This window comes from Corallococcus sp. AB032C, assembly GCF_003668935.1.
Taxonomy (GTDB): domain Bacteria; phylum Myxococcota; class Myxococcia; order Myxococcales; family Myxococcaceae; genus Corallococcus; species Corallococcus exiguus.
On sequence record NZ_RAWP01000093.1, the window covers coordinates 1 to 41,194 of the forward strand.

A 41,194-nucleotide genomic window follows, 5' to 3' on the forward strand; every position below is an offset into this window, starting at 1 on the left:
ACGCCGGCCCCGCCCCCCGGCCTGGAGGACGACCGCGAGCGGCTCACCTCCGGCTCGCGCGTGCTGCTGGTGGTGGAGGACGACGCGCGCTTCGCCCTCATCCTGCGCGACCTGGCGCGCGAGCTGGGCTTCCAGTGCCTCCTGGCCGCCACCGCCACGGACGGCCTGGAGGCCGCGCTCGGCCACGCGCCCCATGCCATCATCCTGGACATGAACCTGCCGGACCACTCCGGCCTCACGGTGTTGGATCAGCTCAAGCGCAATCCGCGCACGCGCCACATCCCGGTGCACGTGCTGTCCGCCGCGGACCGGACGCGTGAGGCGCTGGAGCTGGGCGCGGTGGGCTTCGCGCTCAAGCCCGTGCAGCGCGAGCAACTGCTGGACGTCTTCCGCACGCTGGAGACGAAGTCCGCTCCGGGCACCCGCCGCGTGCTGGTGCTGGAGGACGACGCCCGCCAACGCGAGAGCATCCAGAAGCTGCTGGAGACGGAGGACGTGGAGGTGGAGTGCGTCGCCACCGCTCACGACGCGCTCCAACGGCTTCGCGAGCACACCTTCGACTGCATGGTGATGGACCTGCGCCTGCCGGACCTGAGCGGCCAGGACCTCCTGGAGCGCATGGCCGCCGAGGAGGCCGTCTCCTTCCCGCCCGTCATCGTCTACACCGGCCGCACGCTCAGCCTCGACGAGGAGCAGCAGCTGCGCCGCTTCTCACGCTCCATCATCATCAAGGGCGTACGCTCCCCAGAGCGCCTGTTGGACGAGGTGACGCTGTTCCTGCACCAGGTGGAGACGCGCCTGCCACCGGAGCACCAGCGCATGCTCCAGGCCGCACGCGACCGCGAGTCCACGCTGGAGGGCCGCCGCATCCTCGTGGTGGAGGACGACGTGCGGAACATCTTCGCCCTCTCCAGCGTGCTGGAGCCCCGGGGCGCGAAGGTGGAGATCGCCCGCAACGGCAAGGAGGCCCTGGCCCTGCTGACGAAGAGCCTGGCCCAGCCCCAGCTCGCGGTGGACCTGGTGCTGATGGACATCATGATGCCGGAGATGGACGGCCTCACCGCCACGCGCGAAATCCGCAAGCACGACGCCTGGCGCAAGCTGCCCATCATCGCGCTCACCGCGAAGGCCATGCGCGACGACCAGGAGAAGTGCCTCCAGGCGGGCGCCAACGACTACATCGCCAAGCCGCTCGACGTGGAGAAGCTGCTGTCGCTCCTGCGCGTCTGGATGCCCAAGGGGTGAGACCGCGCATGCTCGACGTGGCGACGAAGGAGTTCGACATCGAGCTGCGGCTGCTGCTCGATGCGCTCTACCTGAAATACCACTACGACTTCCGAGGCTACGCGGAGTCCTCCCTCAAGCGCCGGCTGGCCCAGGCCGCGGAGCACCTCGACTGCGCCACCCTGTCCCAGCTCCAGGACCGGATGCTGCACGAACCCGCGCTGTTCCCCGTGCTGCTGGACTACCTCACCGTGCAGGTGAGCGAGCTGTTCCGCGACCCGTCCTACTTCCGCAACCTGCGCGAGCACGTGGTGCCGGTGCTGCGCACCTATCCGTCGCTCAAGGTGTGGGTCGCCGGGTGCAGCACGGGGGAAGAAGCCTGGTCGCTCGCCATCCTGCTGCGCGAGGAGGGGCTGCTGGAGCGCACGCTCATCTACGCCACGGACATCAACTCCACCGCGCTCCAGCGCGCGGAGGCCGGTGTGTACGCGGTGGACCGCATCGCGTCCTTCACCCAGAACCACCGGCTGTCCGGCGCGCGCACGTCATTGTCGGACTACTACACCGCCGCGTACGGCGGCGCGGTGTTCGACCGGTCGCTCAAGGGGCACATCGTCTTCTCGGACCACAGCCTGGCAACCGACAGCGTCTTCGCGGAGGTGCAGCTCCTGTCGTGCCGCAATGTGCTCATCTACTTCAACCGCGAGCTGCAGGAGCGCGCGCTGGGATTGTTCGCGGAGGCGCTCTGTCACAAGGGGTTCCTGGGCCTGGGGGCGCGCGAGTCGCTGCGCTTCTCCTCGCACGAGGACTCGTTCACCCCTGTCGTCCCCGAGGATAGGCTCTACCAGAAGCGATAGAGGAGGCCCCACCGCCATGCCCACTCCGCCCGCTGGCCGCGTCGACGCCATCGTCATTGGTGCGTCCGCGGGAGGGGTGGATGCCCTGACACAAATTTTGCCCGCGCTGCCCACGAACTTCCGGCCCGCGGTCCTCGTCGTCCTGCACCTGCCGCGCAGACTCCCAGCCTGCTGCCGGAGGTCTTCACCGCCCGATGCACGCTGCCAGTGCACGAGGCGACGGACAAGCAGCCCATCCAGCCCGAAACCATCTACTTCGCGCCTCCCAACTACCACCTGCTCGTGGACCGGGATGCGAGGGGGCCGTCGCTCGCGCTGTCCATGGACGCCCCCGTCCACTTCTCCCGCCCCGCCATCGACGTGCTGTTCGAGTCCGCCGCGGCCGTCTATGGCTCACGCCTGGGCGGCGTCATCCTTACGGACGGGCGCCAACGCGGACGGGGCGCTGGGGCTCCAGGCGGTGAAACGGCGGGGCGGCGTCACCCTGGTGCAGGCCCCCAACACCGCTCGCTCGCCTGCCATGCCCCAGGCAGCCGTCGCGGCAGGGCCGGTGGATTTCGTGCTGCCTCTTGAACAGATGCCCGCCGTCTTCCGGGCATGGGGAGATGGCGGTGCTATCTGACCTGTCCGTCCTCAGCAAGGAGCCCCTGCCCGTGGCTTCCCGGGTGAAGTGCCTGCTCGTCGATGACCTGGAGGAGAATCTCCTGGCGCTCTCCGCCGTGCTGCGGCGTGACGACGTGGAGGTGCACTGCGCCCGCTCCGGCGCGGAGGCACTGGAGCTGCTGTTGCGGCACGAGTTCGCGCTCGCGCTCGTGGACGTGCAGATGCCGGAGATGGACGGCTTCGAATTGGCGGAGCTGATGCGCGGCTCCGAGCGCACCCGCGACGTGCCCATCATCTTCGTCACCGCCGGCGGTGGCGACCCCTGGCGCACCTTCAAGGGCTACGAGGCCGGCGCGGTGGACTTCCTCTTCAAGCCGCTGGAGGCCCACGCGCTGCGCGGCAAGGCGGAGGTCTTCTTCCAGATGCACCGCCAGAAGCAGCAGCTGGCGCAGCAGCTGGACACGCTCGCGGAGACGCTGCGCCTCAACGAGATGTTCACCGCGGTGCTGGGCCACGACCTGAGGAACCCCCTCTCCGCCATCCTCACCGCGGCGGACCTGCTCCAGCGCCGCTCGGAAGACGAGGCCGTGAAGAAGACGGCCTCGCGGATGATGACCGCCGGCAAGCGCATGAGCCGGATGATTGAAGACGTGCTGGACCTGGCGCGCGCGCGGCTGGCGGGCGGGATTCCGCTGCGCCGGGGAGAGACGGACTTCGGGCAGCTGGTGCAGCGCATGGTGCAGGAGCACCAGACGTCATGGCCCCGCCACCGCATCGAGGTGCGGCAGGACGGCGACCTCGTGGGGGACTGGGACGCGGACCGGCTGGCGCAGGTGGCCTCCAACCTCATCGGCAACGCGCTCCAGCACGGCGACGCCGCGGAGCCGGTGCGCATCCTCGTGGACGGCACGCGCGACCACGCCCTGCACTTCACCATCACCAACGTGGGCGTCATCCCCGCCCACCTGATGCCCTTCCTCTTCGACCCGTTCCGCGGCGGCCAGCAACGCCGGGGCCGGGGCGAGGGCCTGGGCCTGGGGCTCTACATCGTCCAGCAGATCATCCACGCGCATCAAGGCGGCGTGGAGGTGCTCTCCGGCAGCGGGCCCTACACGGAGTTCCGCGTGGAGCTGCCGCGCAAGGGCATGGACGTCGTCAAGCTGTAGCGCCGTTGTCCGCGGGCACGCTGCCCGGCCCGTCAGACTCCTCCAGCGGCGGCAGCGTGTGCAGCCCCCAGCGCTGTCCCGCCTGCCAGGTGGCGACGCCGGAGACACCCCAGCCGGCGCGCTGGGCCTCGCGCCCCTCGAACTCCAGCCAGAAGACGGCGGTGTCCGGCCGCGCCGCCTGGTCCAGGCACGCCACGCGCGACAGCGCGCGCCCATGCGAGTCCAGCGCCACGGCGAAGGGCTTGTGCGAGTGGCCGCAGATCACCCACTTCGGGTGCACCGTGTCCACCAGCTTGCGCGTCACCGGGTTGCCAATCCACGGCGAGGGCAGCGGGCGCGAGGGGGCCAGACGTTCGTCGCGGGCCCTCTGCACGATGCCCCGGGGCCACTCGTGCACCAGCAGCAGGTCCACGTCCCGCATCGCGGCCACCTGCTCCACCTCCGGCGTGCGGAAATAACCCGCCTGCTTCGCCGTATCAAGCGAGGTGGGCCGCCTCAGCGGCTGGTCGATGAAGCGCGGCGCGTGGATGCCGGACAGGTACGCCACGCGTAAGGGGCCCAGGGTGCGCAGGCCCGCGCGTCCCAGGTAGTGGACGTCCGGGGCCAGCTCGCCGCCGTCGGGCAGGTCGTGCAGCGCCTCGAAGTCCTCGTTGTTGCCGCCAATGAAGTACAGCGGCCGCTTCACGCGGCGGATGCCGTCCGCGTACTCGGCGAACTCCGCGGGCATGGCGCGCTTGGCGGCCTTGCGCCGGTGGTCGTCCGCGTGGCGGAAGGCCTCCACGTCCCCCACCGCCAGCACCAGGTCCACCCTCCGGCCACGCGCCTGCTCCAGCGCATCCAGCCACGCCTCCACGCGGTGGAAGCGGCCATGGATGTCACCCAGCGCGGCGACGAGGAGGGAGTCCTGCGGCATGTCCTTCACTCAAGGCCTCCCACCCCTCCCTGTCGAGTCATCCGACTCTGTCACTTTCCAGTGACGGACGTATGGCCGCCCCCGCTACGGGCAACCCAGCGGATAGGTGACCTCCACCACCGCGCCCGGGGCCGGGGCGCGCAGCCGGTCGAAGATGACAGCGTTGGCCCGCGCGTCATAGGACCAGCCGTCCGTCACGGGCAGCCCGTCCACCCGGACGGCGATGGCGCCGGGGTCCTCCGGCACCTCCGACAGGGGGAAGGCGCGGTTGGGCCCGAAGGCGCTCTCCGACAGCTTCTCCAGCGACGCGGCCCAGTTGGGCGTGCAGATGCTGTCCACCACGCCGTTGAGCTTCCGGGCCAGCTCCATGTACCGGCTGCCGGAGCTGCTGGAGGTGGTGCAGGTGCTCAGGTCCTCCGGGCCCACCACGGCGTTGAAGCTCACCTTGGACGGGTCGTTCCCCTTCAGGGCCAGGAGGTAGGTCTCGTAGAAGGACACCGGCTGGGAGCTGAAGTCCTCCTCGTCCGACAGCACGATGATGGCCAGCTTCGCCTCCTCGCGCAGGAACCCGCCGTTGCCGTCGTTGGACTGGGGCGTGCGCGGATCATCCAGGTCGTAGAGCAGCGGATCCGACAGCGCGCGGTACGCCGCGTCCAGGCCCTGCTCGTTCCAGTGGCACACGCCCACGTGCGTGTTGTTGGCGAAGACGCCGGCCGCGTTGGGCGTCTCCGGCGTGATGATGCGCGGGCTGGAGCCGTCCACGGGGAACAGGCGCCCGTTCTCACCGCCCAGCGCGCCGCCGGGGCACTCGGACCAGCCGCCCGGAGACGGGTCCAAGCCGGTGGTGGTGACGCCGATGCGGTAGTCCACCTGCGCGGCGGTGGCCGCGGACAGGAAGGCCGAGAAGTTATCCCCCAGGCTCTGCTGCTCCTCCATCATGGAGCCCGAGTTGTCCACGACGAAGAGCACGTCCACGCGCGCCTCCGACTGCTGGACGAAGCGGTCCGTCTGGTCCGTCTTCGCCAGGCCCCGCCCCACGAGCCCCGCGTTGTAGACGGCGCCGTCCTTCAGCGTGAAGCGCACCGTCGCCGCGTCCTCGTCCTCCTCCACGGGCGCGTACTTCGCGGTGAGCTTCACGCGCCCACCCGCGGGAATGGTCGCGGGCAGCGGGCCGGACACGGCGAACTCCTGGCCCGGCTGCTCCAGCTTCATGCCCGTCACCTTCACGTCCCCCGGGCAGTCGTTGTAGGCCATGAACTCGCGGGTGCGAGGGCCGCACGCCAGCCGGCTGATGCCGAAGTCCACCGTGGTGGGCTGCACGGAGAAGCACCCCTGCACGCCCCGGCCCACCAGGTTCACCAACGGGTGGCCGCGCGTGGGGTGGCTCACCCAGCCCTCCGCGAGCCCCTGGAACTCCCCTTCACCGGACGGGCGGAAGCGCACGAGCAGCGTCGCCTTCTTGCCGGGCTCCAGCACGCTGTTGGCCACCGTCGCCGCGCGGAAGGCCGGGTCCGACCCCGACGCCAACTGGAGCCCCGCCAGGAAGCACGCCTGCGTGCCGGTGTTGCGCAGCGTCACCCCCAGCGCCACCTCCGAGCCCACCGGCACCTGGCCGAAGTCCAGCACCGAGGGCAGCGCGTACTCGCACGGCGCGAAGGCCTTGCCCTCGCCCGCCAGCGTCACGCCGTCCGTGGCGCTGGAGGTGCGCTGGGTGGAGGTGACTGCCAACTGCCCGCTGCTCGCGCTGCCCACGCCCGCGCGAGGGCTGAAGGTGAGGCCCACCTTCAGCGTGCCCCCGGGCGCCACCGGCTGACTGGACGGCGGCTGCGCGAGCGTGAAGTAGCCCCCCGCCTGCGTGGTGAGGTGGAGCCCGGTGACGGTGGTCTCCTCACGGCAGTGGTTGTTCACGGTGACGTCGCGCGTGGCCGTCATGCCGAAGGCCACCGGCCCGAAGTCCAGGTGCGCGGGCGTCACCTCCACGCACGAAGCGCCGCCCTCGCCCGTCAGCGTCACCTTGGGGCCGGGCGACGTCGTCTTCGGCTTGCGCACGGACACCTCCACGCGGCCGTCGCGCGCCCTGCCGGCCACCGCGGGCGTGAAGGCCACGCGCAGCTCCACCACCCCGCCCGGCGACAGCACGTCGTTGGGGAGCGCGGGCGCGCTCACCACCTTGAACACGCCGGACGGGTCCTCCAGGAGCGACGCGCCCTTGTAGCTGAGCGGCTCGGAGCCCAGGTTGCGCACGGTGATGCGCTCCTCGGCGGTGGCGCCCACCGCCACCCGGCCGAAGTCCACGCGCAGCGGCGTCACCTCCAGCGCGCCGGCCACGCCCATGCCCGTCAGCCTCACCACCGCGGGCTCGCAGCCGTCGCACACGGCGACATGCAGCTCCGCCTCGCCGTTGCCCAGCCGCACGGGGCTGAAGGCCACCGGCACCTTGCGCGTCTCATGCGGCGCCAGCGTGGACGGCATCCCCGCGCCGGCGGAGAACTCGTCCTTGTCCGCGCCCTCCACCGACAGCACCAGCGGGCTCTCCACGTCGGAGGGGTTGCGCACCGTCACCTCGCGCATCTCCACCAGCCCCAGGTTCACGTTGCCGAAGTCGAGCGCCGTCTCCGGCACCTCCACCAGCGCCTTCACGCCGCGCCCGCTGACGGGCACCTGCGTCGCCGCGCCGCCGGACGCGTCCGTGAACAGCTCCAGCTGCCCCTGCACCGCGCCCTCCACGTCGGGCGTGAAGCGCACTTCAAGCTCGTGCTCCGCGCCGGCCGTCAGCGTGAAGGGCTCGAACACCGGGACGCTGACGTTGGGCAGCGACGAGCGCGCCCCCTCCACGCGGTACGACGCGCGCCCCTGGTTCGCCAGCCGCAGCGTCATCGTCTTGGTGCGCCCCACGGCGGCGGGACCGAACTCCAGGAGCTCCGGCCGCGCCGCGAAGCCCGTGCGTGCCTGCTGTGAAGTGGGTCGCTCACACGCCGTCGCCACCACCACCAACGCCAACACCAGCCATCGGAGTCCACGCATACAGAGTCCCGTCCTTCCTACACGCGGCACCGGAGTCCCCCCACACAGCACTGCACGTGGCTCCGGTCGGCGTGGAAAGATGCAACCCTGGTGCCTGGACGTCCCAACGAGGCGCCGTCACGCCGCCAACACGGCAAACGGGCGCCCACGCTGGGGAACAGCATTTAACGGGTAAATCAGGAGATTCCACGTTTCGTGGAAGCGACTGCAAAAGCTTCACAAACGGTCGATGCCACACCGACCCCTGACCCTCGGGGGCCGTGCGACTCCCAGAGGGGACGAGTGGAGCGCGCAGGACGGCCGCGTGCCCGTTTGGCTGTGGGGATGGGGGCGGCGCTTTCGGGTGTTTCCGCTGAACCTCTCCGGTAGTGCGCCTTTGCGTGCACCGGAACACCCTTTCAGTGATAAAGCGCCCCCCATGTCCGAGCCCGACGTCATTTCCATCCGTGGTGCCAGGGAGCACAACCTCAAGACCGTCTCCCTGGACATCCCGAAGAAGAAGCTCGTGGTGTTCACCGGTGTGTCGGGCTCCGGCAAGAGCTCGCTCGCGTTCGACACGCTCTACGCCGAGGGACAGCGCCGCTACGTGGAGAGCCTGTCCTCCTACGCGCGCCAGTTCCTGGGGCAGATGGAGAAGCCCCGCTACGACACGCTGCGAGGCCTGTCGCCCACCATCTCCATCGAGCAGAAGGCGGCCAGCAACAACCCGCGCTCCACGGTAGGCACCGTCACGGAGGTGCACGACTACCTGCGAGTGCTCTACGCCTCCATCGGCGTGCAGCACTGCCCCCAGTGCGGCCGCAAGGTGGGCAAGCAGAGCGCGCAGCAGATCGTCGATGAGATCATGAAGCTGCCCGCGGGCACCAAGCTCCAGGTGCTGGCGCCCATCGTCACGAACCGCAAGGGCGAGCACAAGGATTTGCTCGCGGAGGCGCAGAAGCGGGGCTTCTCCCGCGCGCGCGTGGACGGGAAGGTGCGCGAGTTGGAGGAGCGCATCGAGCTGGACAAGAAGTCCAAGCACGACATCGCGCTCATCATCGACCGCCTGGTGTTGAAGCCGGACCTGCGCACGCGCCTGACGGACTCCGTGGAGACCGCGCTGCGCGAGGGCAAGGGCACGCTCATCATCACGGATGAGAAGGGAACGCTCGCGTCCGACCGCGTGATGAGCGAGCTGAACGCGTGCCCCGCGTGCGGCCTGTCCTTCGGGGACCTGACGCCCGCGTCGTTCTCCTTCAACAACCCGCTGGGCATGTGCACGGACTGCAACGGCCTGGGCACCCGTCCGGAGATGGACGCGGACCTGCTGGTGCCGGACCCGTCGCGCACCATCCGCGACGGCGCGATTGAGCCGTGGGCCAGCGGCATGAACCGCGGCGAGGGCTGGACGGCGGACTTCGTGGAGAGCCTGGCGTCCGCGTTCAAGATTGATCTGGACGTCCCGTACGCGAAGCTGACCAAGCGGGAGAAGGACGTCCTGATGAACGGCGCGAAGGGCAAGTCCTTCACCGTGCAGTGGGGCGACAACGGCCAGTACGACATGGAGTGGGAGGGCCTGCTCGCCCGCACCATGCGCAACTTCAAGACGACCACGTCGGAGGCGCGCAAGGCGGAGCTGCAGAAGTACTTCAGCGACAAGCCCTGCCCGTCCTGCAAGGGCGAGCGCCTGCGTCCGGAGAGCCGCGCGGTGAAGGTGCACCTGCGCACGCTGGTGGAGCTGAGCCGGATGACCATCACGGAGGCGCGCACCTTCCTCACGCAGATGGGCCTGAGCGCGCAGGAGGAGAAGATTGCCCAGGAGCTGCTCAAGGAGATCCGCAGCCGCCTGTCCTTCCTGGTGGACGTGGGCCTGGGCTACCTCACGTTGGACCGCACCGCGTCCACGCTGTCCGGCGGTGAGAGCCAGCGCATCCGGCTGGCGTCGCAGATGGGCAGCGAGCTGACGGGCGTCATCTACATCCTGGATGAGCCCTCCATCGGCCTGCACCAGCGTGACAACGGCAAGCTGCTCACCACGCTCAAGCGCCTGCGTGATTTGGGCAACTCCGTCATCGTCGTGGAGCACGACGAAGAGACGATGGAGGAGGCGGACTACCTGGTGGACTTCGGCCCCGGCGCGGGCGAGCTGGGCGGGCAGGTGGTGTCCCAGGGCACGCCCAAGCAGGTGATGGCGGACGAGAAGAGCCTCACCGGCGCGTACCTGTCCGGCCGCCAGGAGATTGAAATCCCCGAGTCCCGCCGGCCGGTGAACCCCAAGCATCAAATCTCCATCGTGGGCGCGACGGAGAACAACCTGAAGAACGTGGACGCGGACATCCCGCTGGGCATCTTCACGGCGGTGACGGGCGTGTCCGGCGCGGGCAAGTCCACGCTGATCAACGAAATCCTGTACCCGGCCCTGGCGCGCGCTCTCTACGAGAGCCGCGAGCCCATGGGCAAGCACAAGTCCATCAAGGGCCTGGAGCACCTGGACAAGGTCATCGACATCGACCAGCGGCCCATTGGCCGCACGCCGCGCAGCAACCCGGCCACGTACACCAAGGTGTTCGACGCCATCCGTGAAGTCTTCGCCATGACGCCGGAGGCGCGCACGTTCGGCTACGGCCCGGGCCGCTTCAGCTTCAACATCAAGGGCGGCCGCTGCGAGGCGTGCGAGGGCGACGGCGTGAAGCTGGTGGAGATGCACTTCCTGGCGGACGTGTACGTTCCCTGCGAGGTCTGCAACGGCAAGCGCTTCAACGAAGCCACGCTGCGCGTGCGCTACAAGGGCAAGAACATCGCGGAGACGTTGGACTTGAGCGTCCGGGAAGCGGTGGACCACTTCGGCGCGCACAAGGACATCCTGCGCGTGCTGACGACGCTCACCGACGTGGGCCTGGGCTACCTGCGGCTGGGCCAGCCCTCCCCCACCCTGTCCGGCGGTGAGGCGCAGCGCATCAAGCTCGCCCGCGAGCTGGCCCGGGTGGCCACCGGGCGCACGCTCTACATCCTGGACGAGCCCACCACGGGCCTGCACTTCGAGGACATCCGCAAGCTCTTGTCCGTGCTCAACCGGCTGGTGGAGGCGGGCAACAGCGTGCTCGTCATCGAGCACAACCTGGACGTCATCAAGAGCGCGGACTGGCTCATCGACCTGGGGCCGGAGGGCGGCTCGGGCGGCGGGCAGATTCTCGCCATCGGGACGCCGGAGGAAGTGGCGAAGGTGGAGGCCAGCCACACCGGGCGTTACCTCAAGCACGTGCTGGGCAAGGCGCGCCGGGCCCGCATTGGCAAGCGCGTGGACGCGGCCTGAGGGGCCCCGGTAGGGTGGGGGCATGGCCGAGACCTCGACCGCCCCCACCTCCCAGCGCTTCCCGCCTCAGATTCCCTACATCATCGGGAACGAGGCCTGTGAGCGCTTCAGCTTCTACGGGATGCGGAACATCCTCGTGGTGTTCTTCATCGACTACCTGCTGCGCACGCACGTGCCGGAGACGGGGGCGCGGGAGGCTCAGGCGAAGTACCTGATGCACCTGTTCATGGCGGGCGTGTACTTCTTCCCGCTCCTTGGCGGGTACCTGGCGGACCGCTTCTTCGGGAAGTTCCACACCATCTTCGTGCTGAGCCTCGTGTACTGCGCGGGGCACGCGTGCCTGGCGCTCTTCGAGGACAACGCCACGGGCTTCTACACGGGCCTGACGCTCATCGCGATTGGCAGTGGCGGCATCAAGCCGTGCGTGTCCGCGATGGTGGGCGACCAGTTCACGGAGACGAACAAGCACCTGGTGAAGAAGGTCTTCGCCATCTTCTACTGGACCATCAACTTCGGTTCGTTCTTCGCGTCGCTGTTCGTCCCCGTGCTGATGAAGAACTACGGGCCGGCGGTGGCCTTCGGCGTGCCGGGCATCCTGATGTTCCTGGCGACGATCATCTTCTGGGCGGGCCGCAAGCACTACGTGCTGGTGCCGCCCACGGGCCCCAATCCGCACTCGTTCTTCAAGGTGCTGGGCAGCGCGTTCCGGGGCAAGGACGCGGCGGGCGGCACCTGGCTGGACAAGGCGAAGGCGGAGCACCCGGCGGAGGCGGTGGAGGGCGTGAAGGCGGTGTTCCGCGTGTCCGCGCTGATGCTGCCGTTCGTGCCCTTCTTCTGGATGCTGTTTGATCAGAAGGCGTCCACCTGGGTGGTGCAGGCGCGGTCCATGGACCCCAACGTGGGCGGCATCGTGTTCCAGCCCAGCCAGATGCAGTTCATCAACCCCATGCTGGTGATGCTGCTCATCCCCTTCCTGACGGCCGTGGTGTACCCGGCCTTCCAGCGGATGGGCTGGGAGCTGACGCCGCTGCGGCGCATGCCGCTGGGCCTGGTGATTGGCGCCGCGTCGTTCGTCATCGCGGGCTTCTTCCAGGTGGCCATGGAGGGCGGGACGACGCTGAACATCGCGTGGCAGCTCTTGCCGTACATCGTGCTGACGGTGGCGGAGATCCTGGTGTCCACCACGGGCCTGGAGTTCGCGTACACGCAGGCGCCCCGGCAGATGAAGGGCACCATCCAGAGCGTGTGGCTGGTGACGAACACGCTGGCGAACGTGGCGGTGGCCATCGCCGCGGCGCTCAACGTCTTCACGGGCTCCGCGCAGTTCTTCTTCTACGCGGCCCTGGCCACCGTGGCGGCCGTGGGCATGGCGCTGGTGGCCCGCCGCTACGTGGTGCGCGACTACTACCAGACGGACGCGCAGGCCCCCATGGACGGCCGCAACCCGGGCGTCGAGCCGAAGCCGGCCTAGTGGCGCAAGAGATGACGCCGGAGCCCCCTGGGCGCTCCGGCGTTCATCCCCGCTTCATGACGAACTCAGCGTGGATGCGCCGTGCCTCGATGACACCGGCATCCCTTGAATCGGGGGCCTCCGCCCTGTCGTCGTGGGGGTCGAGCGAGAGGTAGACCGAACCCGACTCCAGGATGAAGGCCGTGTAGCCCGGGACGAAATAGAACGCGGAGCCCTCGTCCCAGGCCAGGTCGAACCGGGTCACCCCGCTGAGCCGCAGGCGCAACTCCGCCACAGGGCTCTCCGGCCGAGGGACACAGGTGATGTCGATGACCACCCCTGCCCCTTCCACCGTCTGGACCGTGAACGCACGAAGCGTCCCGTCGTGGAGGGCCCAGTGCCCCGCGATCTCGTCCAACGACTGTCTGCCTTCGGATGTGCTCATTCCAGGTCACCTAGAGCCCCGCCTGCGCTGGCGGTTGCGTGGAGGGTGACGTGGAAGGCCCCCGGCGTGGAAGCTCCACCGTGAAGGTGGCTCCCTGCCCCGCCTCGCTCTCCACCTGGACCGAGCCCCCCAGCCGCTCCACGAGCTGGTTCACGATGTGGAGGCCCAGGCCCAGCCCGCCGTAGTGGCGGGACGACACCGCGCGCTCGAAGGCCCGGAAGATGCGCGCGTGCCGCTCCGCCGGGATGCCGATGCCCTGATCCCGGACCTCCAGGCGGGCCCTCACGGCGTCTCCCTCCACCCGGACTTCAATGGGCCTTCCTTCGCCGTACTTGATGGCGTTGGAGAGCAGGTTGGTGACGATCTGATCCAAGCGCGACCGGTCCCACACCCCCGGCATCGCCGTGTCGGCGTGGACCTGGAGCCAGGTCCCCGACGTGGCCAGCTCGGGGGCGAAGCGCGCCGCGACGTCCCGGACCAGCGCGGCCAGGTCCACCTCCTCGAACTCCAGCTCGAGCTTTCCGGCATGGATGCGGGAGACGTCCAGCAGGGTGTTGACGAGCTTCGCCATCCGCTTCGCCTGACGCTCGATGACCTCCAGGGAGTGAGTCACCGTCTCCACCCGCGCGGTCCGCAGTGCCCCGGTCCGGGCAAGGCGCATCAGGCCCTGCACCGATAACTGGAGGGACGTGACCGGGGTCTTCAGCTCATGGGAGGCAATGGAGAGGAACTCATCCCGGAGGCCAATCGCCAGCTGGGCCTGCTGGTAGAGGCGGGCGTTGTCCAGCGCCATCGCCGCGCGGCGGGCCAGCTCCTGCGCGAGCGCGAAATCCGCCGGGCCATACCGGCCACCGCCCTCAACGCGGGCGAGCGTGAGCGCGCCGAGCGTATGCCCCCGTGCGAGCAGGGGCACCGAAATCCACGACTGGAACTCGACGACCTCGGACAGGCCTTGCCCGTCCCGGACGCACCCCAGTGACATGGAGGCGCACCCCTCCGGGCAGAACTCCGGTTCGCCCAGGCGGAGCACCCTCCCCGGGCCATGCGCGGCCTCCAGGTCGGGCAGCGCGCAGTGCATCCGCGCGGTCGCGGTGGCGTGCAGCACGTCGGAGCGAGCCTCGGTGATGCGCTGGAAGGAATGCCCCCCGTCCAGCAGGTCCACCGCGCACCAGTCGGCGAACCGCTCGACGGTCAGCGCGGCCACGCTGCGCAGCGCGTCCTCGGGGGCGAGCGAGCCGGTGAGCAGCCCGGACGCCTCCGCCAGGAGCGCGGACCGCCCCTCCTGCGCCTCCGCGCGGGCGCGCGCCTGTTGTTCCCGCTGAAAGGTCTGATCGCGCTCCTGCTCGGCCCGGCGGTGCTCGGTGATGTCGATGCCGGTGCCGATGACGTACTCAATCGCTCCCGACTCGCCTCGAAGCACGTTGCTGGCCCAGGAGATGAGGCGGCGCTCTCCCTTGCGTGTCATCCAGTGATGCTCGGACTGCTCGAACCCCAGCCCGGCCGCGAGCACTGCGAAGTTCTTCGCGACCCGCTCCGCGTCTTCCGGCGGCTGGAGCCGCGTCCAGAAGTACGCACCGCGCAGCTCCTCGAAGGAGTAGCCCGTCATCTCCTGGCACGCCCGGTTGAAGCGGACGATCCTCCCTTCGGGATCCAGGACGATCACCAGGGCGCGGGCCGTGTCCAGGACCGCCGAGCTGAAGTCCCGCTCCCGCTGGAGCGCGCGCTCGCTGTCCAGGGTCCGCGCGAAGAGCTGCCGGTGGACGAGCGCGGTGTGGAGCACACCCCCAAGCCGCTCCACCATGCCCCGGTATTGCCGCGGCAGCCGCGGCTCGCGGTCGAAGTACAGCAGCAGCAAGCTGGAAGGAGCCCTCGCTTCGTCGATGGGCACGGACCACCGCACGAGCCCCGGCGAGTCCAGCTCCGGATAGGGCAGGTCGACCCAGTGGGGCGCTGGCTGTCCCAGGCGCGGGGGCAGCCCTGGAATCGGCAGCTGGCGGGACGCCGAGGACAGTCCGCTCGCGCCCAGCAGACCGACGTGTCCCCGCTCATCCGGCTGGAGCCAGAGGGCGACCGCGCACCCCAGCCGCTCCGCGACGCGGTCCAGGAAGTCGTCGGCGGGCTTGTAGGGATTGAGCAGATCAAGCGCCGCGACGGTGAGCTCCTGGAGCACGCTCAAGAGCGCGAGCCGCTCCTCGGTGAGCTTGTGGTCCCCGTCCGCGCCGTGGTCCGCCATGCGGCACCTCACTCCCTCATCCAGGCAGGGCGACCACCACCGCTGTCTTGTTGTGGAACTGGGGGACCCCGCCTCCCATGGCCCCCACCTCACCCAGGGTCAGACAGCCCACGACCGGGACGCCCGCTCCGAGCGCGTCCTGGAACCTCGCGAGCTCGTCTTGGACGAACTCCCCCAGGACGAGGTACCGGGAGACGCAATCGAACACCACCGCGCCACCCAATGCGCCAGGGGTTGCTTCCCGGGCCAGGGTGGCGGCAATGCCAGCGGCGTCGAGCAGGTCCGTGCGCTTGCCCTCCATCACGCGGACCAGGGAGCCGTCCGGGACCTCGGCGATGAAGCGCACCGAACCATCGGGTTCGACGGTCAGGGGGTCTCGGATCACGAACTCGCCATTGGCCTGGGGAATCCCCAGCGGGTGGGTCATCGCGAAGCGGGGGAAGCTTTGCGCGTCCAGGGCGTCACCCCGGCTCTCGGCCGTGTGCCGGTAGACCTCGAAGGCGCGCTCGTAGTCGAGCTCGACGGCGGTCGAGCCCCGGGCCTTCGTCACCTGCGAGGGCGGACCATAGGGAGACCAGCCGTGCTGGATGCCCACGCCCAACGGCTCCAGGGCATCAAAGGCAATCACCACCACCTGGTCCTGCCAGGCATGCCCGTGCGTGAACTGGGCCGTCTTCACGAACCGGACGTTGTTGCCCGCTCCGCCGCCCGCCCAGCGGATGCCCGCGCCCGCCTCCTGTTGAGCCCCGCGCACGACCTCCGTCGAGTTGCCGCTCAGCGCGTCCGGCAGGACGAACAGCGTCCGCCGGTATCCAGGCGGCTTGGGAGGCAGCTTGCTGACGGCCTCGGCCACCGCCGCGCGTCCGGCCGCTCGCGGGCTCACGCTGACCGGCCCGCCCATTCCCACGCCGACGCGGAAGTCGTCGCCGCGGAAGAACGCGATGACCACGCCCTGGAGCAGCAGCTCCGTTCCCGCGAAGACGCCCGCCGCGCAGCACCCGGCCCAGGGGATGTCCCCGAGCTGCGCGCCGACCGCGGACGCCAACGCCACCGCGTCGTACTGGTCCGTGCACAGCACGAGCGCGAAGCTGGGGGCGTCCGCGCCTCGCAGCGCCTCCTGGCTCGCCTCCCGCGCGGCGGTGGTGCAATCCGCCGAGCGGCTCTTTCCAATCTGGATCCGCATGGGCTCTAGAGAATCGATACCCACGCGGGAGCGGGCGTGCAGGGCTCCCACGGCCCACGAAAAACGCCGGAGCACCCAGGGGGCGCTCCGGCGTTCGTGCTTCAGCAAGACTGCCCTGCCCGGCTCAGGTGGCCGGGTGGACGGTGCCTTCCTGGTGCGCGGGCGTCGACGCGGGCGTCACTTCGTCCGTGCCGTGCATCATCCGCTTCAGCATGGGGGCGAGGAACAGCAGGATGACGCCCGACAGGCCCGCGCCGATGACGATGGTGAGGAACACGCTGAACTCACCCATCTTCTCCGAGTAGCCACCCAGCACGCCGGACAGCTTGTTGGCCACCGCGTTCGCCAGGAACCACACGCCCATCATCGCGGAGACGACGCGCTGGGGCGCCACCTTGCTCACCATGGACAGGCCCACCGGCGACAGGCACAGCTCGCCCATGGTGTGGAAGAGGTACGCCATGATGACCCACCACGCCGCCGCCTTGCCGTCCATCGCGCTCTCCTTGGAGGCGCCCAGCATGAAGGCGAAGCCCACCGACAGGAAGATGAGCCCCAGGGACATCTTCACCGGGATGCTCAGGTCCTTGCCCTTCGCCGCCAGCGTGCTCCACACCGCCGCGAAGATGGGCGCCAGCGTCACGATGAAGACGGAGTTGAAGTTCTGGAACCAGGTGGTGGGCACCTCCCAGCCGAACATGGAGCGGTCCACCTTCTGGTCCGTGTAGAGGTTCATCAGGCCGCCCGCCTGCTCGAAGCCCGTCCAGAACGCCACCACGAACAGCGCGATGATGAAGATGACGATGATGCGGTCCCACTCCTGGCGGCTGAAGGCGTGGTGCTTGCCGTCCGGCGTCGTCGTCTGCGCCTCGGTGGGGCGCGGCGCGGGCGCGAGGCCCACGTTGCCCAGGTACCGCTTCGCCAGCGCCACGAAGATGATCACGCCCAGGGTCATGCCCACGCCGGCGGAGCCGAAGCCCCAGTGCCAGCCCACGCGCTCACCCAGCGTGCCGCAGATGAAGTTGCCCAGCACCGCGCCCAGGTTGATGCCCATGTAGAAGATGGTGAAGGCACCGTCGCGCCGGCCGTCACCCGCGGGGTACAGCCCGCCCACCATGGTGGAGATGTTCGGCTTGAAGAAGCCGTTGCCGATGATGAGGAAGCCCAGGCCCGCGTAGAAGATGGAGATGCCGGGGAGCGCCAATAACAGGTGGCCGATGATCATCAGCACGCCGCCCAGCAACACCGCCTTGCGCTGGCCGATGAAGCGGTCCGCGATGTAGCCGCCAAGAATCGGCGTCAGGTACACGAGGCCGGTGTACGTGCCGTAGAGGCTCAGCGCATCCGCGGTGGACCAGCCAAAGCCGCCCCGCACCTTGTCGGTGAGGAAGAGCACCAGCAGGCCGCGCATGCCGTAATAGGACATGCGCTCCCACATCTCGGTGGCGAACAACAAATACAGGCCCGGGGGATGCCCCTTGCGGGCCTCGCCCGCGGCGACGGTGCTTTGCATGCCGTGAGTTCCTCGAACGGATTCTTGTGAGGGGGAACGAAAAGTCGCGCGACTGTAACAGGAGTCCCGCCCTCGGCGAGGACAGAGGACACCCCGCGTCCTTGGGAACTCCCGCCCCCTGCGCGAGCAGCCCTCCGGCCCCCCGCCGTTCGTGGCCGGGCGCGTCAGCCGATGCGCCGCGGCCAGCGACCGCGACTCGCACCCGCGGTGGGGGTGGAGGCCAGGGGCTCCGCGTGCGCGGGGCGCATGGGCAGCCGGACCTCCACGCGCGTGCCCTTCTCCAGTTGGCTGGTGATGTGGATGCGGCCCCCGTGCTGCAGGATGATGCGCCGGCTGAGCGCCAGGCCCAGGCCCGTGCCTTCACCCGCGGCGCGGGTGGAGAAGAAGGGCTGGAAGAGCTTCTCCAGGTCCTCCGGGCGGATGCCCACGCCGGTGTCCTCGATGGTGACGAGCGCCTCGTCGCCCTGCTGGGCCGTCTCCACCAGCACGCGGCCGGCGTCACCCACCGCGCGCAGGGCGTTGTCCAGCAGGTTGAGCCACACCTGGTTGAGGGTGCCCGGGTCGCCCCAGATGGGCTCCGCGCACTGGTAGGCGCGCTCCACCACGACGGCCGGGGGGATGCGCCAGCCCAGCACGCTGAGCGAGGAGTCGAGCGCCGCGTCCAGCCGCACCGCCACCGGCTTCTCCGCCGTGCGCACGAAGGACAGCAGCGACTCCGCCAGGTGGCGGATGCGCTGGCCGCACTCCTCCATCACCTCCAGCATCGCGGTGCCCAGGTTGGGGTCCCCGCCCGTCTGCTTCCCCTGCATGACCTCCTTGAGCGGGATGAGCGCGTTCATCAGCCCGTTGAGCGGGTTTCGCACCTCGTGCGCGAAGCCGGAGGTGAGCAGGCCAATGGCCGCCAGCCGCTCGTTCTCCGCCGCGCGCACGGCCGCCTCGCGCAGGCGCAGCTGCGTCTCCACGCGCGCCAGCAGCTCACGCGGGCTGAAGGGCTTGCCCAGGTAGTCATTGGCGCCCGCGCCCAGAGCCTCCACCTTGGCGGACACCTCCTGGCGCGCGGTGAGCAGGATGACGGGCATGTCCACCGTCTGCGCATGGGCGCGCAGCTGCACCAGGAGGTTGAGGCCGGACTGCACCGGCATCATCACGTCGGACACCACCAGGTCCGGCCGCTCCTCCATCGCCCGGCGCACGCCCTCTTCCCCGTTGGCGGCCTCCAGCACCCGGTAGCTGGGCGCGAGGATGTCCGCGATGAAGGCGCGGATCTCCGCGTCGTCCTCCACCACCAGGATGCGGGGGGCCTTCGAGTCAGCGCGCGTGTGGTCCTGCGGCTCCGTGGGGCGCTGCGCCCCGGCGACGGTGGCGGCCAGCACGGTGGCGAAGCGGCCGGAGCTGCGGCGCTCGCGGCGCGTGGGCAGGTCCGTGGCGCGGCGCTCGCGCAGGTCCTCGCGCAGATGCCGGGTGCCCTTGGGCAGCCGCACGCGGAAGCTGCTGCCCTGCCCCGGCGTGCTCGACACCTCGATGCCGCCCGAGTGCAGCGCCAGCGTCTCCTTCACCAGCGCCAGGCCGATGCCGCTGCCCCCGAAGCGCCGCGTGCCAGTCGTATCCGCCTGGGCGAAGCGGTCGAAGATGACGGCCAGGTCCGCGGGCGCCATGCCCTGCCCCGTGTCCACCACCTCCACGTGCACGTCCGTGTCGTCCTCGCGCAGCCGCACCGCGATGCTGCCGCCGGCCGGCGTGAACTTGAGCGCGTTGGAGACCAGGTTGTGGAACACGCCCTCAATGCGCTCCGCGTCCGCGTGCACCGGCGACACCGGCCCGCCCTCCAGCGAGAGGGTGAGCCCCTGCTTCTCCGCCACGGTGCGGAAGGGCAACAGCTGCGAGGACAGGAACGCGTGCAGCTCCAGCGGCTGGTAGCGCAGCCGCACCTTGCCTGCCTCCAGCTGCGCCAGGTTGAGCAGGTTGTCGATGAGCCGCAGAAGCCGCTGCGTGCTCCGGTCCAGCGTCACCAGGTGCTGCCGCACCACCGTGGGCAGCGACTCCGGTTCCTTCTGGAGCGCGTCCAGCGACAGCAGGATGAGCGTGAGCGGCGTGCGCAGCTCATGGCTCACGTTGTCGAAGAACTCCGTCTTCAGCCGGTCCTGTTCGCGCTGCTTGACGAGCGCCGCCTCCAGCTTCGCGTTGGCCTCCGACAGCTCCCGCGTGCGCGCGATGACGCGGTCCTCCAGCGCCACGTTGCTGCCAAAGACTTCGTCGTAGCGCTGCTGCAGCTCTCGCAGAGAGCCCATGTTCGCCTGGGCCTGCGCCGCGAGCAGCTCGTCCTTGCGCTTGAGCTCGCGCCACCGGTCCAACCAGCCGCCCAGCGCGAAGCCGCCCATGCCCAGCGACGCCACGGAGAAGAGCGCGTCCCCCCAGCCCAGGTGCGTGGCCAGCAGCCCGCTCACCATGCCCAGCAGCAGGCCCAGGTAGTGGCCCCAGAGCGTGGGCGGATCCGTCCAGGTGAGGTGGTAGCGGCACGCCTGGCCGCCCAGCACCTGGCACTCCGTCTCCCGCACCTCCGCGGGCGCCAGGCCCCAGATGGTGGGGAAGGACGCGAACTGGCCCATGCGCAGCTCGCAGATGTTGCGGTTCTGCTCCGGAGTGCTGCTGCGGTAGGACAGCTTGAGCCGCTTGTGCTCCAGCAGGTCCACCGCGAACGCCCCCACCCGGTTGTAGCTGGGGGAGAAGTCGATGGTCTGCTTGTAGCAGGCCTTGGGCGAGCCGAAGGCGCGCAGCATGTAGAAGACGAAGCCCAGCGCCTGCGGCGACGCGGTGAAGAGGCCCGCCTCGCGCATGAAGCGCGAGTCGCCGGAGTCCTCGCGCAGCGCCGCCGCCACGCGCTCCAGGAAGCGCAGCGAGACGTAGTTGGTGGGCTGGCGCATGTAGTCCAGCCCCAGGCTGAACGCGTGCTCGCGCCACACCCGGGCCAACCGCTCCGCGCCAAAGCGGTGCTCGAAGTAGAGCAGCAGCGTGGACGTGGCGCGGACGCTCACCTCGGGGGCGTTGTCCGCGGACACGTCCTGCACCTTCACCGCCGGCAGGCGTTGGGTCACGGCTTCGTTCCTTCGGTGACCAGCGTCACCGCGTACTTCAGTCCCTCCGGGTCCTCGAGCATGGCCAGGAAGTCGGCGCAGTGCGCCTGGTAGGCCTCGAGCCCGCCCAGGACCGCCGCGCCCACCGGCGCCAACGCCTCGAAGCGCGTCTTCCAGTCGCGCACGAGCCGCGCCTCCGCGGCGCCCGGGGAGAGGTAGAAGGGCATCAGGTGCACCCGCACGTCCGTGAGCCCCGCGCGGCGGAACTCAGAGTACAGCTTGCGGCCCACGTACAGGTCGAACCCCTGCGCCGCCAGGGCCTCCACGATGCGCTGGGTGCCCACGCGCAGGTGCTCCGGGAAGGGCCAGTTCTGGAGGCCCAGCCCGTCGATGTCGGACACCACCACCCGCCCCCCGGGCCGCGTCACGCGGATGAGCTCCGCGAGCGCCACGTCCCGGTCCGGCAGGTACTCGAAGACGTACTGGCTCCACGCATAATCGAACGCGTCCGAGGGCAGGCCCGTGGTGCGCACGTCCGCCTGGAGGAGCGTCAGGTTCGGGCGGTGGGCGTTGCGCGATCGCGCCTCCGCGAGGCGGCCGTCGTGCAGCTCCACGCCGGTGACGTGGCCGCCCTCCCCCACCAGGTCCGCCATCAATTCGGCGATGCCGCCGGGGCCGCAGCCGGCGTCCAGCGCGCGGTCCCCCGGCTTGAGGCCCGTGCGGAGGAGGACGTCGCGCGTGTCCTGGGACTGCTCCTGCTCCAGCAGGCGGCGGGACTCGTCAGTGGATTCCATGAGGTACATCAGCGCACCTCCTGCTTCTGGACGGACACCGGAGCCTCGGGAGCCTGGGCGGAGGCCCGGGGCTTCATGCGCCGCATGGGCATCTGCCGTTCGAAGAGCGAGCGCCAGGCCTCGCACCAGCGGCGCACCATGGAGCGGTGGAAGGTCCACTCGGAGAAGAGGCCCTGGTCCATGAAGCCCCAGGCGCCCAGCACCGGCACGTCCAGCGCGTCCACCATGCCCAGCGCCGAACCGCGGCCCCGCTCGCGCGCGTGCGCCATGCACCGCAGCGCCAGCGCCACCACCGCGTCCTTCGCGCGAGGGTGCTCCCGGTCCGCCACCACCAGGTTGAAGCCGTTGGTGACTTCAATGAGGCTCAGGCCCGGCGAGGCCTCGTCCTGGAGCGCCAGCGCCAGCGGCCCCTCGTTCCCATCCACCACGAACATCCGCCGCTCGCGGTGCAGGCCCGCCGCGCGGAAGCGCGCGCCCAGGACGGACTCGGGGCCGGGGTCCGCGCCCAGGTCCTCGCTGAGCAGGCGCACCATCTCCCCCCGGCGGCGCAGGTATGACTCCAGCCACTGGCGGTCCTCCGGGCCCGCCTCGCGTACGGCCGGCAGCGCCCCCGCGTCCACGGTGGGCATCTGGGACAGGTCCGCGCGCAGGTAGTGGAACTGGCGCAGGTGGCACAGCCCCTGCCCTTCCAGCACGCGCGCCAGCCACGTGCCCAGCCGGTGCGGCCACCGGTTGTCGGTGCGCCACATGTAGCGGATGAACTCCACGTCCTCCATCGCCTCGCCCACCTCCACGGCGAGCGACGTGAGCTCGCTGGAGATCTGCTCGCTGCGCCGGAAGCTCGGCATCACCGCCAGGTGCTGCACCAGCCACGTGCCGGAGTACATGCGCAGGCCGTTGACGTGCCCCAGGAGTCGGCTCGCATCCGTGAAGACGAGCGAGCGCCCCAGCGCGCGCGCGCGGCCCAGCCGCTCATACGTCGCCTCCAGCACGGGCAGGACGCGGGGCTCCTCGCCGAAGGGGTGGTCCGGGTGGAAGGTGTAGCGGGCGTCCGCCATCATCCGCCAGACGTCCGGGAAGCGGAACACCGCGGCGTCGCGGACCTGGGGGGCGCGCGCGGACACGAACGCATCCACGATGGCGTCGCGCACCGCGCGCGGCATGTCCAGGATGCGCACGCCGCAGCGGTAGGGCCTCAGGCGCTGAGCATGCCGGGACTCGAAGGGCACGACCTCCACCGAGCGCACCTCCACGCGGCACGCCACCTCCGAGCCGTCCGGCAGCAGCACCATGGTGTCCAGCAGCGAGCCTACCGGAAGCACCTCGCACGACGCGTCGATGGGGAAGGCGAACCCGCCCGCGCCCAGATCCAACACCGCGCGCGTGATGCGCTGGCCGCTGAACGGCGAGGTGAAGCGCACGAGGAAGCGGTGCTGCGCGCTGGGACGGAAGCGCTGCTGTCCACGCCGGTTCTCCACCGCGAGCGTGCGGGGCATCCCCAGCACCACGCCGTCAGGCCCCACGTGGAGCATGCTGGTGACGCCGCGGTAGCGCTGGCCGCCCATCTCGAAGGAGAGGTGGACCACCTCCCCCACGCTCGCGGGCAGCGCCGGGGACACCTGCCCGCGCAGGAGGCCCCGTTCGTCGGAAGGCTCCACCGTGGCGGACTCCAGCTGGAAGTGCGCCGTCTGGCTGTCCGCCGGATGCAGCCACACGGGCAGCTCGCGCCGGAGCGCCTTGCGCAGCGCGGCCTGCACCGCCACCGGGTCCCGCAGCGTGCGCGGCGGGGCGGCGGTGGACTCGTCGTTCGCGAGCCGCCAGGAGATGCCCACGCGCAGGAACGCGTGCGTCCCCTGCTGGACGGGGGTGGCGTGGCGCACGTAGGCGCGGGCCACGTGCAGCACGGGCCGGCCGTCGCGCAGCATGGTCAGCGAGTCCAGGGGCGTGCCCGGCAGGAAGGCCGCCAGCGACGCGTCCATGGGGACCTGGAGCGCGGCCCCGAAGTGGCCCAGGTCCTGGCACTCGGCGCTGAAAGCCTGGCCGCGCAGGAGGAAGTCCACGCGCATTCCGGCATCCAGCGACACGCGTGTGGACGCGCGCAGCTGGAGGATGTCGCGCAGGCGCGACTTCAATTCGCCCTCGGTCAGCGCGTCGTCCACCGTGCTGAAGACGTGCCCCTCCGCGGCCGTCTCCACCAGCTCCTCCAGCCCGTGTTGATCCGACCGGGCGCAGACGAACACGCAGACGGCCTCCGGCGCCGCCCGGTCCACGTGGCGCAGGAAGCGGCGCGCGTTGTCCGCGGGCGCGATGATCAACGTGGGCGCGGTCGCCTCCATGCGCCGCGTGGCCTCCAACTGTGAGCCCACCACCGAAACGCGGTGCGTGTTCAACGCGGACTTCAGCGCGTTGCGACGCATCTCATTGGGGTGGACGATGAGGACTTCGTGAGTCGGCACGCTCATGGATTTCCCCCGACGCGCAAGAGCCACACCGGCGCCCGTGCAAGGCGCCATTCCCGTCGACGCGGGGCTCGCACGCGCCCCGTTCCCGCCATCCGCATGTCTTGAGTGTCCGAGCCTGGTGCTCTCTCTGTTGCCGGCGGGCCCGCGCTGAAACGCCTTCCCCGGTGAGCCGCCGGCGAACAACCACCGCGTACTTTACCTGCTCCTATGGATTAGGTGATGTACGCGGGGGTGAGAGGACTTTTCGGAATAGGTTAAAGGCGCGCGGTCTGCTGGGACCCCTTGGTGGGTAGGGACGCACGCACGAGGGCCATATGAGCGCGCTGGCCCCGGGCCGCGGACGCCGTTACAGAATGCGCGAGCGACGAGGAGGCCCCCCATGGGCGAGACGGTGGATTACGAGGCGGGCATCCGGGAGCTGAAGCGCTCCATGAACGCGGTCATCCTGGCGCACTACTACCAGGAGAGCGAAGTGCAGGACGTGGCCGACTTCGTCGGTGACAGCCTGGCGCTCGCGCAGGCGGCGGCGCGGACGGAGGCGGACGTCATTGTTTTCTGCGGTGTGCACTTCATGGCGGAGACCGCCAAGATTCTGAATCCCAGCCGACAGGTGTTGCTTCCGGACCTCAAGGCCGGCTGCTCGCTGTCGGACCGGTGCCCGCCCGCGGCCTTCAAGGCGTTCAAGGACAAACACCCGGACGCCTTCGTGGTGTCGTACGTGAACAGCTCCGCCGCGGTGAAGGCGATGAGCGACGTCATCTGCACGTCGTCCAACGCCGTGCGCATCGTGAACCAGATTCCGAAGGACCGCCCCATCCTCTTCGCGCCGGATCAACACCTGGGCCGGCACGTGATGAAGGAGACGGGCCGCGACATGGTGCTGTGGCCGGGCAGCTGCATCGTCCATGAAATCTTCAGCGAGAAGAAGCTCGTGGGGCTGAAGGTCGAGCATCCGGACGCGGAGGTGGTGGCCCACCCGGAGTGCGAGCAGCAAGTCCTGCGGCACGCGGACTTCATCGGCTCCACCAAGGCCATCCTGGATTACGTGGTGAAGAGCCCGAAGAAGAAGTTCATCGTGGTGACGGAGGCGGGCATCCTCCACCAGATGAAGAAGGCCGCGCCGGACAAGACGTACATCCCGGCGCCGCCGGACAACGGGTGCGCGTGCAACGAGTGCCCGTACATGCGCCTCAACACGCTGGAGAAGCTCTACCGCTGCATGCGGGACAGGACGCCGGAGCTGGTGCTGCCGGCGGACCTGCAGCACGCGGCGCTCGCCCCCCTGCAGCGGATGCTGGAGTGGTCCGCCTGAAAGAAGCGGACGCGGACTGTCGCCCGCGTCCCACGATTGGCAACTCGCGTCTTGCGGATGGCGGGCCCAAGTGCCATGGAAGGAACGTGGCCTTCCGATTTCTCGCACTTCCCGCCCACCGGCTGGTGGACTTCCCCAAGACCCTGCCGGACGAAGAGCGCCTCGAGCCGGACCTGCCTCCGGTGCACGAGGCCGTGGAGCGGGCCCTCGCCGGCGCCGAGTTCCGCGACCTGAAAGCCCGCGACCGCCTGCGCGCCCTGCTCCAGGGGGACCGTCCCCCGGCCCTGGGCTCGCCGGGCAAGGGCTTTGGCGCGAGCGCCATCTTCGCCCAGCCGCCCCAGGATCTGCCCGCGCTGCTGCGCCTGGCGGATGAGCTGGAGCACCTGGCCCGCCTGGAGGCTGGAGAGCGCGCGCTGGTGTGGAAGTGCGGCCAATGCAGTGCCCGTTACGCGGTGCCGGTGGCCCTGGTGCGCCAGGTGTCCATCCGCTGCGAGCGCTGCGGCAACCCGGTGCAGCTGTCCTCGCAGGAGAGCCTGGGCGAGGAGGCCCTCATCGACCCGTTCCAGGGCGCGGTGAACAGCAGCCGGCACCAGCTGGCGGCCTTCTTCCGCGAGGCCATGGCGCGAGGCTGGCCGGTGCTCGTGGCCGAGGGCGGAGCCCCTGCCCCGCGCGGGCGTTCTTCCAGCCCGGCGGCCTGAGCCACCTCGCTGGCGTTCCCAAGGGGGCCCTTCCACGGGCCCTCTTTTCGTTTCAGATGAAGATGCCGGCGGAGGCGTCGTTGCGCGCCTCCTGGAGCTCCTGCGTGGCGGGGCGGCCGCGCAGCGCATCCGTCACCTGGCGCGGCGCATGACGGCCCGAGCACTTGGAGCACTCGCACTTGCCGCGCTTGCAGGTGCAGTCCGCCTTGCTGCCGCAGGAGCACTTCGCCGTCAGCAGCTGATCCAGCTCCTCCAGCGGGCGCGGCGCGTCGTCCGTCTTGGCCTCCGGGGCCTTGTGGGCCTCCGGTGCCGGCGTCTGGGGCGTGGTGCCCTTGGAGGCAGCGGCCGCCTTCGCATGGGCCTCGCAGGCGTGGGCGCTGGCGGGCAGAAGCCAGAGGCCGCCCAACAGCAAACCCGCGGTCATCAACGTCGCGCTGCGTGCCATGTCCGCTCTCCTTGGCGAAGGCCCGGGGAAGGCTTGGGGGGAGCCGCCCGCCATCCCGGCCTATAGCGCAGGGCACTCCCCCTGCCAAGGCATTCGCACGCACCTTTGCCTACCCGTCAACGGAGCCCACGGTGCGCTCGCCCGGCGCGGGGGCGCGCGCGTACAGTCCGCGCCCTCCTGCCCGTGACGAACCGAACTGCCCGCATCGCCTTTGTCGCCGCGCTCGTCCTGGGGGCGCTCCCGCTCTGGGTGTCGCGCCTGCTGCCCATGGTGGACCTGCCGCAGCACCTGTACCTCATCTCGGTGCTGCACCGGCTGGACGACCCGACGACGCTCTACCCCACGCTGTTCGCGGCGCGGCACGAGCTGACGCCGTACCTGGGCTACTACTACCTCGTCAGCGCGCTCAACTGGCTCTTGCCACTGGAGATGGCCAACCGCGTCTTCCTCACCGCGTACGTGGTGGGGATGCCGCTGGGCATGGCCTTCCTGTTGCGCAGCCTGGGCCGGCCGTCGTGGCCCGCGCTGCTCACGCTGCCGCTCGCGTACGGGGACAGCTTCGGCTGGGGCTTCATCAACTACCTGGCGGCCCTGCCGCTGACGCTGCTGTGCTGCGGCCTCTTCGTGCGGACGCTGACGGACGCGCCACGCCGCGCGCGCTGGGGCGGGGGGCTGGCGGTGTGCCTGGTGGCGGTGCTGCTCTTCCACGTGCAGGCCTTCGGGTTCCTGGCGTTCGGGCTGCCGTGGCTGCTCCTCACCACGCCGGTGCCGGAGGACGCGGCGGCGAAGGGAATCGTGGCCCGGGTGAAGCCGCGCGTGCCGGCGCTCCTGGGCGTGGTGCCCGGCGTGACGCTGTTCCTGTCGTGGGTGGTGCTGCGGTTCGGCAACCCGCCGGACATCCAACCGGGCGCGCCGTGGAAGGCGTGGGGGCCCACGTTCTCGCCGCAGAACCTGGCGTGGAAGGGCTTCGAGCAGAACCGCGCGGAGTTCTTCCAGGTGCTCGCCAACACGTTCCACGACGGCTCGGACCGCTGGCCGCTGTACGCCGTGGGCGCTGTGGCGGTGGCGGGCTGGGTGCTGGGACTCGTGGGGCCGGGGACGCGCCGCGAGGGCCCGCTGGCGCGCTGGCGGCTGTTGGGGCTGGGGGTGCTGGCGCTGGCGCTGTACTTCCTCTTGCCCTTCGACATCCGGGGGTACGTCTACTACCTCAACACGCGCTACGCGCACCTGGCCGCGGCGCTGCTGGTGGCGAGCATGCCGGCCGCGCGCGCGGACTGGCGGAGGCCGTTGGGGCTCGCGGCGGCGGCGAGCGCGTTGCTGCTGGCCTTCGTGATGGGGCGAGGCTTCCAGCGCTTCTCCCAGGAGGCCCGCGAGTTGGAGGCGCTGTCCGACCTGGCCGCGAACCGGCCGAAGGTGATGGGGCTGGTGTTCGACCCGCGCTCCAGCGTGGTGCGCTTCCCCGTCTTCATCCACGCCGCGGCGGTGGTGGCGCGCGAGCGCGGCGGGGTGCCCAACTTCACCTTCGCCACCACGCCCCACTCGCCCCTGCGCTACCGGGGGGAGGTGCCGCCCACCTTCCCTTCCGAGTGGCGGCCGCAGGAGATGAACCAGGCGACGCAGGGTAGCTGGTACGACCACTTCCTGGTGCGCGGGGTGCACCCGTCGCGCGTCTTCGGCGCCCGGCTCCAGTCGGAACTGGTCATCGTGGGACAGAGTGGAGGGAGCTGGCTGGTGCGGCGGCGGTAGGGCGTGAAGTAGAAACCCGGCGCATGAGCCCTGTCTCCACCGAGCCCCGTCCCCTGCTGGATGCGTTGCGCGCCGGCACAACCCTGCCCGCCTTCCCGGAGGCGGACGTCGCCCAGGCCCGGAAGCTCGCGGACGACGTGGGCTCCGCGACACCCGCGGCCGTGGAGGCCCTGCCCGAGGCCCTGGCGGGCGCGGTGCTGGAGGCCGCCGTGCTGGCGGGACAGGTGGCGCTGCCGGAGGCCCTGTCCGCTTCGTCAGTGAAGCCGCTGGCCAAGGCCGCGAAGAAGGCGCTCTACCGGCTGCGCTCGCGCGGCGTCACCCCGCGGGAAGCCCCCAAGGAGGCGCCCACGGCCCCGGCCCCGGAGGCGCTGCCCACGCTGGTGACGGTGGTGTCGTCGACGGGGCAGTACGGCCTGCTGCTCACGCGCGTGGTGCGCGGCGGCGTGGAGCTGCTCCAGGTCATCGCGTCGGACGAGCAGGGCGTGCTGGAGCTCAACCGCACCGAGCAGAGCCGCGGGGACATCCGCCGCATCCTCAAGCACGGGCTGAAGAACGGCTTCGGCATGGAGGTCTCCCGCGAGGAAGGGGCCCGGCTGCTCGCCGAGGCCGCGGCGCTCAACCTGCGCACCCGCACGCCCTTCCCGCCGGACCTGGAGGCAGCGCTGCGCCACCATGGGGTGCAGCCCATCCACGAGCCCGAGCCCCTCCCCGCCCCCGAGCCCGACGATGTGCGCCATGCCCTGGAGGGCGATCAGCTCCACGCGACGCCGGAGATCGCCGAGTGGATGCCTCCCGACGCGGAGGTGCAGGGCCTGATGGAGCAGGTGCAGGCGCTGGCATCGAGCCCGCTGGCGTTGAGCGGGGTCCAGCGCCAGGAACAGGTGCGGCAGCGGGTGCTGGAAGCGGCGAGGGCCTACTTCACGCCGGAGGTGCGCCAGCGCTACGCGCGCCGACTGTGGCGCATGGCGGCCTTCTTCGACGCGACCGGGCGGGCCCTCCCGGCGTCCATCGCCCGGGGCGAGGCGCGGCGCCTCTTCCACGGACTCGACGAGCCCTTCTCGCTCTTCGCGGAGACGCTCTTCGCCAAGGTCGTGGTCCTGGCCGCGGCGGGTGCCCAGGCCCAGGCGGCGCAGGGCGCCACGGCCCCCGAGGCGCCTCCTGCCGCCCCCATGGGCGAGCGGCGCAGCCCCGGCGGCCTCATCCTGCCCTGACGGCGCCCCTGAGATGTCAGGAGCCGCCGTCAGGAGGGCCCGCGTCCCGGCCGCCATGAAGGGCGCCCCGGGAGCGGGCCCGCTTGATTCAGAGCTGCTCCGTGCGGGCGCACAGGAGCAGGTCCAGGTTCTCGTGCTCCCAGGCGAGCGCCCGCTGGTAGTCGTGGAAGCGCTTCTCGTGCTCCATCAACTCCGGCGGGTGGATGCAGCGCCGGCCGTCCTCGCCCCGGCGGGCGCGGTAGACGTGGTGCAGCATCTCGTGGAAGACGATCCACTCCACGAAGTACCGGGGCACCAGCGGCTGATCCAACGCCGGGTGGATGCGGATGACCTTCGAGTCCGCCGAGTACGAGCCCATCTTGATGCTCTTGCGAGGCCCCTTCACCCGGGGCGCCGGCCCATAGGTGATGGCCGCGTCGATGCGGCTCTGGAAGTAGCGCTCGTTGAGCCGCTCATAGATGCGGGTCAGGTCGTGGTAGCGCCCCACCGGGGACAGCCGCAGCCGCTTGCGCATCTGCGCCGGGGACAGCCGGCGGATGAAGATGCGGTTGCGCTCGATGTAGCGGTCCAGCAGCGCGCTGGCGTCCGGGTCCCCCTTGCGCACGAAGCTCGCGAGCGCCTGGAGCACGTCGTCCGGCGCCGCCAGGAACATGTGGTGCAGCCTCAACCGCCACAGCGCCCGCTGGCGTTGGAACGTCAGCATCGTGTGGGTGTTGTCGTGGATCTCCACCGCCACCTTCCCCCGCAGCCGCGTGCGCAACCGGCGCTCCAATACGCGCCGCCACACCTTCACCAGTCGGTTGGGCTCTGGAGCGACCGGGAGCTGCCGGGCCACCCTCCCCGCGGGGTAGGTCCTCTGTCGGATGATGTTCTTCTGCTTCTTCGCGCGAGCCATAGAGGGGCCGGAGTCTACGGACCCCTCTGACATGTGTAAACGCGCCCGCTTGGTGGAAAGCCAAGGAATTCCAACGACTTAAGGGCACTCAAGCGTACCCGGTCCTACGTGTCCTCCGGGGGGTGCGGATGCCGCATACGCGTAAGTCGCCGTGCCAATTAGCGCCGCCTGCGGCATGGGACCCGGAGCGTCTGGAGTTCCCCGGTTACAGGTCGGACGTTGTAGGTCTCAATGCCCCGAGGTGCACGCCGTCCCGGGCAGGTGTACTGGACGCGGAGCGGGCCAGGAGCCAGGGCGACCACCTGGTTGATGGGCAGCTTTTCGCCCCCCGGCCGGCCAAGCACGGTGCGCACCGGGGCCTCGAAGCGGACTTCCACGGTGGCGGGGGTTGGGGGCTCGGCGGGTTCGGCCGGGGCCGCGGTCGCCACGGCCAGCGGGGCCGTGGCTTCGGTGCCCGCCGCGGCCACCGCGAGTCCTGCGTCTGGCGGGCTCGCGGCGGTGTCCGCGAGGGAGGGTTCAACGGGCTGCCGCGCGGCGGTGTCCGCGAGGGCGGGTTCAGCGGGCTTCGGCGGCGCGGCTTCGGCCGGAACAGGAGCGGGTGGCGTGGGCGCCTTCACGGGGGCCGTTCCCTGGGGACCGGGCCGCGCCGGGCCTCCCGCTGGAGGCCCCCTCATGGGCGCGGGAGGAGCCTGCGCTTCCGGACTGAAGAGGCCCATCATCCACGCGAGCCCCAGGCCCAGCACGGCCACGAGCACCACGCCCGCCACCAGCACGATGGCGCGCGAGCGCCGGGGCGACCGGGAGGCGTCGAGCGTGTCGGGCCCCTCGTCGTCGTAGTCCTCGTCCTCGTCGACGGGCGCGCGCACGACCCGACGGGGCGGCGGCCTTCGCGGCGCCTGGAACCCGACGGTGGACTCGTCGTCGTCCGGGTCTCCGGTCGAGACGGGCGTCGGGTCCGTGAGGCTCCCCCCGGAGGGCCCCGGGTCGGTGTTGAAGCGCTCGTCGTCTTCCGGTGACGGCCGCGGCGGAGGACGGACGTTGCGAGCCCCGGAGTTGCCGGGCGGGGCGGAGCGGTTCGCGTCGCTGGACGCGAAGGCACCCCGGCGCGGGCCCGGAGGCTGCGACACGCGCCCATCGTCGCCCATGCGGCGGGGACCGGACGCCAGCGGCTCGGACCGGCCATCGTCTCCCATGCGGCGGGGACCGGAGGACAACGGCTCGGAGCGGCCATCGTCTCCCATGCGGCGGGGACCGGAGGACAACGGCTCGGAGCGGCCGTCGTTGGCGGACGCCATGCCCGGCCGACGCGGGCCAGGTGGCGGCGTCGTCGCGCGTCCCTCCGGCGTGCGACGCGGCGTGGGCGCGAACGGATCATCCCCGCCACCCGCGCCGCGAGGCATGGCCACGCCAGTCGACGGACGCCGCGAACGGTCTCCCGACCCGGAGCGCGCGGTGGGCTCCGGAGGGCCATTGCGCCGCGCCGGTGCGGGCGTGGGCGCGACGGGCCGGGGGCGGCGCGCGCGCAGCGGCACAGTGGAGTCGCCCTCGTCGTCCTCCTCTTCCTGTGCCTCCTCCTCGTCCCAGGCTTCCGCCTCGAACACGGGCTCCAGGTGGCGGCGCGGCGAGGGAGCGCCGGGCATCGTGCCGACCGCGGTGGACTCGCCGTCGTCATCGTCCTCGTCGTCGTGGCCCGAGGGCAGGTCGCGCGGCCGCGCCATCTGCGTCTCCGGCTCCCCTTCTTCCGCGTCCCAGGCACGCAGCGCCGCGGACTCCGCCGTGGGCCTGCGCGCGGGAGGCCGGGACACCAGCCCCACGGGCGTCAGCGCCGAGGGCCCCCGGGGCTGCGACGCCGTCCCGCCCAGCGGCAGGGTGCGCGCGCCCGTGTCTTCATCGAGCGGAGACGTGCGCGACGACGTGTCCTCCGTGAGGGGCAGCGTGCGCGCGGCGGTGTCCTCCGCGTCGGCCAGCGGCAGCGTGCGCGCGGCGGTGTCCTCCGGCAGGTCCGGCACCGGGGGCGGCAGCGGCGTGCGCAGGGACGGCAGCGGCAGCGTGGCTTCGTGCCGGCCCGCGCGCTTCGCCGGGGGGATGTGGAGCACGGTGCGCTCCTCCTTCTCCCCCAGGAGCCGCGCGATGTACTGCGCCACGTCCAGGCTCTGCTTGAGCACGCCGGACGCGAGGAACGCGTGCAGGTCGTCGCGCACTTCGGAGGCCCGCTGGTAGCGCTGGGTGCGGTCCTTCACCAGGCACCGCATCACGATGCGCGACAGCACCTCCGGGTAGTCCGGGCGCACCAGGTGCGGCGGCGTCGCCTCCTCGTAGCGGATGGCGTAGAGGATGCCTTCCGTGGTGGGCCGGTGGAAGGGCTGCTTGCCGGTGGTGATTTCGTAGAGCATCACCCCCAGCGCGTAGATGTCCGCCCGGTGGTCCAACCGCTCCTGAAGAATCTGCTCGGGGGAGAGGTAGAGGAACTTCCCCTTGATGACGCCCGGCTTGCTGCGCTCCATGAACGCGCCGGCCTTGGCGATGCCGAAGTCGACGAGCTTCACGCGCCCGTCGTAGGCGATCATCACGTTCTGCGGAGAGACGTCCCGGTGGATCAGCTCCAGCGGGCGCCCATCCACGCCGCGGCTGAAGTGCGCGTGGTCCAGGCCCGCGGCGATGGCCGCGCAGATCTTCGCCGCGACGCCGTACGGCATGGAGGCGCCGAACTTGAACTCCTCCGCGAGCACGCGGCGCAGGTCCACGCCCTCCACGTACTCCATGCAGATGAAGATGTTGTCCCCCTCCTTCCCCAGCTCGTGCACCTGCACGATGTTGGGGTGATGGAGCTGGGCGGCGATGCGCGCCTCGTCCAGGAACATCTGGACGAACTCCGGCTCCTCGGAGAGGTACGGGAGGATCCGCTTGATGACCACCAGCGTGGGGTCCGGCGGCTTGTGCGCCAGGAAAAGCTCCGCCATCCCGCCCAGCGCGAGGCGCTTGATGAGCAGATATTTGCCGAACGGGGTGGCCGTCTGGGGCGAGCTCAAGGACGTGGAAGGTGTGGGCCGCGGGTGGAACTTTGAAGCGTGTCCGGAGCCTACCTGCATTCCCGCCCCGGGGGGAGCCGTCCGACCCGCCCGGCGTCGGACTCTAGGCAGGCCCTGTGGGGCACGCGAACTTTCAGGCCCCTGAAACACGACCGCCCCCCAGGGCAGGTGAGCCCTGGGAGGCGGACGGGGAAGGCATCAGGCGAAAGCGGATTACTCGGGGACTACCACCTCGCCCGGCAGGTCTTCGCAGCCCTGCGGGATGATGGTGTAGGTGTAGCGCTGGTCCGTGCCCGGCACGCCGCTGTCCCGGTCATTGCCGCCGGTGCCGCAGCTGGTGATGTTGGAGCTGCCGTTGATGCAGCCCGCGAAGGTGTAGGTATCCCAGACACCCGTGATGCCGTTGGGGAACGTCACCGAGCCGCCATCCAGGGCCGCCTTCTGGTAGTCGCAGCCCAAGCCGCCGTCGGACCGGTCACGCGTCTTGTCGTGGTAGACGAGGATGCCGCCTGTGACCTCGAAGCCGTAGAAGAGGGTGCCCGCGTCCTCGTTGTCCAGGCGCTGGAGCTGGGAGGGCTGCGGGTTGGTCAGCGTGAGCGGACCCGCCAGGTGCACGCGCGTTCCCAGGTATGCCGCGCTGTTCTGGGCCGCCGCGAGCGACGCCGTCAGCTCATCCACCGTCACCTCGTTGGCCGGGGGCAGGTTCGCCGTACCCGCGTCCGTGAGCTTGGGCGTGATGGCCAGGGGCACCGCGGGAGTCTGCTGATTGGCCAGGTGGTGGCGGCGGCCGGTGAACGGCGAGTTGTTCGGCTCCGTGCCGAAGTAGCCCACGATGTCGACGGTGTCGCCGAGCTGCGGGTGATACGCGTCCGGCGTGTCCGTGTAGAACTTATGGATGAAGAGGCCCTCCTTCGGAGCGGCCGGATCCGTCACCCAGAAGTACGAGCGCCAGGAGCCGTTGCCCTGGTCGCTGAGCTTCTCGTAGTGGATGCCCGAGACGACCACGTCGCGCAGGGTCGCCTTCGTGCCGAACGACACCTTGCGCGTCGCGGCGATCTGGTTGGCGGTGGGGCCCGCGTCGCCCGTGCCCGCGTCAGAGCCCGCGTCGGTGTTCGTGCCCGCGTCAGAGCCCGCGTCGGTGCTGCAGACGCCCGTACAGCCGGCGTCGGGGGTGGGAGTGGGGTTGTCGTCGTCACGGCCGCCACAGCCGGCCGCGGTGGCCATCGCCGCGGCAGCCAGGAGGGCCGCAGCGCCCAGCTTCGTGCGCAGTTCCATTTGAAATTCTCCGGGGAGTGAGGGGCGCCGAGGTAGTTGATGTCCGACGCCGGTCGGGCTGAGGATTCAGGCTCTTATACCGGTGGGTTAGTAGGGCCGGCAAGGAACGGACCGGGGCCCTGTTCGTGACATCATCGTCAATTCAGGAATAGGTGGATCATGCTGCCGCGCGACATGTTTCTTGATGGGCTGAAGCCCACACTCCACATCGCGCACCGCGGCGGAGCGCTGCTCGCGCCGGAGAACACGCTGGAGGCCTTCCAGCGCGCGGTCCACACCCACCGCACGGACATGCTGGAACTGGACGTGCACCTGTCGCGCGACGGTGAAGTCATCGTCGCGCACGACGACACGCTGGAGCGCTGCACCGACGGAGGAGGTCCGCTCGCGGCGCTGACGTTGGCGGAGCTGCGCAAGCTGGACGCGGGCCACCGCTTCACGCCGGACGAAGGCCGCACCTTCCCCTTCCGAGGCCAGGGCGTGCGCCTGCCCACGCTGCGCGAGGTGCTGCGCGCCTTCCCCACCCTGCGCCTCAACGTGGAGCTCAAGCCGGACGTGCCGGGCGCGGAAGCCGTGCTCGCCCGCCTGCTGACCGAGGAAGCGGCCCTGGGCCGCGTGTGCCTGGGCAGCGAGCAGGACGTCATCGCGGAGCGGCTGCACCAGGAATTGCCTGACGCGTGCCACTTCTACCCGCGCGACGCGCTGGCCGCGTTCGTCCTGGCGCTCAAGGCGGGCGAGGCGCCGCCGGAGGACGCGCGCTACAGCGTGCTCGACATGCCGCTGTACTTCGGCGAGGTGCGGCTGGTGGACGACGTGTTGCTGAAGACCGCGGCCGAGCGCGGCAAGTGGATCAACGTGTGGACGGTGGATGATCCGGCGGAGATGGACCGGCTCATCGTGGAAGGCATTGGCGGCATCATGACCGACCGGCCGGACCTGCTCCGCCAGCGAATGGACGCCTCTGGAAAGCCGGGTTAAGCCTTCGGGCTCCATGCCCCGCTCCACCGCCCGCGCGCGTCCGGCGACGTCTCGCACCGAGCCCTCGACCCAGGCGCCGCCCCCGGCCGACGCCGACACGAAGCCCGCCGCCCGCAACACGCTCAAGGTGAAGGCGAAGGCGAAGGTGAAGTTGCCGCGCGCCAAGCGCTTCGTGGCGCTCGCGGGCAACATCGGAGCGGGCAAGACGACGGCCGCGAAGCTCATCAGCCAGGCCTTCGGCTTCGAGCTCTTCGACGAGCCCGTCATCGACAACCGCTTCCTGCGTGACTACTACGGCGACATGTCGCGGTGGTCGTTCACGCTGCAGCTGGAGTTCCTCATCCGGCGCGTGGAGCACCACGAGCTCATCCACTCCGTCCGCAAGAGCTGCGTTCAGGACCGCACGCTCTACGAGGACCCGGAGATCTTCGCCAAGTACCTGCACGGCCTGGGGCACATGACGAACGCGGAGCTGGACCTGTACTACGAGTACTTCCAGCGGCTGTCGCGCCACATCGTGCGGCCGGACAAGGTCATCTGCTTCGACGTGCCGTCGGAGGAGGTGCTGCTCCAGCGCATCCGCACGCGCGGCCGCGCGGAGGAGAAGGGAATCGGGAGGCCCTTCCTCAAGGGCCTCAACGGCTACTACGCGGGCTTCCCGCAGGTGCTCCAGGAGAAGTACGGCGTGGAGTGCCTGGTGGTGGACGTCTCCAAGCAGGACATCCGCCGCGGCGCGGGCCGCGAGGAGTTCATGGACCGCGTCTCCGCATTCCTGGCCTGACGCGGCGCCGTTTCGTGCGACGCTCAGTCGCGCCATGCACGACCTCAGCCCCAAGAGCCCGCGCGACTCCGAAGTGGTGATGACGCAGCTCATCCTCCCTCCGGACGCCAACAACCTGAACGCCGCGTTCGGCGGGAAGGTGATGCAGTGGATCGACATCTGTGGCGCCGTGGCCGCCCAGCGCCACTGCCGTCAGGTCGTGGTGACGGCGTCCATGGACGACCTGCACTTCCACGCCCCCATCCGCGTGGGCTGGATTGCCCTCCTGCACTCACGCGTGCTCGCGGCGTTCCGCACCTCGCTGGAGGTGGGCGTCACCGTGCACGCGGAGAACCCGCTCACCGGTGAGCGGCACCTCACCACCAGCGCGCTGCTCACCTTCGTGGCGCAGGGCCAGGACGGCAAGGGCGTGCCCGTGCCGCCGCTGCTCCTGGAGTCGGAGGCGGAGCGCCAGGCCTTCCAGGAGGCGGAGGCCCGCCGCGCCCAGCGCCGCAACCGCGGCCAGGGGGAGCAGAACTGGATGAAGGTGATGAAGCCCGTGGCCGGAGCCTGAACGCACGAAGGGCCGGGGGCACGCCTGCCTGGCGTCCCATCCCGGCCCTTCATCCACGACGATTCGCCAGCTGGCGAATCAGGTGGTGAACGACGTCCCGCAGCCGCAGGACGACTTGGCGTTGGGGTTCTCGAACTTGAAGCCCGCGCCGGTGACGCTGGTGACGTAGTCGATGTGCGTGCCCGAGAGGTACTGGGCGCTCAGCGCGTCGGTGGCGATCGTCACTCCGTCCTGCTCCCACGTCTGGTCTCCGGCCTTCATCTCCTTGACGAGGTTCAGGTCGTAGCCCAGGCCGCTGCAGCCGGAGGGCACCACGCGGATGGAGAAGAAGTAGCCCTGGAAGCCCTGGGCCTGGATGACCGTCTTCACCTGTGCGATGGCGGCGGCCGTCAGGACGACGGACTCGGAGGCGGCGGGCTGGGAGGCCGGCGTGGAGCCGGTGACGGCGGTAGAAGTATCCATGTGCTTCAATCTCCTCGTAGACGACGCCACATAACGCCCTGGCGCCCGAAAAGCCAAGGGACCTGACGGGCCCCTTCCCGGCTCAACAGAAGATAACCCCCATGCCCATCCCCGAAATCACCCCCGCCGAGCTGGCCCGGCGCCTGGCCGGCCCTCCCGAGTCGCGCCCCGTGCTGGTGGACGTGCGCTTCCCGCACGAGCACGAGTGGGTGGCCCTGCCCCACTCTGTGCTGATGCCCCTGCCGGAGCTGGAGGACTTCCACGAGCAGCTGGAGTCCTTCCGGGGCCGCCCCGTGGTCGTCTACTGCCACCACGGGGTGCGCAGCCTGGACGGCGCCGCGTACCTCATCGACCGGGGCCTGGAGGCCGTGTCGCTCCAGGGTGGCATCGACCTGTACTCGCGCACCGTGGACCCTGCCCTGCCGCGCTACTAGAGCGCGGAGGCCAGGTCCAACGTCTGCTCCGTGATTTCGCCGGGGACGACCTTCGCGTCGAGCGTGACGGGCTCCTTCAGCTTGGCGCCCCGCAGCTCCAGGATGTGCTTACCCTCCATCAGCTTGAGCGTCGTCCCGGCGTTCCCGATCAACTGGTTGTTCCGGTACACCGTCAGGCCCGTGGCGATGCCCTTCGGAGTGAGCTTCAACCTGAGGGTGCCCTCCTTGAAGCTGCGCTCGAACGTCTTCAACTCCCCAGGCGTACCAAACGCGAGCTCCTCCGAGTCCTCCAGGTAGATGCCCTGGGCGTCGTTCTCCAGGATGAGCGTGTCCTGCAGGTGGGCGCCCTGCACGCGCGTGAGCGGCGCGGTGCCCAGCATCGTCACCGGCTCCGGGCTGTTGCAGCGCTCCGTGTGCCGCACGGACACCTTCACCGGCTGATTGGTGTTCACCGTGAGCCACACGCCCTGCGCGTCCGCGGCCTTGGACGTGAGCGCCAGCATGATGGGTTCGCGGAAGAGCACGCCCAGCGCGAGCAGGCCCACGACGAGGCCCACCGTCACCAGCGTGCGCACGCTGCCGCCCCGGGGCTTCACCGGCTCCGGCAGCGCGGGGGCGCTGGAGCGCGACGGACGGCGCTCGCCAGAGTCCTCGTCATCCACCGGCGGGGCCACCGGGCGCGCGCGCGGAGCGTCCACGCGGCTGGAGGTGCGGCGGCGCGGAGGCTCCACGGCGGACTGGTTGGTGCTGGTGCTGGTGCGGCGGCGCGGAGGCGGCGGCGCGGGCGCGGGCTCCGTCTCATCATCCGGCGGCGGCAGGCGCGTGCGCTCGTCGTCCTCCAGCTCCATGCGATGCACGCCCGAGCGCGAACGCATGGGCGGCTCCGACACCGGCATGGCGCGCGACGCCGTGCGCCGGGGCGGAGGGACGTCGTCCACGGACTGGCTGCGCAGGTCCGAGCGCGAGTTGGTGCGGGCAATCTGCGTCGCGTTCGGGTTGCTGGTGGACGTGCCGCGCCGGACGGCCGGCTCCGACACGCTGGAGCGGCGCCGCGGCGGCGGCTGCTCCACGCCTGTGAGCGACGGCGCGTCGTATTCGTTCGGATCATCCGCCAGCGCGGGGGACATGCCCGTGGCGCGGCGGGGCGCGGAGCCCGTGCGGGTGGCGTTGCTTCGCGAGCGCTCGCGCGACTCACCCGGCGGGGCCTCCCAATTCATGTCCGGGGGCGGCCGGGGCGGCGCGGTGTTGGAGTCCTCGCCCAAGGGCATGACCTGGCCCTGTTTGAGCTCGTCATCCAGACGATCCGCGAAGAGCGTCTTCATCAGCTCCGAAATCTGCCCGGAGGTGACGAGCCAGCGCTCGTTGACGAGCAGCTCTTCCAGCGCGGTCTGGAACTCGCGCGCGTTGTCGTAGCGGTCATCCGCGCTCTTGGCCAGGGCGCGCATCACCACGTGGTCCATGTCCCGGGGCACGTCGGCCACCTCGGACGGGGACGGGATGGAGCACTCCATGGCCGCCTGCAGCGTGGCCAGCTCCGAGTCCTTCTTGAGCGGCCGGTGCCCGGTGAGCATCTCGTACAGCACCAGGCCGATGGCGAAGATGTCCGCGCGCCGGTCCAGGTGCTTGCCCGCGGCCTGCTCGGGCGCCATGTACGCGAACTTGCCCTTGATGGCGCCGGACTTCGTCATCGAAGCCTGGTCCGCGGCCTTCGCGATGCCGAAGTCCACCAGCTTCACCGAACCATCGAAGCTGATCAGGATGTTCTGAGGGCTGATGTCGCGGTGCACCACGTTGAGCGGCTGGCCGCGGTCATCGTTGCGGCTGTGCGCGTAGTAGAGGCCTTCGCACGCGGACGCGACGATGCGGATGGCCAGCGGACGGGCGATCCACTGGTTCATCCCGCTGGCCTTGCGCATGACCCGGCCCAGGTCCTCGCCGTGGATGAACTCCATGGCGATGTAATAGGTGCCGTTGGCCTCGCCGAATTCGTAGACCTGCGCGATGTTCGGATGATTGAAGCGCGCGGCGATCAGCGCCTCGTTCTTGAACATCTCCACGAACTCGCGGTCCTCCGCGAGGTGCGGGAGGATGCGCTTGACGACAAGCTCCTTCTGGAAGCCCTCGATTCCGGACTGACGCGCAAGCCAGACTTCGGCCATGCCGCCCGTGGCGAGCTTCTTGACGAGCTGATATTTCCCGAATGCTTGAGGATTCATCCCGGGGACTCCCCGGGGGGAGCAAGCTTGGTGGAAGGTGACAGGGCAGCGCATCTTAGGGGACAGCGGTCCATGAGGCAAAGCCGCTCAACCGCCTTGCTGGGGTGGGTCGTCATGACCTGCCTGCTGGCCCTGCATGCCGCCGCGGCCCCCGCGTCGGATCAGATCAAGGTGGAGCGGCGCGGCGAGCTGCTCTCCCTCTCCTGGCGTGACGCGGAGGACCAGCTGAGCGGCGTCCTCACCCCCGCCGTCCCCCGCCCCGGTGAGCCGCTGCGGCTGACGCTGTCGGTGGGAAACCTCCAGGGACCTCCCTTCCAGGGCGCCGTCACGGTCGCGCTCTCCCGAGAGGGCGTGCCGGGCCAGGTGACGCGCACGCTGACGCGCGACGCCGTGGGATGGAGCACCGAGTTCGTCCCCGACGAGGCCGGCGCGTGGGACGTGGACGTGCGCTTCCTCACCACCCGCCCCAAGTCGGCCCACGCGCGCTTCACCGTGAGCGAGCCTCCGGTTCCACCCATGGTCTGGCGCGTCCTGATGGCCATCGCCGGAGGGCTCCTGCTGGCGCGGGTGCTGTACGCCGTCACGCGGCGAGGCGTGACGCCGGAGCACCCCATCCCTCCCCTGCCCCAGGCGCCTGCGGAAGCCACACCCGTGGAGTCCGGTGCCGAGCCTCCAGTGGAGCCCGCCGCCCCTCCGGCGGATCCGCCCGCTGATCGGTAACACCGCCCTTCTTACAGTCCGTCGTTACAGCCATGCGGGCCCCCGGGAGGGAAAAAGTCTTCCCAGGTTGGGTCTGGTCACGGCCACGTCACGGGGCATCCGCCCCGAGCGCCACTTCCCGATGTCCGGCAGTGCACGTCCCTGCCCTGGGCACCGGGGTTGCACAGGGGAGCAGGCGGCGGGTTGGAAGGCGTCGGGCATTACCGGGG

30 protein-coding genes and 1 pseudogene are annotated in these 41,194 nt (G+C 70.4%); 16 read left to right on the forward strand and 15 right to left on the reverse strand.

From position 1 onward, the window contains the following. The 5 genes and pseudogenes from D7X99_RS31430 to D7X99_RS31445 form a co-directional block, all read left to right on the forward strand. Positions 1 to 1,245, forward strand: a 1,245-nt coding sequence (locus D7X99_RS31430) for a response regulator (RefSeq protein WP_121780985.1), incomplete at its 5' end; no start/stop codon positions are given. Beyond that, positions 1,242 to 2,081 (forward strand): protein-glutamate O-methyltransferase CheR, encoded by an 840-nt coding sequence (locus D7X99_RS31435; protein WP_233613869.1) that lies wholly within the window; start codon positions 1,242 to 1,244, stop codon positions 2,079 to 2,081. The genes D7X99_RS31430 and D7X99_RS31435, both read left to right, overlap by 4 nt. Positions 2,082 to 2,097: 16 nt before the next feature. Continuing rightward, positions 2,098 to 2,438: pseudogene (locus D7X99_RS44335) on the forward strand (chemotaxis protein CheB); the annotation flags it as partial. Between the two features lie 31 nt (positions 2,439 to 2,469). Further along, positions 2,470 to 2,703 carry a chemotaxis protein CheB gene (locus D7X99_RS44340; RefSeq protein ID WP_253906059.1) on the forward strand — a complete coding sequence of 78 codons (234 nt, stop codon included), beginning with the start codon at positions 2,470 to 2,472 and terminating at the stop codon, positions 2,701 to 2,703. Beyond that, positions 2,687 to 3,850, forward strand: coding sequence for a hybrid sensor histidine kinase/response regulator (locus tag D7X99_RS31445; protein ID WP_169831350.1), 1,164 nt, complete (start codon positions 2,687 to 2,689; stop codon positions 3,848 to 3,850). The genes D7X99_RS44340 and D7X99_RS31445 overlap by 17 nt, the downstream gene beginning before the upstream one ends. Here the strand turns inward: D7X99_RS31445 and D7X99_RS31450 are convergent. Both D7X99_RS31450 and D7X99_RS31455 read right to left on the reverse strand, forming a co-directional pair. Next, positions 3,840 to 4,763, reverse strand: coding sequence for a metallophosphoesterase (locus D7X99_RS31450; protein ID WP_121780987.1), 924 nt, complete (start codon positions 4,761 to 4,763; stop codon positions 3,840 to 3,842). The genes D7X99_RS31445 and D7X99_RS31450 overlap by 11 nt on opposite strands. A gap of 84 nt (positions 4,764 to 4,847) precedes the next feature. After that, a complete protein-coding gene (locus tag D7X99_RS31455) occupies positions 4,848 to 7,787 on the reverse strand; it encodes a choice-of-anchor D domain-containing protein (RefSeq protein WP_121780988.1) in 2,940 nt (979 codons plus the stop codon). 418 nt (positions 7,788 to 8,205) lie between these two features. On the opposite strand from D7X99_RS31455, the gene uvrA reads away from it, so the two are divergent. Both uvrA and D7X99_RS31465 read left to right on the forward strand, forming a co-directional pair. After that, a complete protein-coding gene (gene uvrA / locus D7X99_RS31460; protein WP_121780989.1) occupies positions 8,206 to 11,079 on the forward strand; it encodes an excinuclease ABC subunit UvrA in 2,874 nt (957 codons plus the stop codon). A 22-nt stretch (positions 11,080 to 11,101) separates the two neighbouring features. Continuing rightward, positions 11,102 to 12,550 carry a POT family MFS transporter gene (locus D7X99_RS31465; protein WP_121780990.1) on the forward strand — a complete coding sequence of 483 codons (1,449 nt, stop codon included), beginning with the start codon at positions 11,102 to 11,104 and terminating at the stop codon, positions 12,548 to 12,550. Between the two features lie 43 nt (positions 12,551 to 12,593). Here D7X99_RS31465 and D7X99_RS31470 read toward each other — a convergent pair whose 3' ends face one another. The 7 genes from D7X99_RS31470 to D7X99_RS31500 all read right to left on the reverse strand — a co-directional run bounded on the left by D7X99_RS31470 (position 12,594) and on the right by D7X99_RS31500 (position 24,230). Next, on the reverse strand, positions 12,594 to 12,974 hold the full coding sequence (locus D7X99_RS31470) for a hypothetical protein (RefSeq protein WP_121780991.1): 381 nt from the start codon (positions 12,972 to 12,974) through the stop codon (positions 12,594 to 12,596). A 10-nt stretch (positions 12,975 to 12,984) separates the two neighbouring features. After that, positions 12,985 to 15,207 (reverse strand): ATP-binding protein, encoded by a 2,223-nt coding sequence (locus D7X99_RS31475; RefSeq protein WP_121780992.1) that lies wholly within the window; start codon positions 15,205 to 15,207, stop codon positions 12,985 to 12,987. A 16-nt stretch (positions 15,208 to 15,223) separates the two neighbouring features. Next, positions 15,224 to 16,390 (reverse strand): FIST signal transduction protein, encoded by a 1,167-nt coding sequence (locus D7X99_RS31480; RefSeq protein ID WP_169826292.1) that lies wholly within the window; start codon positions 16,388 to 16,390, stop codon positions 15,224 to 15,226. A 124-nt stretch (positions 16,391 to 16,514) separates the two neighbouring features. Then, positions 16,515 to 17,903 carry a peptide MFS transporter gene (locus D7X99_RS31485; protein WP_121780993.1) on the reverse strand — a complete coding sequence of 463 codons (1,389 nt, stop codon included), beginning with the start codon at positions 17,901 to 17,903 and terminating at the stop codon, positions 16,515 to 16,517. Between the two features lie 164 nt (positions 17,904 to 18,067). After that, positions 18,068 to 20,995: an ATP-binding protein gene (locus D7X99_RS31490; protein WP_121780994.1), complete on the reverse strand. Its 2,928-nt coding sequence runs from the start codon at positions 20,993 to 20,995 to the stop codon at positions 18,068 to 18,070. Continuing rightward, entirely contained in the window at positions 20,992 to 21,777 is a 786-nt protein-coding gene (locus D7X99_RS31495) for a methyltransferase domain-containing protein (protein WP_169826293.1), read from the reverse strand. The genes D7X99_RS31490 and D7X99_RS31495 overlap by 4 nt, the downstream gene beginning before the upstream one ends. Further along, positions 21,777 to 24,230, reverse strand: a complete 2,454-nt coding sequence (locus D7X99_RS31500) for a PilZ domain-containing protein (protein WP_121780995.1) — start codon at positions 24,228 to 24,230, stop codon at positions 21,777 to 21,779. Before D7X99_RS31500 ends, D7X99_RS31495 begins: the two co-directional genes overlap by 1 nt. A 379-nt stretch (positions 24,231 to 24,609) precedes the next feature. Here D7X99_RS31500 and nadA point away from each other — a divergent pair, with 379 nt between their 5' ends. Beyond that, positions 24,610 to 25,542: a quinolinate synthase NadA gene (gene nadA / locus D7X99_RS31505; RefSeq protein WP_121780996.1), complete on the forward strand. Its 933-nt coding sequence runs from the start codon at positions 24,610 to 24,612 to the stop codon at positions 25,540 to 25,542. An 86-nt stretch (positions 25,543 to 25,628) separates the two neighbouring features. Beyond that, positions 25,629 to 26,240 (forward strand): hypothetical protein, encoded by a 612-nt coding sequence (locus tag D7X99_RS31510; RefSeq protein ID WP_121780997.1) that lies wholly within the window; start codon positions 25,629 to 25,631, stop codon positions 26,238 to 26,240. Between the two features lie 52 nt (positions 26,241 to 26,292). Here D7X99_RS31510 and D7X99_RS31515 read toward each other — a convergent pair whose 3' ends face one another. Further along, positions 26,293 to 26,685: a metallothionein gene (locus tag D7X99_RS31515; protein WP_121780998.1), complete on the reverse strand. Its 393-nt coding sequence runs from the start codon at positions 26,683 to 26,685 to the stop codon at positions 26,293 to 26,295. 183 nt (positions 26,686 to 26,868) lie between these two features. On the opposite strand from D7X99_RS31515, the gene D7X99_RS31520 reads away from it, so the two are divergent. Both D7X99_RS31520 and D7X99_RS31525 read left to right on the forward strand, forming a co-directional pair. After that, positions 26,869 to 28,431 (forward strand): hypothetical protein, encoded by a 1,563-nt coding sequence (locus tag D7X99_RS31520; RefSeq protein WP_169831356.1) that lies wholly within the window; start codon positions 26,869 to 26,871, stop codon positions 28,429 to 28,431. 23 nt (positions 28,432 to 28,454) lie between these two features. Then, positions 28,455 to 29,642 (forward strand): hypothetical protein, encoded by a 1,188-nt coding sequence (locus D7X99_RS31525; RefSeq protein ID WP_121781000.1) that lies wholly within the window; start codon positions 28,455 to 28,457, stop codon positions 29,640 to 29,642. 88 nt (positions 29,643 to 29,730) lie between these two features. Here D7X99_RS31525 and D7X99_RS31530 read toward each other — a convergent pair whose 3' ends face one another. The 3 genes from D7X99_RS31530 to D7X99_RS31540 all read right to left on the reverse strand — a co-directional run bounded on the left by D7X99_RS31530 (position 29,731) and on the right by D7X99_RS31540 (position 34,841). Then, a complete protein-coding gene (locus D7X99_RS31530) occupies positions 29,731 to 30,537 on the reverse strand; it encodes a hypothetical protein (RefSeq protein WP_211484594.1) in 807 nt (268 codons plus the stop codon). Between the two features lie 158 nt (positions 30,538 to 30,695). Then, positions 30,696 to 33,566, reverse strand: a complete 2,871-nt coding sequence (locus D7X99_RS43255) for a serine/threonine protein kinase (RefSeq protein WP_199756387.1) — start codon at positions 33,564 to 33,566, stop codon at positions 30,696 to 30,698. A 213-nt stretch (positions 33,567 to 33,779) separates the two neighbouring features. Next, positions 33,780 to 34,841: a hypothetical protein gene (locus tag D7X99_RS31540; RefSeq protein ID WP_121781001.1), complete on the reverse strand. Its 1,062-nt coding sequence runs from the start codon at positions 34,839 to 34,841 to the stop codon at positions 33,780 to 33,782. Positions 34,842 to 35,000: 159 nt separating this feature from the next. On the opposite strand from D7X99_RS31540, the gene D7X99_RS31545 reads away from it, so the two are divergent. Genes D7X99_RS31545 through D7X99_RS31555 form a run of 3 tightly spaced genes read left to right on the forward strand, consistent with a single transcriptional unit; the run spans position 35,001 to position 37,153 of the window. Next, the gene (locus tag D7X99_RS31545) at positions 35,001 to 35,819 is read left to right on the forward strand and encodes a glycerophosphodiester phosphodiesterase (RefSeq protein WP_121781002.1); all 819 of its coding nucleotides are present in this window, start codon (positions 35,001 to 35,003) and stop codon (positions 35,817 to 35,819) included. 13 nt (positions 35,820 to 35,832) lie between these two features. Beyond that, positions 35,833 to 36,600 (forward strand): deoxynucleoside kinase, encoded by a 768-nt coding sequence (locus D7X99_RS31550; RefSeq protein WP_121781003.1) that lies wholly within the window; start codon positions 35,833 to 35,835, stop codon positions 36,598 to 36,600. Positions 36,601 to 36,634: 34 nt separating this feature from the next. Continuing rightward, entirely contained in the window at positions 36,635 to 37,153 is a 519-nt protein-coding gene (locus D7X99_RS31555; RefSeq protein WP_120581020.1) for an acyl-CoA thioesterase, read from the forward strand. A gap of 78 nt (positions 37,154 to 37,231) precedes the next feature. Here D7X99_RS31555 and D7X99_RS31560 read toward each other — a convergent pair whose 3' ends face one another. Next, complete coding sequence (locus tag D7X99_RS31560; protein WP_121753070.1) at positions 37,232 to 37,615, reverse strand: iron-sulfur cluster assembly accessory protein; 384 nt, start codon at positions 37,613 to 37,615, stop codon at positions 37,232 to 37,234. 101 nt (positions 37,616 to 37,716) lie between these two features. Here D7X99_RS31560 and D7X99_RS31565 point away from each other — a divergent pair, with 101 nt between their 5' ends. After that, a complete protein-coding gene (locus D7X99_RS31565; protein ID WP_121753071.1) occupies positions 37,717 to 38,049 on the forward strand; it encodes a rhodanese-like domain-containing protein in 333 nt (110 codons plus the stop codon). Here D7X99_RS31565 and D7X99_RS31570 read toward each other — a convergent pair. Then, entirely contained in the window at positions 38,046 to 40,265 is a 2,220-nt protein-coding gene (locus D7X99_RS31570; protein WP_121781004.1) for a serine/threonine-protein kinase, read from the reverse strand. The two genes, D7X99_RS31565 and D7X99_RS31570, sit on opposite strands and share 4 nt — an antisense overlap. A 114-nt stretch (positions 40,266 to 40,379) precedes the next feature. Between D7X99_RS31570 and D7X99_RS31575 the strand changes: the two genes are divergently transcribed. Next, positions 40,380 to 40,985 (forward strand): hypothetical protein, encoded by a 606-nt coding sequence (locus tag D7X99_RS31575; protein WP_147476311.1) that lies wholly within the window; start codon positions 40,380 to 40,382, stop codon positions 40,983 to 40,985. The last annotated feature ends 209 nt before the right edge of the window (positions 40,986 to 41,194 follow it).

Coding starts and splice junctions, on each gene's coding strand:
- D7X99_RS31465 (WP_121780990.1), top strand. CDS start 11,102: ATGGCCGAGACCTCGACCGCCCCCACCTCCCAGCGCTTCCCGCCTCAG.
- D7X99_RS31470 (WP_121780991.1), bottom strand. CDS start 12,974: ATGAGCACATCCGAAGGCAGACAGTCGTTGGACGAGATCGCGGGGCAC.
- D7X99_RS31480 (WP_169826292.1), bottom strand. CDS start 16,390: ATGCGGATCCAGATTGGAAAGAGCCGCTCGGCGGATTGCACCACCGCC.
- D7X99_RS31525 (WP_121781000.1), top strand. CDS start 28,455: ATGAGCCCTGTCTCCACCGAGCCCCGTCCCCTGCTGGATGCGTTGCGC.
- D7X99_RS31555 (WP_120581020.1), top strand. CDS start 36,635: ATGCACGACCTCAGCCCCAAGAGCCCGCGCGACTCCGAAGTGGTGATG.
- D7X99_RS31570 (WP_121781004.1), bottom strand. CDS start 40,265: ATGAATCCTCAAGCATTCGGGAAATATCAGCTCGTCAAGAAGCTCGCC.
- uvrA (WP_121780989.1), top strand. CDS start 8,206: ATGTCCGAGCCCGACGTCATTTCCATCCGTGGTGCCAGGGAGCACAAC.
- D7X99_RS31545 (WP_121781002.1), top strand. CDS start 35,001: ATGCTGCCGCGCGACATGTTTCTTGATGGGCTGAAGCCCACACTCCAC.
- D7X99_RS44340 (WP_253906059.1), top strand. CDS start 2,470: ATGGCTCACGCCTGGGCGGCGTCATCCTTACGGACGGGCGCCAACGCG.
- D7X99_RS31540 (WP_121781001.1), bottom strand. CDS start 34,841: ATGGAACTGCGCACGAAGCTGGGCGCTGCGGCCCTCCTGGCTGCCGCG.
- D7X99_RS31575 (WP_147476311.1), top strand. CDS start 40,380: ATGACCTGCCTGCTGGCCCTGCATGCCGCCGCGGCCCCCGCGTCGGAT.
- D7X99_RS31445 (WP_169831350.1), top strand. CDS start 2,687: ATGGCGGTGCTATCTGACCTGTCCGTCCTCAGCAAGGAGCCCCTGCCC.
- D7X99_RS31560 (WP_121753070.1), bottom strand. CDS start 37,615: ATGGATACTTCTACCGCCGTCACCGGCTCCACGCCGGCCTCCCAGCCC.
- D7X99_RS31485 (WP_121780993.1), bottom strand. CDS start 17,903: ATGCAAAGCACCGTCGCCGCGGGCGAGGCCCGCAAGGGGCATCCCCCG.
- D7X99_RS31515 (WP_121780998.1), bottom strand. CDS start 26,685: ATGGCACGCAGCGCGACGTTGATGACCGCGGGTTTGCTGTTGGGCGGC.
- D7X99_RS31565 (WP_121753071.1), top strand. CDS start 37,717: ATGCCCATCCCCGAAATCACCCCCGCCGAGCTGGCCCGGCGCCTGGCC.
- D7X99_RS31495 (WP_169826293.1), bottom strand. CDS start 21,777: ATGTACCTCATGGAATCCACTGACGAGTCCCGCCGCCTGCTGGAGCAG.
- D7X99_RS31550 (WP_121781003.1), top strand. CDS start 35,833: ATGCCCCGCTCCACCGCCCGCGCGCGTCCGGCGACGTCTCGCACCGAG.
- D7X99_RS31530 (WP_211484594.1), bottom strand. CDS start 30,537: ATGGCTCGCGCGAAGAAGCAGAAGAACATCATCCGACAGAGGACCTAC.
- D7X99_RS31500 (WP_121780995.1), bottom strand. CDS start 24,230: ATGAGCGTGCCGACTCACGAAGTCCTCATCGTCCACCCCAATGAGATG.
- nadA (WP_121780996.1), top strand. CDS start 24,610: ATGGGCGAGACGGTGGATTACGAGGCGGGCATCCGGGAGCTGAAGCGC.
- D7X99_RS31450 (WP_121780987.1), bottom strand. CDS start 4,763: ATGCCGCAGGACTCCCTCCTCGTCGCCGCGCTGGGTGACATCCATGGC.
- D7X99_RS31475 (WP_121780992.1), bottom strand. CDS start 15,207: ATGGCGGACCACGGCGCGGACGGGGACCACAAGCTCACCGAGGAGCGG.
- D7X99_RS31455 (WP_121780988.1), bottom strand. CDS start 7,787: ATGCGTGGACTCCGATGGCTGGTGTTGGCGTTGGTGGTGGTGGCGACG.